The sequence below is a fragment of the Rhodococcus sp. X156 genome, assembly GCF_004006015.1.
Lineage (GTDB): Bacteria > Actinomycetota > Actinomycetes > Mycobacteriales > Mycobacteriaceae > X156.
In genome coordinates, this window is the sequence record NZ_CP034766.1 from 2,759,196 (window position 1) to 2,815,496 (window position 56,301).

The 56,301-nt window shown below is 73.5% G+C and carries 55 protein-coding genes, 1 pseudogene and 1 riboswitch (2 of these 57 running past the window's edge); of the genes and pseudogenes, 21 read left to right on the top strand and 35 right to left on the bottom strand.

The features are described 5' to 3' along the window. Positions 1–327: the 5' portion of a hypothetical protein gene (locus ELX43_RS13045; RefSeq protein WP_241248946.1), read on the bottom strand. Its footprint begins 180 nt before the window's first position; only the first 327 of its 507 coding nucleotides appear in the window; its start codon is at positions 325–327; its stop codon lies beyond the left edge, outside the window. Between the two features lie 35 nt (positions 328–362). On the opposite strand from ELX43_RS13045, the pseudogene ELX43_RS13050 reads away from it, so the two are divergent. Continuing rightward, positions 363–1,315 (top strand): annotated as a pseudogene (locus ELX43_RS13050) (diacylglycerol kinase family protein). A 198-nt stretch (positions 1,316–1,513) separates the two neighbouring features. Beyond that, entirely contained in the window at positions 1,514–1,768 is a 255-nt protein-coding gene (locus ELX43_RS13055) for a WhiB family transcriptional regulator (RefSeq protein WP_127783804.1), read from the top strand. 251 nt (positions 1,769–2,019) lie between these two features. Here ELX43_RS13055 and ELX43_RS13060 read toward each other — a convergent pair whose 3' ends face one another. The 7 genes from ELX43_RS13060 to ELX43_RS13095 form a co-directional block, all read right to left on the bottom strand. Beyond that, on the bottom strand, positions 2,020–2,211 hold the full coding sequence (locus tag ELX43_RS13060; protein WP_127783805.1) for a hypothetical protein: 192 nt from the start codon (positions 2,209–2,211) through the stop codon (positions 2,020–2,022). Next, entirely contained in the window at positions 2,178–3,374 is a 1,197-nt protein-coding gene (locus tag ELX43_RS13065; RefSeq protein ID WP_127783806.1) for a histidine kinase N-terminal domain-containing protein, read from the bottom strand. Before ELX43_RS13065 ends, ELX43_RS13060 begins: the two co-directional genes overlap by 34 nt. Positions 3,375–3,414: 40 nt before the next feature. After that, the gene (locus ELX43_RS13070) at positions 3,415–3,630 is read right to left on the bottom strand and encodes a biotin/lipoyl-binding carrier protein (protein ID WP_127783807.1); all 216 of its coding nucleotides are present in this window, start codon (positions 3,628–3,630) and stop codon (positions 3,415–3,417) included. A 295-nt stretch (positions 3,631–3,925) separates the two neighbouring features. Then, a complete protein-coding gene (gene rsrA, locus ELX43_RS13080) occupies positions 3,926–4,261 on the bottom strand; it encodes a mycothiol system anti-sigma-R factor (RefSeq protein ID WP_127783808.1) in 336 nt (111 codons plus the stop codon). Then, positions 4,258–4,905: a sigma-70 family RNA polymerase sigma factor gene (locus ELX43_RS13085; protein WP_241249922.1), complete on the bottom strand. Its 648-nt coding sequence runs from the start codon at positions 4,903–4,905 to the stop codon at positions 4,258–4,260. Before ELX43_RS13085 ends, rsrA begins: the two co-directional genes overlap by 4 nt. Before the next feature lie 303 nt (positions 4,906–5,208). Beyond that, complete coding sequence (locus ELX43_RS13090; protein ID WP_127783810.1) at positions 5,209–6,132, bottom strand: DUF5996 family protein; 924 nt, start codon at positions 6,130–6,132, stop codon at positions 5,209–5,211. Positions 6,133–6,201: 69 nt separating this feature from the next. Next, a complete protein-coding gene (locus ELX43_RS13095; RefSeq protein ID WP_241248947.1) occupies positions 6,202–6,846 on the bottom strand; it encodes an alpha/beta family hydrolase in 645 nt (214 codons plus the stop codon). A 74-nt stretch (positions 6,847–6,920) separates the two neighbouring features. Between ELX43_RS13095 and aroA the strand changes: the two genes are divergently transcribed. Both aroA and rsgA read left to right on the top strand, forming a co-directional pair. Then, positions 6,921–8,207: a 3-phosphoshikimate 1-carboxyvinyltransferase gene (aroA, locus tag ELX43_RS13100; protein WP_127783811.1), complete on the top strand. Its 1,287-nt coding sequence runs from the start codon at positions 6,921–6,923 to the stop codon at positions 8,205–8,207. Between the two features lie 8 nt (positions 8,208–8,215). Beyond that, positions 8,216–9,196 carry a ribosome small subunit-dependent GTPase A gene (gene rsgA / locus ELX43_RS13105; protein WP_127783812.1) on the top strand — a complete coding sequence of 327 codons (981 nt, stop codon included), beginning with the start codon at positions 8,216–8,218 and terminating at the stop codon, positions 9,194–9,196. A 5-nt stretch (positions 9,197–9,201) separates the two neighbouring features. Here rsgA and ELX43_RS13110 read toward each other — a convergent pair whose 3' ends face one another. After that, positions 9,202–9,705: a hypothetical protein gene (locus ELX43_RS13110; protein WP_127783813.1), complete on the bottom strand. Its 504-nt coding sequence runs from the start codon at positions 9,703–9,705 to the stop codon at positions 9,202–9,204. Continuing rightward, positions 9,702–11,162 (bottom strand): wax ester/triacylglycerol synthase family O-acyltransferase, encoded by a 1,461-nt coding sequence (locus ELX43_RS13115; protein WP_127783814.1) that lies wholly within the window; start codon positions 11,160–11,162, stop codon positions 9,702–9,704. The genes ELX43_RS13110 and ELX43_RS13115 overlap by 4 nt, the downstream gene beginning before the upstream one ends. Before the next feature lie 187 nt (positions 11,163–11,349). Between ELX43_RS13115 and ELX43_RS13120 the strand changes: the two genes are divergently transcribed. Further along, a complete protein-coding gene (locus ELX43_RS13120; protein WP_127783815.1) occupies positions 11,350–11,895 on the top strand; it encodes an Rv3235 family protein in 546 nt (181 codons plus the stop codon). A gap of 106 nt (positions 11,896–12,001) precedes the next feature. Here the strand turns inward: ELX43_RS13120 and secA are convergent, their stop codons facing one another. From secA to ahcY, 8 genes are all read right to left on the bottom strand, one after another. Further along, complete coding sequence (gene secA, locus ELX43_RS13125; protein ID WP_127783816.1) at positions 12,002–14,854, bottom strand: preprotein translocase subunit SecA; 2,853 nt, start codon at positions 14,852–14,854, stop codon at positions 12,002–12,004. A gap of 142 nt (positions 14,855–14,996) precedes the next feature. After that, entirely contained in the window at positions 14,997–15,725 is a 729-nt protein-coding gene (gene raiA / locus ELX43_RS13130) for a ribosome-associated translation inhibitor RaiA (protein WP_127783817.1), read from the bottom strand. 234 nt (positions 15,726–15,959) lie between these two features. Beyond that, a complete protein-coding gene (locus ELX43_RS13135) occupies positions 15,960–16,622 on the bottom strand; it encodes a ComF family protein (protein WP_127784892.1) in 663 nt (220 codons plus the stop codon). Positions 16,623–16,708: 86 nt separating this feature from the next. Next, entirely contained in the window at positions 16,709–18,478 is a 1,770-nt protein-coding gene (lpqB, locus tag ELX43_RS13140; protein WP_127783818.1) for an MtrAB system accessory lipoprotein LpqB, read from the bottom strand. Beyond that, entirely contained in the window at positions 18,478–20,091 is a 1,614-nt protein-coding gene (mtrB, locus tag ELX43_RS13145) for an MtrAB system histidine kinase MtrB (protein WP_127784893.1), read from the bottom strand. Before mtrB ends, lpqB begins: the two co-directional genes overlap by 1 nt. A 113-nt stretch (positions 20,092–20,204) precedes the next feature. Continuing rightward, positions 20,205–20,891, bottom strand: coding sequence for an MtrAB system response regulator MtrA (gene mtrA / locus ELX43_RS13150; RefSeq protein ID WP_127783819.1), 687 nt, complete (start codon positions 20,889–20,891; stop codon positions 20,205–20,207). A 67-nt stretch (positions 20,892–20,958) separates the two neighbouring features. After that, positions 20,959–21,645: a dTMP kinase gene (locus ELX43_RS13155; RefSeq protein WP_127783820.1), complete on the bottom strand. Its 687-nt coding sequence runs from the start codon at positions 21,643–21,645 to the stop codon at positions 20,959–20,961. 129 nt (positions 21,646–21,774) lie between these two features. After that, on the bottom strand, positions 21,775–23,250 hold the full coding sequence (gene ahcY, locus ELX43_RS13160) for an adenosylhomocysteinase (protein WP_127783821.1): 1,476 nt from the start codon (positions 23,248–23,250) through the stop codon (positions 21,775–21,777). A 91-nt stretch (positions 23,251–23,341) separates the two neighbouring features. Between ahcY and ELX43_RS13165 the strand changes: the two genes are divergently transcribed. After that, positions 23,342–24,202 (top strand): aldo/keto reductase, encoded by an 861-nt coding sequence (locus ELX43_RS13165; RefSeq protein WP_127783822.1) that lies wholly within the window; start codon positions 23,342–23,344, stop codon positions 24,200–24,202. Positions 24,203–24,224: 22 nt separating this feature from the next. On the opposite strand, the gene ELX43_RS13170 is transcribed toward ELX43_RS13165, so the two are convergent. From ELX43_RS13170 to ELX43_RS13200, 7 genes are all read right to left on the bottom strand, one after another. After that, the gene (locus ELX43_RS13170; RefSeq protein ID WP_127783823.1) at positions 24,225–25,745 is read right to left on the bottom strand and encodes an amino acid permease; all 1,521 of its coding nucleotides are present in this window, start codon (positions 25,743–25,745) and stop codon (positions 24,225–24,227) included. 135 nt (positions 25,746–25,880) lie between these two features. After that, positions 25,881–26,834, bottom strand: coding sequence for a cation diffusion facilitator family transporter (locus tag ELX43_RS13175; protein WP_127783824.1), 954 nt, complete (start codon positions 26,832–26,834; stop codon positions 25,881–25,883). A 25-nt stretch (positions 26,835–26,859) separates the two neighbouring features. Further along, on the bottom strand, positions 26,860–28,122 hold the full coding sequence (gene manA, locus ELX43_RS13180) for a mannose-6-phosphate isomerase, class I (protein WP_127783825.1): 1,263 nt from the start codon (positions 28,120–28,122) through the stop codon (positions 26,860–26,862). A gap of 46 nt (positions 28,123–28,168) precedes the next feature. After that, the gene (locus ELX43_RS13185; protein ID WP_127783826.1) at positions 28,169–29,245 is read right to left on the bottom strand and encodes a tobH protein; all 1,077 of its coding nucleotides are present in this window, start codon (positions 29,243–29,245) and stop codon (positions 28,169–28,171) included. Next, positions 29,242–29,469, bottom strand: a complete 228-nt coding sequence (locus ELX43_RS13190) for a Trm112 family protein (protein WP_127783827.1) — start codon at positions 29,467–29,469, stop codon at positions 29,242–29,244. The genes ELX43_RS13185 and ELX43_RS13190 overlap by 4 nt, the downstream gene beginning before the upstream one ends. A 131-nt stretch (positions 29,470–29,600) precedes the next feature. Then, positions 29,601–30,962 carry a phosphomannomutase/phosphoglucomutase gene (locus ELX43_RS13195; RefSeq protein WP_127784894.1) on the bottom strand — a complete coding sequence of 454 codons (1,362 nt, stop codon included), beginning with the start codon at positions 30,960–30,962 and terminating at the stop codon, positions 29,601–29,603. A gap of 144 nt (positions 30,963–31,106) precedes the next feature. After that, on the bottom strand, positions 31,107–31,514 hold the full coding sequence (locus ELX43_RS13200; RefSeq protein ID WP_127783828.1) for a DUF3499 domain-containing protein: 408 nt from the start codon (positions 31,512–31,514) through the stop codon (positions 31,107–31,109). Between the two features lie 72 nt (positions 31,515–31,586). Between ELX43_RS13200 and ELX43_RS13205 the strand changes: the two genes are divergently transcribed. Beyond that, positions 31,587–32,129, top strand: coding sequence for a metallopeptidase family protein (locus ELX43_RS13205; RefSeq protein WP_127783829.1), 543 nt, complete (start codon positions 31,587–31,589; stop codon positions 32,127–32,129). Here the strand turns inward: ELX43_RS13205 and ELX43_RS13210 are convergent. Continuing rightward, positions 32,044–34,296, bottom strand: coding sequence for a hypothetical protein (locus ELX43_RS13210; RefSeq protein WP_127783830.1), 2,253 nt, complete (start codon positions 34,294–34,296; stop codon positions 32,044–32,046). The two genes, ELX43_RS13205 and ELX43_RS13210, sit on opposite strands and share 86 nt — an antisense overlap. A 5-nt stretch (positions 34,297–34,301) precedes the next feature. Next, the gene (locus ELX43_RS13215) at positions 34,302–34,562 is read right to left on the bottom strand and encodes a WhiB family transcriptional regulator (RefSeq protein WP_206518262.1); all 261 of its coding nucleotides are present in this window, start codon (positions 34,560–34,562) and stop codon (positions 34,302–34,304) included. 725 nt (positions 34,563–35,287) lie between these two features. On the opposite strand from ELX43_RS13215, the gene cofD reads away from it, so the two are divergent. From cofD to ELX43_RS13230, 3 genes are read left to right on the top strand one after another with little or no spacing between them, the layout of a single operon-like run. Next, entirely contained in the window at positions 35,288–36,292 is a 1,005-nt protein-coding gene (gene cofD, locus ELX43_RS13220) for a 2-phospho-L-lactate transferase (protein WP_127783831.1), read from the top strand. Further along, positions 36,289–37,641 carry a coenzyme F420-0:L-glutamate ligase gene (locus ELX43_RS13225; RefSeq protein ID WP_127783832.1) on the top strand — a complete coding sequence of 451 codons (1,353 nt, stop codon included), beginning with the start codon at positions 36,289–36,291 and terminating at the stop codon, positions 37,639–37,641. The genes cofD and ELX43_RS13225 overlap by 4 nt, the downstream gene beginning before the upstream one ends. Positions 37,642–37,690: 49 nt before the next feature. Further along, on the top strand, positions 37,691–38,245 hold the full coding sequence (locus tag ELX43_RS13230) for an NUDIX hydrolase (RefSeq protein ID WP_241248949.1): 555 nt from the start codon (positions 37,691–37,693) through the stop codon (positions 38,243–38,245). A 16-nt stretch (positions 38,246–38,261) separates the two neighbouring features. Here ELX43_RS13230 and ELX43_RS13235 read toward each other — a convergent pair whose 3' ends face one another. Beyond that, positions 38,262–39,182 carry a DNA-3-methyladenine glycosylase 2 family protein gene (locus tag ELX43_RS13235; protein ID WP_127783833.1) on the bottom strand — a complete coding sequence of 307 codons (921 nt, stop codon included), beginning with the start codon at positions 39,180–39,182 and terminating at the stop codon, positions 38,262–38,264. Positions 39,183–39,195: 13 nt separating this feature from the next. Continuing rightward, on the bottom strand, positions 39,196–40,272 hold the full coding sequence (locus ELX43_RS13240; RefSeq protein ID WP_127783834.1) for an NDP-sugar synthase: 1,077 nt from the start codon (positions 40,270–40,272) through the stop codon (positions 39,196–39,198). 161 nt (positions 40,273–40,433) lie between these two features. Between ELX43_RS13240 and ELX43_RS13245 the strand changes: the two genes are divergently transcribed. Then, positions 40,434–40,634 (top strand): hypothetical protein, encoded by a 201-nt coding sequence (locus ELX43_RS13245; RefSeq protein WP_127783835.1) that lies wholly within the window; start codon positions 40,434–40,436, stop codon positions 40,632–40,634. On the opposite strand, the gene ELX43_RS13250 is transcribed toward ELX43_RS13245, so the two are convergent. The 3 genes from ELX43_RS13250 to rfbB are packed head-to-tail and all read right to left on the bottom strand — an operon-like array spanning position 40,631 to position 43,429. Then, positions 40,631–41,491, bottom strand: coding sequence for a glycosyltransferase family 2 protein (locus ELX43_RS13250; protein ID WP_241248950.1), 861 nt, complete (start codon positions 41,489–41,491; stop codon positions 40,631–40,633). The genes ELX43_RS13245 and ELX43_RS13250 overlap by 4 nt on opposite strands. Before the next feature lie 55 nt (positions 41,492–41,546). Then, a complete protein-coding gene (gene rfbD / locus ELX43_RS13255) occupies positions 41,547–42,437 on the bottom strand; it encodes a dTDP-4-dehydrorhamnose reductase (RefSeq protein ID WP_127783836.1) in 891 nt (296 codons plus the stop codon). Next, positions 42,434–43,429: a dTDP-glucose 4,6-dehydratase gene (gene rfbB / locus ELX43_RS13260; protein WP_127783837.1), complete on the bottom strand. Its 996-nt coding sequence runs from the start codon at positions 43,427–43,429 to the stop codon at positions 42,434–42,436. Before rfbB ends, rfbD begins: the two co-directional genes overlap by 4 nt. A 207-nt stretch (positions 43,430–43,636) precedes the next feature. Between rfbB and ELX43_RS13265 the strand changes: the two genes are divergently transcribed. The 4 genes from ELX43_RS13265 to ELX43_RS13280 all read left to right on the top strand — a co-directional run bounded on the left by ELX43_RS13265 (position 43,637) and on the right by ELX43_RS13280 (position 48,806). After that, positions 43,637–45,427, top strand: a complete 1,791-nt coding sequence (locus ELX43_RS13265; RefSeq protein WP_241248951.1) for an LCP family protein — start codon at positions 43,637–43,639, stop codon at positions 45,425–45,427. Between the two features lie 16 nt (positions 45,428–45,443). Further along, the gene (locus ELX43_RS13270; RefSeq protein ID WP_241249924.1) at positions 45,444–46,190 is read left to right on the top strand and encodes a TIGR03089 family protein; all 747 of its coding nucleotides are present in this window, start codon (positions 45,444–45,446) and stop codon (positions 46,188–46,190) included. Positions 46,191–46,272: 82 nt separating this feature from the next. Then, positions 46,273–47,478 (top strand): acyl-CoA dehydrogenase family protein, encoded by a 1,206-nt coding sequence (locus ELX43_RS13275; RefSeq protein WP_127783839.1) that lies wholly within the window; start codon positions 46,273–46,275, stop codon positions 47,476–47,478. 176 nt (positions 47,479–47,654) lie between these two features. Further along, entirely contained in the window at positions 47,655–48,806 is a 1,152-nt protein-coding gene (locus ELX43_RS13280) for a hypothetical protein (protein WP_127783840.1), read from the top strand. Here ELX43_RS13280 and ELX43_RS13285 read toward each other — a convergent pair. The 3 genes from ELX43_RS13285 to ELX43_RS13295 are packed head-to-tail and all read right to left on the bottom strand — an operon-like array spanning position 48,803 to position 51,991. Beyond that, positions 48,803–49,594: a DUF6319 family protein gene (locus ELX43_RS13285; RefSeq protein ID WP_164860662.1), complete on the bottom strand. Its 792-nt coding sequence runs from the start codon at positions 49,592–49,594 to the stop codon at positions 48,803–48,805. The two genes, ELX43_RS13280 and ELX43_RS13285, sit on opposite strands and share 4 nt — an antisense overlap. 23 nt (positions 49,595–49,617) lie before the next feature. Beyond that, entirely contained in the window at positions 49,618–50,871 is a 1,254-nt protein-coding gene (locus ELX43_RS13290) for an MFS transporter (RefSeq protein ID WP_206518019.1), read from the bottom strand. Further along, positions 50,855–51,991 (bottom strand): glycerate kinase, encoded by a 1,137-nt coding sequence (locus ELX43_RS13295; RefSeq protein ID WP_127783841.1) that lies wholly within the window; start codon positions 51,989–51,991, stop codon positions 50,855–50,857. The genes ELX43_RS13290 and ELX43_RS13295 overlap by 17 nt, the downstream gene beginning before the upstream one ends. Before the next feature lie 139 nt (positions 51,992–52,130). Here ELX43_RS13295 and ELX43_RS13300 point away from each other — a divergent pair, with 139 nt between their 5' ends. From ELX43_RS13300 to ELX43_RS13320, 6 genes are all read left to right on the top strand, one after another. Beyond that, entirely contained in the window at positions 52,131–52,463 is a 333-nt protein-coding gene (locus ELX43_RS13300; RefSeq protein WP_127783842.1) for an SMR family transporter, read from the top strand. 14 nt (positions 52,464–52,477) lie between these two features. After that, the gene (gene lhgO / locus ELX43_RS13305; protein WP_127783843.1) at positions 52,478–53,674 is read left to right on the top strand and encodes an L-2-hydroxyglutarate oxidase; all 1,197 of its coding nucleotides are present in this window, start codon (positions 52,478–52,480) and stop codon (positions 53,672–53,674) included. Between the two features lie 57 nt (positions 53,675–53,731). Then, positions 53,732–54,559: a polyphosphate kinase 2 gene (ppk2, locus tag ELX43_RS13310; RefSeq protein WP_127783844.1), complete on the top strand. Its 828-nt coding sequence runs from the start codon at positions 53,732–53,734 to the stop codon at positions 54,557–54,559. Positions 54,560–54,608: 49 nt separating this feature from the next. Continuing rightward, positions 54,609–55,091: an SRPBCC family protein gene (locus ELX43_RS13315; protein ID WP_127783845.1), complete on the top strand. Its 483-nt coding sequence runs from the start codon at positions 54,609–54,611 to the stop codon at positions 55,089–55,091. An 81-nt stretch (positions 55,092–55,172) separates the two neighbouring features. Next, positions 55,173–55,268: riboswitch (SAM riboswitch) on the top strand. Next, entirely contained in the window at positions 55,262–55,381 is a 120-nt protein-coding gene (locus ELX43_RS18300) for a putative leader peptide (protein ID WP_346773854.1), read from the top strand. Its footprint overlaps the riboswitch before it by 7 nt. Before the next feature lie 144 nt (positions 55,382–55,525). After that, a protein-coding gene (locus ELX43_RS13320) for an ABC transporter substrate-binding protein (protein ID WP_241248952.1) crosses the window boundary here: on the top strand, positions 55,526–56,301 show its 5' portion. It continues 208 nt past the right edge of the window; the window shows 776 of its 984 coding nt (coding positions 1–776); the start codon lies at positions 55,526–55,528; its stop codon lies off the right edge, out of view.

Below are 56,301 nucleotides of genomic sequence, written 5' to 3' on the forward strand. Positions count from 1 at the left end.
GGGCCCGCGCCCGCCGCGCCTGGACTGCACCAGCGTCACCCCGATGACCAGCACCCCGGCGCCGAGGACGGCGAACATCACCGCGGTGCCGTAACCGAGGGTGGTGGACTGGAAGTGTCCCAGCACGGTGCGCACGGCCAGCACCACCGCGAGGACCAGCGCGACGGCCGCCTGCACACCGAGCGCCACGCCGCCGGCCCGGATGGTCCACGGGGCGGTCAGCGAGCCGGTGCTCGGCTCAGGCGCGGGCGCCCCACGGCGGGGCGCCCTTCGGGCTCCACGAGCGCTGCGGGACTCCCACGAGGTGTTCGAGCTGCCATCGGCCACCCCTCCAGGTTAGGGCACCCGTATTCTTCACCGCTGTGCGCGCACTCCTGGTTGTGAACCCCAACGCAACAACCGCGAGCGCAGCCGCCCGCACCGTGCTGACCAGTGCGTTGTCCAGCCGGCTGGACCTGACGGTGGCGCACACCGACCGGCGCGGGCACGCCACCGAGCTCGCCGAGGCCGCCCGCCGGGACGGCATGGACCTGGTGGTGGTGCTCGGCGGCGACGGCACCCTCAACGAGGTGGTCAACGGCCTCCTCGGCCCGCCCGCCCAGCACGACGACGCCCGCGGCACCCACCGGCCCGCCCTGGCGGTGGTGCCCGGTGGTTCGGCCAACGTCTTCGCCAAGGCGCTGGGCATCTCCACCGACCCCATCGAGGCCACCGAGCAGCTCCTCGAGGCCATCACCGCAGGACACCGGCGCTCGCTTGGCCTGGGCCACACCGAGGACCGCTGGTTCCTGCTCAACGCCGGGCTGGGCTGGGACGCGGAGGTGGTGCACACCGTGGAGGGCCACCGCGGCAACGGCAAGCCCCGCGACCCCCCTGCGCTACGTGTGGTCGGCTGTGCGCCACTACTTCAGCGCCAAGCACCATGCGCCCGCGCTGTCCGCGCAGATCGGTGACGCGGCCCCGGTGAACGGCTTGCACGTGGTGATCGTCACAAATTCCGACCCGTGGACGTACTGGGGAAACCATCCAGTTCGGACCAATCCCGGAACGACCTTCGCGAGCGGTCTGGGGGTGTTCGCGCTGCAGAGCCTGCGGTGGCCGACCCTCGCCCGAGTGGTGCCCCAGATGCTCACCCGCCGAGGCAGTCCCCGGGCGCGTCGGCTGCTCCGCGGAGGACGACGTGCCCACCGTGCGGGTGTGGTGCGAGGAGCCCACCGCGCTCCAGCTGGACGGCGACTACCTGGGCCTTCACGACAAGGTCTTCTTCAGCACAGTCGCGGACGCAGTGCAAGTGCTGGTACAACCGAACAGGTAGAACCGCTATGGCGAAACGTGCGTGTTCACTGTTGGTCACATGATCGTGACATGCAGCACGACCGGATCCGAAACTCTTGACATCGGACTGGTTCGTGAAAGCATTCACAAGCAACAGCCCAGATTCCCTTGGGCGTTCGAACACCCACGCCGCCCAAACGAAACGGCGCACACACGCGCGCCCAGCAAGGAGCTAGAGATGGATTGGCGCCACAAGGCGATCTGTCGTGACGAGGACCCAGAGCTGTTCTTTCCGGTTGGAAACAGTGGCCCTGCCCTTGCCCAGATCGCTGACGCGAAGGTGGTCTGCCGCCGCTGTCCAGTGATGTCCGACTGCCTGGCCTGGGCCCTGGAGTCCGGCCAGGACGCCGGCGTCTGGGGTGGCATGAGCGAGGACGAGCGCCGCGCGCTCAAGCGCCGCAACGCCCGCACCCGCGCGCGCACCGGAGCCTGACCGCTCCCCACCCAGCACGGCACGCTGGTCCCCCGCGGACCTGGCCACTGCGCTTCGACGAAACCGGCTCGCACCCACAGGGTGCGGGCCGGTTTCGTCGTGCAGGAGCCCCACCTACCGCCCGCGGTGGGTCACCGGGACGCGCAGCTGCGCCACCGTGCCGCCGTCGTCGCCGGGGACGCAGCTGCAGCGACCCGCCCAGCTCGGCGTCCACCAGGGTGCGCACGATCTCCAGGCCCAGCCCCCCACCGCTACCCAGGGTGAACCCGGGGGGCAGCCCCACGCCGTCGTCGCACCACCTGCACCTGCAGCCAGCCGGCTGAGCGCTCCGCCCGCACCACCACCCGGCCGGCCGCACCCGGTGCAAACGCGTGCTCCATGGCGTTCTGCACCAGCTCGGCGAGCACCATCACCAGCGGAGTGGCCAGCTCGGCGGCCAGCACCCCCCAGGCTGCCCTCCCGGCGCAGGCTGACGGCGTTGTTGAGCGAGGCGACGTCGGCCATCATCGGCACCAGCCGGTCGATGACGTCGTCCAGGTCGACCCGCTCGTCCACCGACATCGACAGCGTGTCGTGCACCAGTGCGATGGAGGCGACCCGGCGCACGGACTCGGTGAGCGCGGTGCGCACCTCGGCGTTGTCCGAGCGCCGCGCCTGCAGCCGGAGCAGCGCAGCCACCGTCTGCAGGTTGTTCTTCACCCGGTGGTGGATCTCCCGGATGGTGGCGTCCTTGCTGAGCAGGGCACGGGTCCCGGCTGCGCACCTCGGTGACGTCGCGCCACCAGCACCAGCGCCCCCCTGGGCACCCCGTGGGGGCGCAGCGGCAGCGGCGCGCAGCAGCACGGTGGCACCGGCGGGCGTCCGCCTCGATCCGCAGCGACGCATCACCGGCCAGCGCGGAGCGGATGCGCTGCACCACCTCCTCGGCGTCGAAGGGGTCGGTGATCAGTGTCCGGGTGACCTGGGCCAGGTCGGTGCCGACCAGCTCGGTGGGCAGACCCATCCGGTGGTAGGCCGACAGCGCGGTTGGGGCTGGCGTAGAGCACCAGGCCGGTCGGCTCCAGCCGGATGACACCGTCGGCCCGCGCGTGGGCTGGTGTGGATGTCGGCCGCGGTGCCGGGCGCGGGGAACGTCCCGTCCGCGATCATCTGGCACAGCTCCGCGGCGCCCTGCAGGTAGGCGGTCTCCAGCGGGCTGGGACCGGCGGGACGGTCGGCCCGGTTGGTGTCCCGGCTGAGCACCGCGACCACCTGGCCGCCGAAGGTCACCGGGCACCGCGGACCCGCCGCAGCGAGATGCCCTCGTGCTCGTGCGGCTGGTCCTCGGCGAGCACCCGGCGCTCGGCCATCGCCGCACGCAGCTGCTCGCGCTCGGGTGGCCGCAGCACGGTGCACGGCCGGCGTCTACCGGGTAGGAGGTGTGCGCGGTGGTCGGGCGCACCTGGGCCACGCAGAGCAGCCCCTCGGGCACCGGCACCCACAGGCGGTAGTCGGCGAAGGACAGGTCAGCCAGCAGCTGCCACTCCCCGACCAGCTCCTGCAGGTGGTCTGCGGCCGCACCCGTCAGGCCGGTGTGCTCACCGAGGAGCTCGCTCAGGGTGGACATGGTCCGTCGTCAGCAGGTCAGTGGGGTGGTGGGCGCTTGCTCAGCCGAGGACGGCGAGCAGGTGCCCGGGCTGGACGTCGTCGCCCTCGGACACCTCCACGGAGGTCACCGTGCCGGCCTCTTCCGCCAGCACGGGGATCTCCATCTTCATCGACTCCAGGATCACCACGGTGTCCCCGGCGGCGAGCACGTCACCGACGGACACCGAGACCCGCCAGACCTTCGCAGGCAGCTCTGCGAGCACCTTCTCCGCCATCGGAAACCTCCTTGTAGACCTGCCCGATCAAACCACACGGCCCTGGGGCGACGGGCTGCGCCACAGCCGTGGGAGAATGAACCCACGAGCACTGGGCCCACCCAGCAGCCCCACCACTGAGGAGAAGTCATGGGAAAGCGTGGACGCAAGAAGCGTGACCGCAAGAAGAGTGCCGCCAACCACGGTAAGCGTCCCAACTCCTGAAGTTGCACGCACCGCGCACGCACGGCACAGGGCCCGTACCTCCACGGAGGTACGGGCCCTGTGCTGCGACAGCAGAGCTTGCGGCTGAGCCCTACTCGGCGCGCTCGGCGGAGCGCGGACGGGCGTCGTGCTCGTCGCTCACCACGGTCTCCTGGTAGGAGATCACCGTGGACTTCAGCGACACCACCAGGCGCTCGCGCAGCCCGGCCGGGGCGTGCTCGCCGCCGCACTTGCGGCTGAGCAACTTCTTCACCTGCTCCTCGATGCCGAACTCGTGCAGGCACGGGCTGCAGTCGTCGAGGTGTCGCTGCACCCGCTGACGGCCCTGCTCGTCGCACTCGCCGTCGAGGTAGAGGTAGACGTCGGCGAGCACGGTGGCGCAGTCGGCCTCGCCGCTGCCCGAGCACTGCGGGACCTCGGGGCTCATCGCGCCACCTCCTCGGGCTGGGGCACGTTGCTGAAGCCGCGGTCGCGGGCCACGTCGGCCAGCAGCCCGCGCAGCAGCTTGCGCCCGCGGTGCAGCCGGGACATCACCGTGCCGATGGGCGTGCCCATGATCTCGGCGATCTCCTTGTAGGCGAAGCCCTCCACGTCGGCGTAGTAGACCGCCATGCGGAAGTCCTCGGGCAACGACTGCAGCGCATCCTTGATGTCGGAGTCGGGCAGCCGGTCGAGCGCCTCCACCTCGGCGGAGCGCAACCCCCGCGAGGTGTGCTCGGCAGCGTCAGCAAGCTGCCAGTCGGTGATCTCGTCGGTGGGGTACTGCTGCGGCTGGCGCTGCTTCTTGCGGTAGCCGTTGATGTAGGCGTTGGTCAGGATGCGGTACATCCACGCCTTCAGGTTGGTCCCGGCACGGAACGAGTCGAACGCCGAGTACGCCTTGAGGTAGGCGTCCTGGACCAGGTCCTCGGCGTCGGCCGGGTTGCGGGTCATCCGCAGCGCGGCACCGTAGAGCTGGTCCAGCAGCGGCATGGCGTCGCGCTCGAACCGGGCGGTGCGCTCGTCCGGCGTCTCGGCCGCCTGGACCGCGGCGTCAGCGGCGTTCTGAGTGGTCGGTGGGGATGTGGGCAGTGCCACGACTCTCCTTCCCCCAGTGGGCTCGGGCCGTGAGAGCACGGCAGTAGGACCCTGGGTACCGGACCACGATACCGCGCCCCCGGCGGCGACGCGCTCACGCGCGCCCTGGTGGCCGAACACCCAGGGCTGCAGCGGAAGCACCCCCGCTGCCCCGATCGCCGGGTGGCTCTCGTGCACCGCACACTGCGTGCCCATACCGCTCCTCTGCTGTTCGACGCCGGCGGCCGGCCTCCGCTCCTGGCGCGAGCCGGGCCACCCTGTCGCCTCCACAACACCGGGCACCAGGGCCCTGTTCCCTCACCCCAGCCGGCGGTAGTCGCGCTCGAGCGCGGAACGGTCCCACCCGGCACCGTCGGCGGCGGCCTCGTAGGTGGTGCGCAGGAACTGCTGGAGCAGCTGGTCGGGATGCTCAGCAGTGCGCACCGCCTCGTAGGGCAGCAGGAACTGCTGCAGCTGCGCGTCGTAGGCCGCCTCGGCCGGGACCAGCGCGCTCGCGGCGAAGCCTGGCGGCTCCGGGTAGGCGTAGGAGTAGAACGCGCCCTCCTCGCCGCCGCCGGGCCAGAACCCGGCGCTGCTCACCTCGTGGGAGTAGGCCTCGACCATCACCCAGTCGGCGCAGTGTGGGGCGCCCCCGGGGTGTGTCGGCGCCGGGCGGCCGGAGAAGCGCGTGCAGGCCAGGTCGAGGGAGCCCCAGAACAGGTGCACCGGGCTGCACTTGCCGATGAACGACGAGCGGAACTGCTGCAGCGCCCGGTTGGCCCGCACCAGCTGCGCCCAGAACAGGTGCGCGGCCGCGGGGTCGTACTGGCTGTGCTGGTCGTCCTCGGCGAAGGGGATCGCCGGGTCCACCTCGTTGGGCGAGGCCTGGATCTGCGTGCCCAGGCCCAGCTCGTCCAGCGCCTGCATGGCCTGGGCGTAGAAGTCCGCCACCGGCTTGGGCTCGAGCGCCACCGAGCGGACCTGCCCGTCGCTGCTGCGCAGCAGCAGCTGGTGGTCGAAGAAGTCCAGCTCCATGTCGAACACCTTGTGTCCGTGGGGAACGGCCGAGGTGCTCAGCCCCCGGGCGGTGACGTAGAGCGGCACCTGCCACCAGTGGTTGACCATCGGCGCGTCCACCAGGCGCACCTTGCCCAGGATCTGGGTCCACATGTGCAGGGTGTCTCGGGTGGGCGTCCAGTCCGCCACCCGCAGGCTGGGCCACGGCACGCTGGGCTCGGGCAAGAGGACCTCCAGGGGCCGGGCGCGTCGCCTCCAGCATCGGCCGCTGCGGCGGCGACGGCAAGCGGGCCGCTACGGCCGCAGCAGCGTGGTCAGCCAGGTGCTCGCCGCCGCGGTGACCGCGGCCATGTCGCTGCTCAGGCTGTGGTTGCCCGCCACGGTGACCACCTCGCGGTTGCCGGCCGGCTCGGGCAGCCCGAACGGGTCGCGCAGCCCCTGCACCACCAGCACCGGGACCGTCACCGCGTCCAGCTCGGGCAGCCGCGTCTTGTCCGGCTTGCCCGGTGGGTGCAGCGGGAACGCCAGGCAGAGCACCCCCAGCGCACCGGCGTCCCCGGCCGTGCGACACGCCACCCGCGCACCCGAGGAGCGCCCACCCACCACCAGCGGCAGGTCGCGCAGCGGTCCCTCCCGCAGCTGCGTGAGCACGCTGAGCCAGGCGGTGTCGAGCTGCTTGGCCGGCGCCGGTGCGCGCCGCCCGGCCACCCGGTAGGGCTGCTCCACCAGCACCACGAGCACGTCCAGCTCCACCGCGGTGGCGGTGACCGCCCGCAGGTCGGCCGCGCTCACCCCGCCCCCGGCGCCGTGCCCGAGCACCAGCGCGGCCCGGGGCGGGCCCGCCGGGTGGTGCAGGTGCGCCCGGGCCGGCCCGTGCGGCGTCTCCAGCTCGGTGACCACGCTGGGCGTCGGGTCGTCGTCGTGCCGTGCTGTGTCCACCGGGTTGCCTCCGCCGTCCTGTGTCCGCCCGTGCGGGTCCGCCTCCGCCGACCCGCGTGCGCGATAATGATCCGGTGACTGCCGAGACGTCGTGGAGCGCCCCCCTGGCCGAGGGACCGGTGCACGCGACCGTCCGCGTGCCCGGGTCCAAGTCGATCACCAACCGCGCCCTGGTGCTGGCCGCGCTGGCCGACGGCCCCTCCCGGTTGGTGAACGCCCTGCACAGCCGGGACACCGACCTGATGGCACAGGCGCTGCGGGAGCTGGGCGCCACGGTGCAGACCGACCCGGACACCCACACCGACGTGGTCACCCCCGGCGAGCTGCGCGGGCCCGCCAGCATCGACTGCGGGCTGGCGGGCACCGTGATGCGCTTCCTGCCGCCGGTGGCCGCCCTGGCCCGTGGCGACGTGCACTTCGACGGCGACCCGCAGGCGCGGGTCCGGCCGATGGGCACCGTGCTGGACGCGCTCCGCCGCCTGGGCGCCGACGTGGCGGGCCACGAGCTGCCCTTCACCGTGCACGGCACCGGTGCGCTCGTCGGTGGCTCCGTCACCATCGACGCCTCGGCGTCCTCGCAGTTCGTCTCCGGGCTGCTGCTCACCGGCGCGCGCTGCACCGAGGGCATCACGGTGCGCCACGCCGGCGCACCGGTGCCCTCCCAGCCGCACATCGAGATGACCGTGGCCATGCTGCGCGAGGCCGGGGTGACGGTGGACGACTCCGAGCCCGACGTGTGGCGGGTGGCTCCCGGTCCCATCGCCGCCCGCACCTGGGAGGTGGAGCCGGACCTGTCCAACGCCGCGCCGTTCCTGGCCGCCGCCGCGGTCACCGGTGGGCGGGTGCACGTGCCCGGCTGGCCCACCAGCACCACCCAGGCCGGCGACCGCTTCCGGGACGTGCTGGAGCAGATGGGGGCCGCCGTCACCCACGCCGACGGCGGGCTCACGGTGCAGGGCCCGCAGCAGCTGCAGGGCATCGACATCGACCTGCACGACGTAGGCGAGCTCGCCCCCACCGTGGCGGCGCTGGCGGTGCTGGCACAGGGCCCGTCCTGCCTGCGGGGCATCGCGCACCTGCGCGGGCACGAGACCGACCGGCTGGAGGCGCTGAGCACCGAGCTGACCGCCCTGGGCGCCACGGTGGAGCAGACCACCGACGGGCTGCACATCACCGGCGGGGACCTGCGCGCCCCCGACCGGCCGTGGCACGCCTACGCCGACCACCGGATGGCCACCGCCGGCGCGGTGGTGGGCCTGGTGGTGGACGGCCTGCGGGTGGACGACGTGGCCAGCACCGACAAGACGCTGCCGGGCTTCGCCGGCCTGTGGCAGGACATGCTCGCGGGAGGTTTGTCCTGAGCAAGCGGGTGTACGACGAGTCCGACGTGCGGATCCGGCCGCGTCCGGGCTCGCGGCCGCGCACCAAGACCCGGCCCGAGCACCTCGATGCCGAGCAGGCGATGGTGGTGGCGGTGGACCGGGGCCGGTGGGGCTGCGTGTTCGACGGCGACCCCGAGCGTCCCGTGGTGGCCATGCGCGCCCGCGAGATGGGCCGCACCCCCGTGGTGGTGGGCGACGAGGTGAGCCTGGTGGGCGACCTGTCCGGGCGACCCGACAGCCTGGCCCGCATCGTGCGGGTGGCCGAGCGGCGCACGGTGCTGCGTCGCACCGCCGACGACACCGACCCCTACGAGCGGATCGTGGTGGCCAACGCCGACCAGCTGGCCGTGGTGGTGGCCCTGGCTGACCCGCCGCCGCGCACCGGGCTCATCGACCGCACCCTGGTGGCGGCCTACGTCGGCGGACTGACCCCCATCCTCTGCCTCACCAAGTCCGACCTGGCCGACCCGGACGAGCTCGTCAGCGCCTACGCCGACCTGGAGGTGCCGGTGGTGGTGTTGAACCAGACCGCGCCCCTGGACGAGCTGGAGGCGATGCTGCAGGGCCGCACGACCGTGCTGCTCGGCCACTCCGGGGTGGGCAAGTCCACCCTGGTGAACCGGCTGGTGCCTGAGGCGTTCCGCGCGGTCGGGGTGGTCTCGGGCATCGGCCGTGGCCGGCACACCTCCACCCAGTCCATCGCGCTGCCGCTGCCCAGCGGGTCCGGCTGGGTGGTGGACACCCCCGGCATCCGGTCCTTCGGCCTGGCCCACGTCTCCACCGACGACGTGGTGGCCGCCTTCGCCGACCTGGCCGAGGTGGCCGCCACCTGTCCGCGCGGCTGCACCCATCTTGGTCCGCCTGCCGACCCGGAGTGCGCGCTGGACACCCTCACCGGCACCGCGGCCCGGCGGGTGGAGGCGGTGCGCCGGCTGCTGGTGGCGCTGGCGACCAACACCGACTGGTAGCCGGCTCAGAGCAGCTCGAGCAGGAAGGGCAGCTCCTGGGTGGCGTACCAGGCCAGCTCGTGGTCGGCGACCTCGCCGAGGACGAACTCCGCCTCCAGGTCGCCCAGGTCGGCGGCGTCCACCGCGGCCACCGCGGCTCGCACGGCGTCCTCGGCCTCGGCCAGGTCCACGTGCGCCGAGGCCACCTGGCTCAGCTGTACCGGCGCCGTCAGCCGCACCACCGCGTCGTCGAGGTCCGGGCGGAGCTGGGCGTCCTCGACGTCGGCGCTGAGCACCGCGCGGCGGGGACGGGCCGCGTCGTCGGTCTCCAGCTCCACCGCCAGCAGCCGCAGCGACGCCCGGGCCGCCTCAGCCATCGCGGCGTAGGAGAGCTCCTCCTCGTCGCCGACGGCGTAGGACTCGCGCAGCGCGGGGGTGAGGGCGAACGCGGTCCCGCTGACCGCCCGCAGCTCCCCGTCCCGCTGCAGCTGCTCCAGCATGGCGATGGTCGCCGGCACGTACACCCTCATGAGGTCTCCTTCGTCGCTGGGCTGCCCGGGCCGGATCGGCGACCGGGCGCCCGGGGTGGTGCTGCTCGCACCGCGGCCACCAGCTCGGCCAGGGACTGCTCGAGGAAGCCGGCCAGCTGGTCCACGTCGGCGAGGGCGTCGCGGTCGGCGTTGAGGCCGTAGAGCACCGAGCCGTCGTAGGAGGTCACCCCGACGGTCAGCGCCTGGTTGGGCATCAGCGGCACCACAGAGTAGATCTCGCGCAGCCGCGCCCCGTCGGCGTACAGCGGGTACTGCGGACCGGGCACGTTGGTGACCAGCACGTTGAACGAGCGCCGCGCCAGCGTGCCCGCCAGCCGCGCACCCATGGCGTGCAGGGTGGGCGGGGCGAAGCCGGACAGCTGGGTGAGCGCGCGGGCGCCGACCAGCGGGGTGGAGGAGGCGTGCTCGCGGGTGGCCTCGCGCAGCTGGCCCACCCGCACCAGCGGGTCGGCCGCCCCCACCGGCAGGTCCACCAGGAACGAGGAGAGGTCCTCGTGCTCTGCACCGGTGTCCTCGGGGTCGGACGCCACCGCGAGCGGCACCAGGGCGCGCACCGTGGTGTCCGGGGTGACCGGCTCGTTCCGGGAGGTCAACCAGCTGCGCAGCGCCCCGCTGACCACGGCGAGCACCACGTCGTTGACGCTGGCCCCGGTGGCGGCACGGACCTGCCGGTAGTCGGCCAGCTGGGTGCGGGCGGTGGCGAAGCGGCGCTGGCGGGAGACGGCCACGTTCAGCGGGCTGGGCGGGGCCGGGCGCGCCAACCGGCGCACCATCGCCGCCGCCGTGGTGGCTGCCTCGGTCACCGTGCTCACCGCGTTCGCGGCGTCGCGCGCCACCCACCGCACCACGTCGACCACCTCGGTGGGGCTGCGCAGCACCTCCACGGCGGCCTCCGCCAGCAGCCGGGTGCCGGCCGGCTCGGCCGCGGGCATCCAGAGGCCGGTGCGCTGCACACCGGGCTTGCGGGTGTCGTCCAGGATCACCTGGCCCAGCTCGAGGGCCTGCGCCCCGTCCACCACCGCCTGGTGGGTCTTGCTGATGATGGCGACCCGGCCCTTGGCCAGCCCCTCCACCAGGTACAGCTCCCACAGCGGGCGGGCCCGGTCCAGCCGGCGGGACAGCAGCCGCGACACCAGCTCGTGCAGCTGCGCGTCGTCGCCCGGGCTGGGCAGCGCGGAGCGACGCACGTGGTAGGAGATGTCGAAGTCGTTGTCGTCCACCCACACCGGGCGGGCCAGGCCGGCGGGCAGGTCACGAACCTTCTGCCGGTAGCGAGGCACGTACGGCAGCCGCTGCTCGATGTGGGACACCAGCGCGTCGTAGCCGAAGCCCGCCCGGGGTGGGGTGAAGATGCTGAGGCTGCCGATGTGCGCGGGGGTCGTCCCCCGCTCCAGCGACAGGAACGACGCATCGAGCGGGCTGAGTCGGTCACGCATGGGTGCAGCGTAGCCGCCGCAGGAGATTTGCTTCCGCACAGCATTGTCCACAAAGGTGCGGCAACCTGGCCCGGCCAGCCGGTGGCGGCGCCCATACTTCCTGCAGCGACGAGCCGCCCCTCCTCGGTGTCGCGAGCACCCACCGGTCACCCACGCCGACCGCCGCCCTGCCAGGAGAGAGCCACCCATGTCCGTCGACGCCACCGCAGAAGCCGCACTCCGCCCGGCCCCGCACCGTCCGCCAGCAGCTGCAGCGGCGCTGCCGCCCGCCGAGACTCCCCCGGCCACGCTGCTGCGGCGCGCACCGGTCTGCGAGCCCGCACCCGAGCACCTGCGCGTCGGCACCGCTGCCCCGCCGCCCCGGGCCCGGCGACGCGTCCCGGCCCAGCCGCAGCGCGCCCAGCCCGACCCGGTGAGCCCCGCCGCGGCCGCGAGCGCGCACCAGGTGTTCCGGCTGACCTTCGAGGTGCTGGAGGGCCGGCGGGGTGCGCAGCAGCTGCACCGGGTGATGGGACCGGTGGTGGCCGCGCAGGTCACCACGCTGTCGCGTGCCGGGACCGGCAGCTGGGCGCGGGGCGTGACCCGGCTCAACCGGATGCACGTCCAGCAGGTCACCCCCACCGCGGCGGAGGCTTGCGCCACCGTCACCCGCAACGGGCGGGTGCACGCCGTGGCCGCTCGCCTGGAGCTGGGCCGCACCGGCTGGCACTGCACCGCCCTGCACCTCGGCTAGCAGCCGTCCCTCCGCCGCCGGGTGGACCTCGGCGAGCACGCGGCGCACCGTGGCCGCCGACCGAGCACCGGCGCGGGGGGCTGACCCACCTCGCGCCGGTGCTCTCTCAGCGCTTGCGCTTGGGGCTCTTGGGGCCCTTGGCCTTCTGCCGGGCCTGGGCACGCCGGTCCCGCCGAGTGCCGGGAGCCTCCGCGCCGGCGGTGGCTGCTCCGGTCTCGTCCTCGGAGCTGCGCACCGCGGTGCCGCCGGTCTCGTCCGGACCCGAGTAGGTGACCGCCGCGGCCGGCTCGGTGTCCAACCCCTTGGCCCGGAAGGCGGCGGGCGCGGCAGGCACCACCTGCTGCTCCGCCTCGGCCTCGGTGGGCTGCGGCTGCTGCTGGGCGGGGGTGGTGGCCAGGTTGCCCAGCTCCGGCTGCGGCTGCGCACCCACCGTCAGGGTCGGCGCGGGCGCCACCTCCACGGTGACGTTGAACAGGAAGCCGATCGACTCCTCCTTGAGGCCCTCGAGCATGCCGCGGAACATGTCGTAGCCCTCGCGCTGGTACTCCACCAGCGGGTCACGCTGGGCCATCGCGCGCAGTCCGATGCCCTCCTTGAGGTAGTCCATCTCGTAGAGGTGCTCGCGCCACTTGCGGTCGAGCACGCTCAGCAGCACCCGACGCTCGAGGTCCCGCATCCCGCCGGTGCCGGCGATCGCGTCGATCTCCTCGGTGCGCTTGACGTAGGCGGCACGGACGTCGGCGAGGATGGCCTCCAGCAGGCCGTCGCGGGTGAGGTCGCTCTGGTCGCCGACCTCGGTCTCGCCCACCAGGTCCTGCCAGCGGATGCTCACCGGGTACAGGGTGCGCAGCGCCGTCCAGAGGGCTTCCAGGTCCCAGTCCTCGGCGTAGCCGGCCGCGGTGGCGCCGTCCACGTAGGCGGTGACCACGTCGGTCATCATGCCCTCGATCTGACCCTCGACGTCCTCGCCGGACATGATCCGGCGGCGCTCCCGGTAGATGATGGTGCGCTGCTGGTTCATCACCTCGTCGTACTTGAGGACGTTCTTGCGGATCTCGAAGTTCTGCTGCTCCACCTGCGTCTGCGCGGACAGGATCGCCTTGGAGACCATCTTGGCCTCGATGGGCACGTCCTCGGGGAGGTTGAGCCGGTTCATGATCGCCTCGATCATCGGCCCGTTGAAGCGGCGCATGAGCTCATCACCCAGCGACAGGTAGAAGCGGGACTCGCCCGGGTCACCCTGCCGGCCGGAGCGGCCACGGAGCTGGTTGTCGATGCGGCGGGACTCGTGCCGCTCGGTGCCGAGCACGTAGAGCCCGCCCGCCTCGCGGACCCGCTCGGCCTCCTGCTTCACCTCGTCCTTGAGCGGGCCGATGATCAGCTCCCACTCCGCCTGGTACTCCTCCGGGTCGCGCACCGGGTCCAGGCCCCGCTCGCGCAGCGCCACGTCGGCGAGGATCTCGGGGTTGCCGCCGAGCACCACGTCGGTGCCGCGACCGGCCATGTTGGTGGCCACCGTCACCGCACCCACCCGACCGGCCTGGGCGATGATCACCGCCTCCTTGTCGTGGAACTTGGCGTTGAGGACGCTGTGTGGCACACCCTTCTTGACCAGCTGCTGGGACAGGTACTCCGAGCGCTCCACGCTGGTGGTGCCGACCAGCACCGGCTGGCCCTTCTCGTGGCGCTCCACGATGTCCTCGACCACGGCCGCGAACTTGGCTTCCTCGGTCTTGTAGATGAGGTCGGGCGAGTCCACCCGGATCATCGGCCGGTTGGTGTGGATCGGGATGACGCCGAGCTTGTAGATCTGGTGCAGCTCGGCGGCCTCGGTCTGGGCCGTGCCGGTCATCCCGGAGAGCTTGTCGTAGAGCCGGAAGTAGTTCTGCAGGGTGATGGTGGCCAGGGTCTGGTTCTCCGCCTTGATCTCCACCCCCTCCTTGGCCTCCAGCGCCTGGTGCATGCCCTCGTTGTAGCGGCGACCGGCCAGCACGCGACCGGTGAACTCGTCGACGATGAACACCTCGCCGTCGCGGACGATGTAGTCCTTGTCGCGCTGGTAGAGCTCCTTGGCCTTGATGGCGTTGTTCAGGTAGCTCACCAGCGGCGAGTTGGCCGCCTCGTAGAGGTTGTCGATGCCCAGCTGGTCCTCGACGAACTCCACCCCGGCCTCGTGCACACCGATGGTCCGCTTCTTGATGTCCACCTCGTAGTGGACGTCGAGCTTCATCAGCGGAGCCAGGCGCGCGAACTCGCCGTACCAGCGCGAGGAGGCGTCGGCCGGTCCCGAGATGATCAGCGGGGTGCGGGCCTCGTCGATGAGGATGGAGTCGACCTCGTCCACGATGGCGAAGTTGTGGCCGCGCTGCACGCACTCGGCCAGCGAGTTGGCCATGTTGTCGCGCAGGTAGTCGAAGCCGAACTCGTTGTTGGTGCCGTAGGTGATGTCGGCGGCGTAGGCGTCGCGACGCTCGGGCGGCGTCATCCCGGACAGGATGGTGCCCACCTCGAGGCCGAGGAAGCGGTGCACGCGGCCCATCCACTCCGAGTCACGCTTGGCCAGGTAGTCGTTGACGGTGACCACGTGCACGCCCTCACCACCGATGGCGTTGAGGTAGGCGGGCAGCACACAGGTCAGCGTCTTGCCCTCACCGGTCTTCATCTCCGCGATGTTGCCCAGGTGCAGCGCAGCCCCGCCCATCACCTGCACGTCGAAGTGGCGCTGGCCCAGCACGCGGCTGGAGGCCTCCCTGGCGACGGCGTACGCCTCGGGCAGCAGCTCGTCGAGGCTCTCCCCGTCGGCGTGGCGCTTGCGGAACTCGTCGGTCTTGGCCGCCAGCTCGGCGTCAGTCAGCGACTCGACCTCGGGCGACAGGCTGCTGACGTGCTCAGCGATGGACATGAGGCGCTTGACCATGCGGCCTTCGCCTGCGCGCAACAGCTTGGAAAACGACAACACAGCTTGTCTCGTCCCTCGGTCATAGACGGCAGGGTCCGGCCAAGGAAAACCCTTGGCCGGACCCCATGGTAGGCGGCTCCGTGCAGGCCGTGGCCCATCATGCCCCTCGAGCCCGCCACGGCGAGGCTCGCAGGGCCGGAACCTAGACGAGCCTGAGCAGGCCGTAGTCGAAGGCGTGCCTGCGGTAGACCACGCTGGGCCGGCCGGTGTCGGCGCACTGGAAGAGGAAGAAGTCGTGCCCGACCAGCTCCATCTCGTACAGCGCCTCGTCCACCGTCATCGGCACCGCCGGGTGCTCCTTGGTGCGCACGATGCGCCCCGGACCCTCGGTGTCGACCTCCGGCTCGGCCACGTGGGGCTCGGCCTCGGGAACCAGGCCGGCCGTGGCGTCGGCCACCGACAGGCGAGCCTTGCGGCCGTGGTGCACCGTCCGCCGGTCGTGCGCGCGCCGCAGCCGGGACTCCAGCTTGTTGATGGCGTTCTCCAGGGCGTCGCGGAAGGTCTCCGCGCTCGCCTCGGCCCGCACCACCGGGTGCTTGCCGACGGCGGTCAGCTCGACGCGCTGGCAGCTCTTGGCCTGACGGGGGTTGGGGGCGTGCTGCAGCTCGACGCGGAAGAGGTCGATGGTGTTGTCGAAGCGCTCGAGCTTGGCGAGCTTCTCGCCCACGAAGGTGCGGAAGTAGTCCGGCACGCTGACGTTGCGGCCCTCGATGTCCAGGCGCGCGACCGGCTGGCCGGCGGCGTCTGGCACCTCGTCGACGGGCTCGTCGATGACGAACGGCCTGGCGTCCTCCGAGCTGGGCTTGCGCTGCTCGGCGATGCCTTCCTTGCGGTCGTCCTGGGTCTGCACGGTGCTCTGCTTACTAGTCATAGATACCTCCGCGTATGGCCCGGTCGAGCACAGCTGCCCGGCCTGGCCCAAGGTGACTGCGCCGGCACGGAAGAGCCTTCCGGCGCCACTCTCGGGGACGGTCCTCCCAACTGCGGCTCACGTGGCTGCTGTCCTCACGCTAACCCCGTTCCGCCCGGATAGACAGACCCCTTCCGTCACAGCGTGTCACGAGATCGGCGGTGCTCGCACCGCGCTGAGACCGGTTGCTGCCGGTCAGCGCACCGCGGCCAGCACCAGCACGGCGTGCACGCGAATGCCGCAGTCACGCAACGCACTTGCACTTGCCGCCGCCGTGGCGCCGGTGGTGAGCACGTCGTCGAGCAGGACCACCGCCGAACCCGGTGGTGGCAGCGCCCCGGGGCGCACCCGCACCCTGCCGTGCAGGTTGTCCACCCGCTGCCCCGCGGTCAGTCCGACGGAGTCACGCACCCCCCGGCGCAGGCCGAGGACCGGCGCCACGGTGGTGCTGCCCCCGAGGTGTGCGGCGCAGACCCGGGCCGCGGCGAGCACCGGGTCGCCGCCGCGCTGGCGAGCGGCCCGAGCACGGCTGGGCGCGGGCACCAGGTGCAGGGCGGCCAGCTCGGGCGGGTCGAGCTCGCCCCAGTCGCGCAGGTCGCGCAGGCACCGCGCCCAGGCCCGCCCCACGTGCACCAACAGGTCGCGCCGGCCGCGCTCCTTGGCCGCGACCACCACCGCCCGGCGGGCACCGGTGTAGGCCCCGGTGGCCCACGCCGGCGGGACACCGTCCACCCGGGTGCGCACCGGCACCGGCTCGCTGTCCAGCTCTGCGGCACAGCCGGCGCACCAGGGAGTGCCGGGCTCGCGGCAGCCACCGCACTCGGTGGGCAGGACCAGGTCGACGAGGGCGCGCACCAGTCCAGCGTGGCCGGGGGCCGGTGCCGGCGGGCGAGGTGCCCGCAGGGCTGGGGACACCGCGGCGCGACTGTGCACCGCGCGCGGGCTCAGCCGGGCAGGATCGGCGTGCTCGAGCCCCCACCGAGGCCCGCCACCTCGCGCCAGTAGCGCTCACCGGGTGCGTCCAGGACGTTGAGCTGCAGCACCGCCCGGCTGTCGGCGGCCAGCACCGACGACGCGGGCGCGGCCGCCACGTACCGAACCGGCGGGGACAGGTTGCGGCTGGGCAGCGGCTGGATCAGCGCGCCGTCCACCCCCACGGTGACCACCGGCACCTCGTCGCCCCGGCCGGACACCACCAGGGTGTCGGCACTGGTCCAGTCCAGCGACACCGCGCCGTCCCCGAGGTCCGGGGCCACCGCCACCGGGCTGGTCAGCGCGAAGCCGCCGTTCTGCGCCCGGGTGACCACGGCCACGTACACCCGCCCCCCCACGATGAGCGCCGCACGGACGCCGTCCCTGGACAGCCGCAGCGCGCTGATCGGCCCACCGAGCGCGGTCACCGCGCCGGAGTCCACCGGCGAGCTGGACACCTGGCCGCTGGAGGGCTCCCGCACCACCCGCACCACGGTCCCGGTGTCCACCACCACCCAGGCCGCACGATCGTCCCCGGACCAGGTGGGGCGGGTCATCTCCGTGCCCGAGGCCGCGACGGCCACCGCCCCGCCGAGGCTGCCCACCAGCAGCTGCACCTGCCCCCCGGGCCTCGGGTCGCCCGTCATGGTGACCGCGGCGACCTGCTGCCCGTCGTGGGAGATGGCGGCTGACTCCAGCGAGCTGGCCCGACCCAGTGGCCCACCCACCGCGTTGACGCTGCCGTCGACCACCTTGACCAGGCTGCCGCCGGACACCGCGTGCAGCCCCACGTCAGCCCCGGAGGAGGACGAGGGGTCGAAGGAGGCGACGTCGGCGGTGTCCCAGCCCAGCGCGTAGCGCTCGTCCAGCGGGGCCCCGTCGGCGAGAAGCACGTACGGACCGCGCACGCCGGCGCTGTCCAGGGTCCACACCACCTGGGCGGCCAGCAGCTGGCGCTGCCCGGCGTCGAGGGACTCCAGCCCACCCAGGTCGATACCGACCCCGTTGGCCTCGCCGGCGCCGGGCACGCTCTCCCCGGTCGCGGTGGTGACGTTGCTGCGCAGCCGCACTCCCTGGCCCAGCTTGTTCACCACGCCGCTGGCCAGCTGCGCGTTCGGTCCGCCGATGAGCAGCTCCACCAGCCGTGCGGCCAGGGAGTCGGAGTCGCGCGCCACCCAGCGGGGGTCGGCCACCACCTTCTTCTGGTCGGGGTTGAGGAAGTACACCGGCACCCGCTGGTAGCGGGCCAGGAAGTCGGCACGCTCGAGCACCACACCGCTGGGCAGGGCGTCGATGCGCCACTGGCCGTCGACCTTCAGCAGCGTCAGCCGGGCCTCGTAGGTGCCCTGGTCCTGGTTGTAGGTGCCGTCCCCGCTGAGCGTGCCGACCCGGTCGGCGCGCAGCAGGATGGTCACCCGGTTCTCGGCGCGCACGTCGTAGAGGGTGTCCACGTTGGTCAGGATCGTGGTGGACGTGCGGTCGTCCCAGCGCTGGGAGCCCTCACCGGTGAGGTACTGCCGCGCCACCCGGTGCTGGCCGCGCTGGGCGCTGCTGGCGGAGATGAAGTCGCGCACCAGCAGGTCGGGCTCCCGCCCGGCGATCGGCGCCTGCTCCACCTCCGGCTGCGGATCGGTGCGCACCGTGCTGATCACGTGCGGGGTGGAGCTGGTGGGCACGGTGGCGCACCCGGTGAGCACGGTGGCCACCGCCACCAGGCAGGACAGCACACGGAATCGGCGCATCAGGAGACTCCCACGTCGGGCGCGGCGGTGGCACGGTCAGGGACGCTCGCGGTGGACGGTGGCTGCACCACGTCGCCGACGGCGACGTTGGCGACGTCGAAGGGCTCGGTGGGCACCAGCGGGATGGGACCGTCCACCAGCGCGGCACCGCGCCGCAGCGGCAGGGTGAGCAGGAAGCAGGCGCCGCGGCCGGGCTCGCCCCAGGCCTGCAGCGAGCCGCCGTGCAGGCGGGCGTCCTCCACCGCGATCGCCAGGCCGAGACCAGTGCCGCCGGAGCGGCGCACCCGGGAGGGGTCGGCGCGCCAGAACCGGTTGAACACCTTCTCCGCCTCCCCCGGCTGCAGACCGATCCCGCTGTCGCGCACCAGCACCGACACCGACTGGTCGGAGGCGCGCATCTGCACCAGCACCGGCCGGCCCTCACCGTGGTCGAGCGCGTTGGCCAGCAGGTTGCGCAGCACGCGCTCCACCCGGCGGGCGTCGACCTCGGCGGTCACCTTGTCCTCGGGCAGGTCCAGCAGCAGCTCGCTGCCGGTCTGGGCCACCAGGTGGCGCACGGTGTCCACCGCACCGCGCACGCACAGGCGCAGGTCCAGCGGCTCCGCGGCCAGGTCGGCCATCCCCGCGTCGTGCCTGCTGATCTCCAGCAGGTCGTTGAGCAGGGTCTCGAAGCGGTCCAGCTCGGCCACCAGCAGCTCGGCCGAGCGACGCAGGGCCGGGTCCATCTCGTCGCTGCCGGCGTGCAGCACGTCAGCCGCCATCCGCACCGTGGTCAGCGGGGTGCGCAGCTCGTGGCTGACGTCGGAGGTGAACTGCCGCTGCAGGGCGCCGAACTCCTCCAGCTGCGCGATCTGGTCGGCGAGGTTGGCAGCCATGTCGTTGAACGCCAGCCCCAGCCGGGCGACGTCGTCCTCCCCGCGCACCGGCATGCGCGCCTCGAGCTGCCCGTCGGCGAAGCGCTCCGCCGCATCCACGGCGGTGCGGATGGGCAGGACCACCTGGCGGGTGACCAGCGCGGCCACCCCACCGAGCAGCAGGAGCAGGACGCCGCCACCGAGGGACATGGTGCCCTTGATCAGGCTGATCGAGCGCTCCTCGGCGTTCAGCGGGAACACCAGGTACAGCTCGAGCCCGGCGACGTCGGAGGGCGCCGGGGTGCCGACGACGAGGGTGGGGGCGCCGGCGATGGAGGTGTACTGGTAGGTCAGCTGCCCCTTCTGCACGAAGGGGCGCAGCGACGTGGGCACCTCGGCGATGGGGCCGCTGGCGATGGCGCCACGCGGGCCGTCCCCGCGGACGATGAGCACCGGCTCGAAGGCGCCGGCGCCGCCGCTGGCCGAGCCACCCATGTCGATGCCGGGGCTGGTCAGCGCCGAGCTGGCGCTGTTGAGCCGGCTGCGCAGGGAGTTGCTCTCGTCGGCGCCGGCCAGCTCGCGCTGCACGGTGGCGCGGGCTCGCTCCACCTCCTCGACGGCGGCGTTGATCTTGGCGTCGAGCAGCCGGTCGGTGATCTGGCTGAGCAGCGCCACCCCGACGGTGAGCACCAGCACCGCCGACAGCGCCAGGGTGGACAGCACCACCCGCAGCTGCAGGGACCGCCGCCACCAGTACATGAAGCCCCGACCGGCGGCCGCGGAGGTGTGCCAGAGGTCGCGCAGCAGGTGCCGCAGCGCTGCGCCGGGCGGGGTGCGTCCGGCGCGGTGGGCGAGCCTGGTGAGCGCTCGTCTCACGGCGGGCCGGCGCGGTACCCCACGCCGCGGACGGTGAGAACCACCTCCGGACGCTCGGGGTCCACCTCGATCTTGGCGCGCAGGCGCTGCACGTGCACGTTGACCAGGCGAGTGTCCGCGGCGTGGCGGTAGCCCCACACCTGCTCCAGGAGCACGTCCCGGCTGAACACCTGGCGCGGCTTGCGGGCCAGCGCCACCAGCAGGTCGAACTCCAGCGGGGTGAGCGAGATGGGCGTGCCGTTGCGGGTGACCTGGTGCGCGGGGACGTCGATCTCCACGTCGGCGATGTGCAGGATCTCCGCGGGCACCTCGGCGGTGCGCCGCAGCCGGGCCCGCAGCCGCGCGATCAGCTCCTTGGCCTTGAACGGCTTCATCACGTAGTCGTCGGCGCCAGACTCCAGGCCCAGCACCACGTCCACGGTGTCGGTCTTGGCGGTGAGCATGACGATCGGCACGCCCGACTCCGCCCGGATCACCCGGCACACGTCGATGCCGTTCATGCCGGGCAGCATCAGGTCGAGCAGGACCAGGTCCGGCTTGAACTCGCGGACCGCGGCCATCGCCTTGGACCCGTCCCCCACGACGGCGGCGTCCATGCCCTCGCCCTGCAGCACGATGGTCAGCATCTCTGCCAGTGCCGCGTCGTCGTCGACGACCAAGATCCGTGGTTTCATGCCGCCCATCCTGACACCTGCGTCGTGGTGCACTGCCCCGCGACGCGAGCGTGAGCTCGCCTGCGCGCCACCGTGCTCATGCGTCCGCCCCCGCCAGCACCCGGTCGGCGAGCGCGGTCACCGCGGCGACGGCTGCGCCGGCCGGGGCAGCGGTGTCGGCGGCGTCGGGCTGCTCGTGGACGTGCCAGGCCCCTGCCCAGCCGTCGGCGGCCAGGCCCTCGTAGACCGCCCCGGTGCGCTCCTGCAGCCCGGCGTCGCGCTCGAAGGCGTCGCGGGCGCGGCCGGCGTCGGCGGACTCGCGGTCCGCCGCGCGCGCGGTGGCCACGGCGACGGGCACCCGCAGCAGCACCTGCAGGGTGGGTGCGGGCAGGCGCAGGCGGTCGAACTCCAGCTGCCGGATCCACTCGGCGAACTCGCCGCGGGCGTCCTGGTGCAGTCGGGCCGCACCGAAGGCGGCGTTGGAGGCGGCGTAGCGGTCGAGCAGCACCACGTCGTTGCTGGCCAGCATCTCGGTGAGCTCGGGGACGGCCTCGGCGCGGTCGAGGGCGAACAGCACGGCCATGCCGTGCACGCTGTCGCCGAGGTCGCCGACCTTGCCGTGCAGCGCCTCGGAGACCAGGTCGGCGTGCACCGAGCGGCCGTAGCGGGGAAAGGCGGTGGCGCCCACCCGGAGCCCGCGGGAGGCGAGCTCGGCGGTCAGCGCGGTGCTCAGCGTCCGCTTTCCCGCGCCGTCAAGACCTTCCACCGTCACGAGTACGCCCACGGGCAACTACCCTAACCGACCCCGAACGACGGTCAGGGCCCTCAGCGCCCCCAGGAGATCCCTGGAGGGCGCTGAGGGCCCTGACCGCGGTGCTGGGCAGTGCCTAGCGGGGCCCGAGCGGGCGGGTGCTCAGTAGCGGTAGTGCTCGGGCTTGTACGGGCCCTCGACGTCCACGCCGATGTACTCCGCCTGCTCCTTGGTGAGCTTGGTCAGCGTGCCGCCCAAGGCCTCCACGTGGATGCGGGCCACCTTCTCGTCCAGGTGCTTGGGGAGGCGGTACACCTCGTTGTCGTACTCGTCGGGCTTGGTCCACAGCTCGATCTGCGCGATCACCTGGTTGGCGAAGGAGTTGCTCATCACAAAGCTGGGGTGGCCGGTGGCGTTGCCCAGGTTGAGCAGGCGGCCCTCGCTCAGCACGATGATGGTGTGGCCGTTCGGGAAGATGAACTCGTCCACCTGGGGCTTGATGTTGATGCGACGGATGTCCTTGTCGCCCTGCAGCCCCGCCATGTCGATCTCGTTGTCGAAGTGGCCGATGTTGCCCAGGATGGCCTGGTGCTTCATCTGCCGCATGTGGTCCAGGGTGATGATGTTCAGGTTTCCGGTGGCGGTGATGACGATGTCGGCCTTGCCGATGGCCTGGTCCACGGTCTCCACGGAGTAGCCGTCCATCATCGCCTGCAGCGCGCAGATCGGGTCGGCCTCGGCGACGACCACGCGGGCACCCTGGCCCTTGAGCGCCTCGGCACAGCCCTTGCCCACGTCGCCGTAGCCGACGACCAGGCAGGCCTTGCCGCCGATGAGCACGTCGGTGCCGCGGTTGATCCCGTCGATCAGCGAGTGGCGGGTGCCGTACTTGTTGTCGAACTTGCTCTTGGTCACCGAGTCGTTGACGTTGATGGCCGGGAAGGGCAGCTCGCCGGAGGCGGAGAACTGGTAGAGCCGGATGACGCCGGTGGTGGTCTCCTCGGTGACACCGCGGATGTTCTTGGCGGTCTCGGTCCACTTGGTGGTGGACTGCTCCAGCGAGCGCCGCAGCGTCTCCAGGACCACCTGGTACTCCTCGGAGTCGGTGTCCTCGGTGGAGGGCACGACGCCGGTCTTCTCGTACTGCGCGCCCTTGAGGACGTACATGGTGGCGTCGCCACCGTCGTCGAGGATCATGTTCGCGGTCTCCCCACCCGGCCAGGTGAGCATCTGCTCGGCGCACCACCAGTACTCCTCCAGCGACTCACCCTTCCAGGCGAACACCGGGACGCCCTTGGGCTCCTCGGGGGTGCCGTTGCGGCCCACGACGATGGCGGCCGCGGCGTGGTCCTGGGTGGAGAAGATGTTGCAGGAGGCCCAGCGGACCTCGGCGCCCAGGTCGACCAGGGTCTCGATGAGCACGGCCGTCTGCACCGTCATGTGCAGCGAGCCGGAGATGCGCGCACCCTTGAGCGGCTTGACCTCCGAGTACTCCCGGCGCAGCGTCGTCAGACCCGGCATCTCGTGCTCGGCAAGGCGGATCTCCTTGCGCCCGAACTCCGCCAGGGCGAGGTCGGCGACCTTGTAGTCGATGCCGTTGCGGGAGTCGGCGGTCAGCTCGGTTGCAGCCAGGGTCATAGAATTTTGCTCCTTGTCGAGGGGGTCAACTGAACAGGTTATCGGTTCTCGGCCGCTGGCGCGCAGGTGCGGCACCGGGCAGGCTGTAGCGATGGAGCACCGCACGATCGGCAGTCGCACCGTCAGCGCAATCGGGTTGGGCGGCATGCCCATGTCCGTGCAGGGCCGACCGGACCGCGAGCGCGCGCTGGCCACCGTCCATGCTGCCCTCAACGCCGGCGTCACGCTGATCGACACCGCCGACGCCTACAGCCTGGACGCCTCGGACTTCGGGCACAACGAGGAGCTGGTCGCCGAGGCGCTGCGGCACTGGGGCGGTGACCGCGAGGACGTGCTGGTGGCCACCAAGGGCGGGCACGTCCGCACCGCCGACGGCGGCTGGGCCCTGGACGGGCGCCCGGAGCACCTGCGCGCGGCCTGCGAGGCCTCGCTGCGTCGGCTCGGGGTGGACACCATCGACCTCTACCAGCTCCACCGGCCCGACCCGGCCGTCCCCGTGGAGGAGTCGGTGGGCGCGCTGGCCGAGCTGCTGGACGAGGGCAAGATCAGCATGGCCGGCGTCTCCAACTTCGACGTCGACCAGATCCGGCTGGCCCAGCGGGTGCTGGGCGGGCGCCTGGCCAGCGTGCAGAACGAGTACTCCCCGCGCTTTCGCTCCTCGCGGCCGGAGCTGGAGCTGTGCGCCGAGCTGGGCGTGGCCTTCCTGCCCTGGTCGCCGCTGGGCGGCATCGGCAAGGCGGCCGAGCTGGGCCAGGCTCACCAGGCGTTCGCCGAGGTGGCCGCCGAGCACCACGTGAGCCCGCAGCAGGTGGCACTGGCCTGGGAGCTGGCCGCCGCCGACGTGGTCATCCCCATTCCCGGTGCCTCCCGCCCGGCGAGCGCCGTGGCCTCCGCCGCAGCCACCGAGCTGGCGCTCACCCCGGAGCAGCGCGCGCGCCTCGACGCCGCCTAGCGGGAGCCGCTCGCCGAGCGGCCTAGCCGCTGTCCGACGGTGAGGACACCGCCGGCCGCATGCCCTCGGGCCGCTCGTAGCCCTCGGCCAGGGTGCTGCGCTTGCGGCCGTAGACGAAGTAGAGCACCACCCCGATGGCCATCCAGGCGAGGAAGCGCAGCCAGGTGTCCACCGGGAGGTTGAGCATCAGGTAGACGCTGGCCAGCACCGACACGATGGGCACGAAGGGCACCAGCGGCGTGCGGAACGAACGCTTGAGGTCGGGCCGGGTGCGGCGCAGCACCACCACGCCGATGGCCACCAGCACGAAGGCGAACAGGGTGCCGATGTTGACCAGCTTGGCCAGCTCGGTGAGCGGCACCAGCGCCGCGATGGTGGCCACCACGATGCCGGTGACCACGGTGGTGACCACCGGGGTGCCGGTGCGCGGGGAGACCTTGGCGAACGGGGCGGGCAGCAGCCGGTCGCGGCTCATCGCGAAGAACACCCGGCTCTGGCCGAGCATGAGGATCATCATCACGGTGGTCAGACCGGCCAGGGCGCCCACGGAGATGAGGGTGGCGATGGCGTCCTGCCCCACCGACCGGAACGCCGCCGCCAACGGCGCCGACGCCTCGATCTCGTTGTACTTGACCATGCCGGTGATGACCACGGAGACCAGCACGTAGAGCGCGGTGCAGATGGCCAGCGAGCCGAAGATGCCGATGGGCATGTCGCGCTGCGGCTTCTTGGTCTCCTCGGCGGCGGTGGCCACGATGTCGAAGCCGATGAAGGCGAAGAACACGGTGGCGGCGGCGGCGAAGATGCCGCCCACGCCGAACGCGCCGGGCGCGAACCCGAGCTCCTGCAGCAGCGACAGCGACGGCGCCTCGTCCGGCTTGGCGCTGGGTGAGCCCGACGGCGGGATGAACGGGTCGTAGTTGCTGGCCTTGACGTAGAAGAACCCGGCCACGATCACCAGCAGCACCACGCCCAGCTTGATCAGCACGGCGACGGCGTTGACCCGGCTGGAGACCTTGATGCCCAGGCAGATGACGCCGGTGAGGATGAGCACGATGGCTGCGGCGGTGACGTTGACCGTCGCCTCCTCGCCGGCGATGGACGAGGGCAGGTGCCACCCGATGGTCTCCAGCAGCTCCTGCAGGTAGCCCGACCAGCCGACCGCCACGGTCGCCGCGCCCAGCGCCATCTCCAGGATGAGGTCCCAGCCGATGATCCAGGCCAGCAGCTCGCCCAGGCTGGCGTAGGAGAACGTGTAGGCGCTGCCGGCCACCGGCACGGTGCTGGCGAACTCCGCGTAGCAGAGCGCGGCCAGGCCGCAGACGATGGCGGCGAAGACGAAGGACAGCGCCACGGCAGGTCCCGCCTCGAGCCCGGCGGCCTCACCGGTGAGCACGAAGATGCCGGTGCCGATCACCACGCCGACACCGAAGACGATGAGGTCGACGGGCCCCAGCGCCTTCTTCAGCTGGTGCTCGGGCTCCTCGGTGTCCGCGATCGACTGCTCGACGGACTTCGTCCGGAACACGCTGCCTGATCTCATCAGGATTGCCTTCTTCTCACGAGGGGGAACTGCACCGGTCGGGCCGTGAACGCTAGTACGGTAGCCACCCCGTTGCCCAATGGCCTGGTGAGCGGTAGTCCTGCTGCGGCTCAGCCGGTCTGGGCGCAGCGACCGCTAGCCCTGGTCCTGCTCCGCGCCGTGGCGCAGCGCCCCTGCGGCAGGGGCGCGGTAGAGGTCGGGCTCGAGGTAGATCACCCGCGCGGCGGGCACGGCGGCGCGCACCCGCTCCTCGGCGGCGTCGATGGCGGCGGCGATGCCGGCACTGGTCTCGTCGCCGCCCACGGCGACCTTGGCGGCCACCAGCAGCTCCTCCGGACCCAGGTACTGCGTCTTGAGGTGCACCACGCGGTCGATCGCGCCCCCGACCAGGGCTGCCTGGATGGCCTGCTCCTCCCCCGGGGTGGCGCCCTCGCCGATCAGCAGGCTCTGCATCTCGATGATGAGGATGACGGCGATGACACCGAGCAGCAGGCCGATGCTCACGGTTCCGATGCCGTCCCACACCGGGTCACCGGTGAGCACGCTCATGCCGACACCGACGAGGGCGAGCAGCAGGCCGACCAGCGCGCCGGCGTCCTCCAGCAGCACCACCGGCAGCTCGGGGCTGCGCGAGGTGCGGATGAACTGCCACCAGCTGGCCCTGCCCTTGAGCGGGCGCGACTCGTGCACGGCGGTGCGGAAGCTGTAGGTCTCCAGGCCGACGGCCACCAGCAGCACTCCGATGGCCACCCCGGGCGAGGTGAGCTCCTCCGGGTGGGAGATCTTGTGGATGCCCTCGTAGAGGGCGAACATCGAGCCCAGGGTGAACAGCACCAGCGCCACCACGAAGGAGTAGAAGTAGCGGTTGCGGCCGAAGCCGAACGGGTGCAGCTGGGTGGCGGCCTTCTTGGCCCGCTTCTGCCCGAGCAGCAGCAGCCCCTGGTTGGAGGTGTCGGCCACCGAGTGCACCGACTCGGCGAGCATCGACGACGACCCGGTCACGAGGAAGCCGACGAACTTGGCGACCGCGATTCCCGCGTTGGCGACCAGCGCCGCGAGGATGGCCTTGGTACCGCCTGATGCGGACATCCGTGAACTCCTTGGGTGAGCGGGGTCAGGCCCCGGTGGGGGCCTCGTCGGTGGTCAGGCCGTCCCGCACGCGAAACAGCTGAGCGCCATCATCTCCTGCCACCACCGACACCGCCGCACCGGTGGCCGGCAGCCACACCGATCCGCCCTTGTCCACGGTGAGCTCCGCGCCGTCGGCGGTGCTCAGCCGGGCCTGGCCGACCGTGCACAGCAGCACCTGGGGGCTGCCGCGGCCCAGCGTCAGCCGGTCGCCCGCGGGCAGCTCGACGCGGGAGAGCGCAAACTCCTCCGTCGGGGTGGGGTAGCCCAGCTCGGCGGCGCCCTGGCTCGCCGGCCCCCCCGACCACGGGGTGCCGGAGAGCACCGGCATGTCGCCGTGGGCGAAGTCGAGCACCCGCAGCAGCTCGGGCACGTCCACGTGCTTGGGGGTCAGGCCACCGCGCAGCACGTTGTCGGAGTTGGCCATCACCTCCACCCCCACCCCGCTGAGGTAGGCGTGCAGGTTGCCGGCAGGCAGGTAGATGGCCTCACCCGGCTTCAGCACCACTCGGTTCAGCAGCAGCGAGGCCAGCACCCCCGCGTCGCCCGGGTAGCGCTCCCCCAGCTCGAGGGTGGTCTGCGCCTCCAGCACGAAGTCGCCGTCCTCGGCCACCAGCTTGGTGAGGCTGGACAGCACCGCGGGCAGCAGCGACTCCAGCACCTGCACCGGCAGGGTGATCCAGGTCGTCAGCACGGCCCGCAGGCCGTGGGAGTCCGGCTGCCCCGCGAGCAGGCCCAGGTAGGTGTCCAGCTCGGGGCAGCGCATCGCGGTGAGCAGCTCGATGGTGCGGTCGACGCGGCGGAAGCCCGCCAGCGCGTGGAAGGTGGTCAGGGCGCAGAGCAGCTCGGGCTTGTGGCTGGGGTCGCGGTAGTTGCGCTCCTGCGAGCCCTGCGGCACGCGGCGCTGCTCCTCCCGCTCGTAGCCCTCCCGCGCCTGCTCGGCGCTGGGGTGGGCCTGCAGCGACAGCGGCTCGTCGGCCGCGAGCACCTTGAACAGGAACGGCAGCGTGCCGCCGAAGCGCGCGCAGCACGCTGCCCCCAGCTGGACCTCGGGCTCGGCCTCGATCGCGGCGAGCAGCGAGAGCTCCTGGCCGTCGGCGCGGCGCACGGTGGCGGGGTCGGCAGGGTGCGCGCCCAGCCACAGCTCGGCCTCCGGGTGCGGCGCCGGCGCCGGACGGCCAGTCAGCTCGGCGAGGGCGGTGCGCGATCCCCACGCGTAGTGCCGCACCACCCCTAGCAGCTCGTGCACGTCGTTCTCCGCTCCCTCGCCTTGCCGGTTGGTGGTGTCCCTGGGCTCAGCTCGCCAGCCCCAGGTACACCGCGGCCGTCTCGCACCGCGCGGCCAGCAGCAGCAGCTCTGCCGCTGGGTGGTGGCGCAGCGGGCCGTCGTCGAGCGTGCCGAGCACCAGCTCGACGTCCGGCAGCGACTCGCTGAGCGCACGCAGGCGCGTCTCCTCCTCCGCGGTGCCCAGCAGCAGCACCCGCAGGGGCGGCTCGGGAAGGGGCCCGTCGATGTCCGGGTCGTGGAAGATCGGGTCGACCACCGGAGTCGCCACCGCGGCCGGGCCGTGGCGCCGCGAGAGCAGCACCTGGGCCAGCTCGGCGGCACCGACCACCACGGCCGCGTTGCGCAGCAGCGAGGTGGCCACGTGACCGGCCAGCACCACCGCCGCCGGGTGCTCCGCCGCCACCACCAGGCGGTGCCCGGCGCAGCGCAGCGCCAGCAGCTTGGCCGGGTTGGCGAACACCTCGGTGCCCGGCTGGTTGCGGCCGGCCTCGGCGTCGAGCTCGTCGGCGAGGGCCTCCAGGTCGGGGCCCGCCAGCACGCGCAGCGCGCTCAGCACGGCCAGGCCCACCGCGGCGAAGCGGAAGAGCCCCATGCCCTGCGGCAGCGGGAGCCGGGGCGGCAGCAGCAGGGCGCGCCCTGCCGCTGCGGGGGCGAGCAGCCCCTCCTCGGGTGCGGCGAGCACCAGCTCGGCGCCTCGGCCCACCACGCGCCCCACCGACTCCGCCAGCTGCTGGTCGCCGGGGTCGTCGGAGAGCACCACCACCACGTCCAGCGCGCCCACCCAGCGCGGTGCCTGGGCGGCGACCACCACGGGAACGGTGCTGCTGTCACCGCACAGGGCCTGCAGCCACTCCGCGGCGTGGCGCGCGGGCCCGCGCGGGGCGAGCAGCACCACGCTGCGCACGCTGGCGCCCTGCAGCCGGGCCAGGGCGCCCTCGGCCACCGCGGCGGCGACGGCCCGCACGGAGGCCCCGGCCGAGGCCGCACCTCGCAGGCGCCCGTCGGCGTCGGCAGCGAGCAGGCGCTCGGTGTCGTCCAGGTCGGCGGGAGCCAGCGCGCGAGCAGCGGCGCCGGAGGCGGTCATGACGTCGCGGGGTCAGCCGACCGGGGCTGGCCCGGTTCGGGGTGCAGCGCCTCGTCCAGCAGCAGCACCGGGATGCCGTCGACCACCGGGAACGTGCGACCACAGCTGGTGCAGGTCAGCGCGTCCGCGTCGGGGTCGGTGGCCGAGCCGGCCCGCAGCGGGGCGTGCTCCGGGCAGGGGCAGGCGAGGATCTCCATCAGCTGGGGGTCAAGCGAAACAGCCATGGTCATGCCGTCCTCTCCTCGTGCGGGCAACAGGGAACGGGGGTGCGTGCTGCACACCGTCCGTCGGTCGGGTCCAGTGGTTCGCTCCGGCCACCTCGGCGCGGCGACCCGGGGTCCACCGAACACCGTAGTCACCCCCGCACGATCGCGAGCACCTCGTCCCGCAGCGCAGCGACCGCGGTGGCGTCGGCGGCCTCCACGTTCAGGCGCAGCAGCGGCTCGGTGTTGGACGCGCGCAGGTTGAACCAGGCGCCGTCGGCCAGGTCCACGGTCATCCCGTCGAGGGTGTCCACCGACACGGCGCGGTCGGCGAAGGCCTCGCGCACGGCCGCGGTGGCCGCGGCCGCGTCGGACACGGTGGAGTTCACCTCGCCGGAGGCGGCGTAGCGCTCGTACTGGGCCATCAGCTCCGACAGCGGGCGGTCCTGCTCACCGAGCGCGGCCAGCACGTGCAGCGCGGCCAGCATGCCGGAGTCGGCGCACCAGAAGTCCTGGAAGTAGTAGTGCGCGGAGTGCTCGCCGCCGAACACGGCGCCGCGCTCAGCCATCTCCTGCTTGATGAACGAGTGCCCCACCCGGGTGCGCACCGCGGTGCCGCCCAGCTCGGTGACCAGCTCCGGCACCGCCCGGGAGGTGATCAGGTTGTAGATGATGGTGGCACCGGGCTGGACCGCCAGGGTGCGGGCGGCCACCAGGGCGGTCACCGCGGACGGGGACACGGGCTCGCCTCGCTCGTCCACCACGAAGCACCGGTCAGCGTCGCCGTCGAAGGCCAGCCCGAGGTCGGCCGAGGTGGCCAGCACGTGGGCCTGCAAATCCACCAGGTTGGCCGGGTCCAGCGGGTTCGCCTCGTGGTTGGGGAAGGTGCCGTCGAGCTCGAAGTACAACGGCTGCACCTGCAGCGGGAGCGCGCCCAGCACGGCGGGCACGGTGTGCCCGGCCATGCCGTTGCCCGCGTCCACGGCCACCGTCATGGGGCGCAGCGCGGAGCAGTCGACCAGCCCGTGCAGGTGCGCGGCATAGTCGGCGAGCACGTCCTGGTGGCTGACGGTGCCCGGCGCGACGTCCAGGTCGGGCACCTGCTGGGCGGCCTCGGCGCGGATCTGCGCCAGGCCGGTGTCCTGCCCGATGGGCTTGGCCCCCGCGCGACACATCTTGATGCCGTTGTAGGTGGCCGGGTTGTGGCTGGCGGTGAACATGGCCCCCGGGCAGTCCAGCGCCCCGGAGGCGAAGTAGAGCTGGTCGGTGGAGGCGAGCCCGACGTGCACCACGTCCAGGCCCTGCGCCACCACGCCGGCGGCGAAGGCCTCCGCCAGCTCGGGAGAGGAGGCCCGCATGTCCTGGCCGACGACGACGCGGCCGGCGTCGCGCACCAGCCGTCCGAAGGCGGCGCCCAGCTCACGCACCAGGGCCGCGTCGAGCTGCTCCCCGACCAGGCCGCGCACGTCGTAGGCCTTGACCACCGACGCCAGCAGCTCGGTCCGGTCGGCCAGCACCTGGTCGTTCACGCACGCTCCACTCTGTTTGCTCTTGCTTGCTGCGCTGCTCGACTTGCTGCTCGACCTGCTGCGCGGGGCGCCGGTCGGCACGGCTGCCGCGCGCCGACACAGCCTAACCGGCGGGTCTGGCCGGCCGAGTCAGTCGTTGGGGTCGGGCAGGACGCGCAGGTGCCCACGGCGCCCGGTGGTGGCCTCGGCGCTGGGGTGCTGCTCCGAGCGGCCGCCGGTGTCGGAACCGCGCGCCTCCCCCGAGCGGGGCTGCGGGGCGGAGCCGGAGCGGCCGGCCTCGCGCACGGCCTCAGCCAGCGCGGTGAGGTCGTCGTCGTCCGGGCCCTGCGCGGCGAAGCCGCCGACGTGGCGGACGACCTCCCAGTCGCGCGGCACGGTGAGCCGCGTGGCGTGGGTCTCGCACAGGTCGTAGGAGTGCGGCTCGTCGTTGGTGGCCAGCGGCCCGACGACAGCGGTGGAGTCGGAGTAGACATACGTCAGCGTCGCGACTGCGGAACTTGTGCACCCGGGCCGGGAACACCGACGTGTTGACCTCACGGCGGCGACCTTAGCCCCACCGCCCGCGCGGGCCGGGCTCGACTCGCCGGAGGACTGCGTACTCTGCTGCACATGGCGTCCCGACCACTGCCGCGGGTGCGGCGCTCAGCGCGGCGAGCGGAGCTGCGCGGGCGTGGTGTGCGCGGCCCGATCCTGCCCACCACGGTCCCAGCCTGGCGCACCCGGGCCGAGCGCTTCGACGGGTTGGTGCTGGCGGCACTGGCGCCGATCAACCAGCGCTGGCACGAGCAGCTGCGCTCGCTGGACGTGGCGGTGGACGACGTTCCGCCGGTGCGCGCCGTGGACATCGCGCGAGTGCGTCGGGACGACCCGGCCGCCACCTCCTGGCCGCCGGAGGTGATCGCCGACGCGGCGGTGCCGCTGGCCCGGCTGGTGCAGGCCGGAGTGGACCGGCGCGGGGACGTGACGCGGGCCCGCATCGTGCTGTTCCGCCGGCCGCTGGAGCTGCGTGCCAAGCAGCCCGAGGAGCTCACCGACCTGATCCACGAGGTGCTCGTGGAGCAGGTGGCTACCTACCTCGGCCTCGACGCAGCGACCATCGACCCGGACGGCGAGGACGAGGACGAGGACCCGTCGGATCCCCCGCAGGACTGACCGGCACGGCCCGGCGGCGCGGCGGGATCGCCAGCAGCAGGGTGAACAGCAGCACGCCGGCCTGCACCAGCAGCAGGACGCTGCGCAGGGTGTCCGAGCGCTGCACGGTGATCTCGCTGGCGGTGTCCGGCAGCGCCACGCCCACCAGGTGCCCGTAGGCCGGAGCCACCGCCACCAGCGTGCCGTTGATGCGGACGTCCCAGCCCGGCTCGGTGTTGGCGGCCAGCACCAGCAGTCGCCCCTGGGGACCGGCAGAGACGTTCACGCCCAGCTCGGGCGGTGCGGCGGGCACCTCGGTGGTGCCGCGTGCGGCCACGTCGGTGCTGCCCTGCACCCCCGGCGGCTGACCGCCCGTGCGTGCCGCGGTAGCCAGCGCGGGCTCGAGCACCCTGGCGCCGTAGGCGGGCAGCCGCACCCGGAACACGCTGCGGCCGTCGCTGGTGGTGCCGGCCTCGGAGAGCAGCCGAGCTGGGGCGCCGCTGCCCAGCCGCGAGCCGGCGGGCAGCACCACGGCGCCCACCCCCGACGCCGCGGCCTCGGCCACTGCGGCGGCCACGCTGTTCTCCCCGCCCCCGGTGATGGCGGCGCTCCACCCCACCACCCGCGCGGCGGCGTCGGGGGTGGGCACCAGGTCGTTGTCACCGAGCTGCGGGAGCGCGGGCGAGGACAGCCGTGCGGGCTGGTCTCCGTCGGCCGTCACCAGCACCAGCGCCCGCTGCGCGGTCAGGTCTGCGGCGATCGCGGGAGGCAGCTGCGGGGCCTGGCGGGCGCGCACGTCGCCCTGCGAGCCGCCGAGCACCACGCCGACGCCGAGCAGGGCCACCACGGCCAGGCCGAGCACCCCGAGCATGGGGCTGGTGCGGGCGGCGGGCTCCAGCCGTTCCTGCTGGGCCTGCAGGCCCGCCATCACCACGAGGAACAGCCCCAGCGCGGTGAGCACCACGGCCGGGCCGGCGTTGCCGGCCACGGCGGCCGCGTCGGGCAGGCGGGCGTAGCGCTGCGCGGCGATCACCAGCGCAGCGGCCACCCCCAGGCCGGCCACCGCGAGACCGGCCACCATCCGCCAGGTGGGTGCCACGATGATCATCAGCACCGCCACCAGCAGCACCAGCGCTCCAGCGACCGACGTGATGCCTGGACCCAGCGTGACCAGCTGGGTGGGCGAGAAGTCGGCCAGCCCGGGGGTGGAGCCCACCCCCTGCAGCAGCACCGCCGGGTGGTTGAGCAGCACGCCCGGCCAGGGCAGCAGCAGGCCCACCGGCAGGAGGATGACGAAGAAGAGCGAGAAGGCCCGGCGCAGCGCCGTGCCGGGGACCGTGCGCAGCACCACGAACCCGACCAGCACCACCACGAGCACCAGCACGTACATCACCGGGGAGGCGCTGGCCAGCACGGCCAGGCCCAGTGCGGTGCCTGCGGTGGTGGCCAGCCAGCTCGAGCGCGCGGTGGGACGCCCCTGGCGGTCGAGGGCGGCGGGGGCACCGCGCAGCACGCTGACGACCCCGGCGAGCACGACGGGCAGCAGGACGAAGGTGAACACGGTGTCGAGCTGGCCGTCGGCGATGGCCGCAGTGCCGACCGGCAGCAGCGCCCACATGCCGGCGAGCACCGCCCGAGTCGCTGGGCTCAGCCCCGACGAGCGGGTGGCGCAGTAGGCGGACAGGCCGGCCAGCGGGATGGCGGCGAGCAGCACCACGGCCATGGCCAGGGCGGCGCCACCGAAGGGAACCCCGAGCAGGCCGAAGAGCCCGGTGAGCGCAGCTGCGGGCGAGGAGGTGCCGCCGGCGACCGGGTGCCACTCGTCGAGGTAGCTGCGCAGCAGCGTCGTGCTGCCGTCCGGGGTGGGCAGCAGCGCACCGCCGGAGACCGCGGCGCCGATGCGGCTGCGGTTGACGGCGAAGGTCATGCCGACGAGGAAGACCAGCAGCAGCGTCACCGGGGCGGTGACGGCGTGGATCAGGGTGCGGCGGGCGCGCGAGTCGAGAGTGGCGCGCTCCTGCTCCGCCTCGCGCTCGGTGGCGCGGTCACGATCGGCCTGTTGCTGCTGGGCGGCACGGGCCGGGTCACGGAAGTGGGGGGCGGGGCGCGCGGGGCTCCCCTCCGGCGCACGCCGTTCACCCGTGGGGTGCACCAGGTTTGGACCGTCGCTGCCCTCGCCGGAAGTCACCGGCGTCAGACTGCGCTGCGCTTCAACCGGCGACGCTCACGCTCGGACAGTCCACCCCAGATGCCGAACCGCTCGTCGTGGGCCAGGGCGTACTCCAGGCACTCGTCGCGAACCTCGCACCCGGTGCAGATCCGCTTCGCCTCGCGGGTGGAGCCACCCTTCTCGGGGAAGAACGCCTCGGGGTCGGTCTGCGAGCACAGGGCCCGCTCCTGCCACTGCTCGTCGAGATCCCCAGCCCCCGGGTCGGCAGCGAAGAGCATGTCCATCGCATCGGGCACAACAGAAAGTGCGCGACCCTCACGCTTCGTATACCCATTCAGCTCTGGCACGCCAGCCTCCTTCAGCACGTCTTCCCCCAGTAGTTCATCGGTCAAGCTCGCGTCTGATGCAGGTGACGCCCTGTTCCGGCTGCGTTCCGGCCGGTAATAACACTCTTGTAATTAGACCCGACACCGTCCCGAGGGTCAAGCGCCGAAGGCTGGGCGCATTACCACCGCCCTCCGACATTGCTGGTCGGCGACACGATGTGAACTTCGTCATTCTGGCAGTTCGGACAAGGTCCCGCTCGCGCGCCCCGGTCGAGCAACCGGCCGGTCAGAGCCCGGCCAGCGCTCCCCACCCGCTCCCCGGCTGCGCGCGGTCCGCCCCAGCACCCCTGGCCGAGCACACTATCGGCTGCCCTCGACCCCCGCACCCGTTCGACCAGCGCCGTTGGGCGAGCGCCGAGGGCCCGGCGTCGCGGGGAAGAGTCCTCGTGCCGCCCACCCGCGCTGGCCGACCGCGGACACCCGGCTGGCTCATCGGCGCCAGAGGGCTGCCCGAGGGCCGCCTGAGGCCGCGAGGACGACGATCACCGGCCTCGGCGAGCGTCACTCTCCGTGACGGCCACGCCGGAGCTCGGGTGGGCAGCTCTCGCGCTGACGGCCGCTGTCTGCCGCTGGCCGCAACCGCGCGACGGCGCCCGCGCCGGCCCGGAATAGGCTGGCTCCCCGTGAAGGTGACGGTACTGGTGGGCGGGGTCGGCGGAGCACGCTTCCTGCAGGGTGTGGAGACGCTGCTCGGGCTGGAGGCCGGCCCGGGAGGCAGCGGGGATGCAGCCGGCGGCGACGCCCGGCACGAGGTGACGGCGCTGGTGAACGTCGGCGACGACGTCTGGATGCACGGCCTGCGGATCTGCCCCGACCTGGACACCTGCATGTACACCCTGGGCGGCGGAGTGGACGTGGAGCGCGGCTGGGGCCAGCACGACGAGTCCTGGACGGTCAAGGAGGAGCTGGCCGCCTACGGCGCCGACCCCGACTGGTTCGGCCTGGGCGACCGCGACATCGCCACCCACCTGGTGCGCACCCGGATGCTGCGCGCCGGCTACCCGCTGTCGGCGGTGACCGAGGCGCTGTGCACCCGGTGGAAGTCCAGCATCCGGCTGCTGCCGGTCACCGACGACCGCTGCGAGACCCACGTGGTGGTGGACGACCCCACCGACGGAGAAACCCGCGCCGTCCACTTCCAGGAGTGGTGGGTGCGCTACCGCGCCCAGGTCCCCACCCACTCCTTCGTCCAGGTGGGCGCCGAGCAGGCCACCCCCGCCCCGGGAGTGCTCGAGGCGATCGAGACCGCCGACGCGGTGCTGATCGCCCCGTCCAACCCGGTGGTCAGCGTGGGAGCCGCGCTCGCCGTGCCGGGACTGCGCGCTGCGCTGCGCACCACCAGGGCCAAGGTGGTGGGCATCTCCCCGATCGTGGCCGACCGACCGCTGCGCGGCATGGCCGACACCTGCCTGTCCGTGGTGGGGGTGGACACCACCGCCGAGGCCGTGGGCCGGCACTACGGCGCGCGCTCGGCGGCCGGGCTGCTGGACGGCTGGCTGATCGCCGAGGGCGAGTCTGCGGACGTGCCCGGCGTGGCGGTGCGGGCCGCACCGCTGCTGATGACCGACCGGGCCGCCACCGCCGAGATGGCCCGAGCCGCGCTCGAGCTGGCCGGCGTCTCGCTGTGACCTCCTCGGTCGTCGACCACGCGGGACCCGGCGAGCTGCGGCTGCTGCCGGTGCCCGGGCTGCCCGAGTTCCGGCCCGGCGACGACCTGGCTGCCGCGCTCGCCGCGGCCGCACCGTGGCTGGTGGACGGCGACGTGGTGGTGGTGACCAGCAAGGTGCTCTCCAAGGTGGAGGGGCGCCTGGTGCCGGCACCCACCGACCCCGAGGAGCGCGACGAGCTGCGCCGGGAGCTGGTGGAGGCCGAGGCCGTGCGGGTGCTGGCGCGCCGCGGCCGGACGCTGATCACCCAGAACCGCATCGGCGTGGTGCAGGCGGCGTCCGGGGTGGACAGCTCCAACGTCGCCGTCACCGAGCTGGCGCTGCTGCCGGTGGACCCCGACGCCAGTGCCGCGCGGCTGCGCGCCACGCTCCAGGAGCTGCTCGGGGTGACGGTGGCCGTGGTGGTCACCGACACCATGGGCCGCGCCTGGCGGGTGGGCCAGACCGACGCCGCGATCGGCTCGGCCGGGCTGCGGGTGCTGCACCCCTACGCCGGGGGCAGCGACGCGCACGGCAACGACCTGGTGGTCACCGAGGTGGCGGTGGCCGACGAGATCGCCGCTGCCGCCGACCTGGTGAAGGGCAAGCTCGGCGGGGTGCCGGTGGCGGTGCTGCGCGGCTACTCCCCCGTCGACGACGGCTCCACCGCCGCGGACCTGGTGCGCGGCGGGGTGGACGACATGTTCTCCCTGGGCACCGCCGAGGCGCTGGCCCAGGGCCGGGCCGAGGCGCTGCTGCGGCGGCGCTCGGTGCGCAGCTTCACCGACGCGCCGGTGGACCCGGCCGTGCTGCGCCGAGCCGTCGGCGCGGCGCTGACCGCCCCCGCGCCGCACCACACGGCACCGGTGCGCTTCGTCTGGCTGCGCGACCCGGCTGCCCGCACCCGGCTGCTCGACGCGATGGCCGCGGCCTGGCGCGCCGACCTGGCCGCGGACGGCCTGGACCAAGCGGCGATCGAGCGGCGGGTGGGCCGCGGCTCGCTGCTGCGCGAGGCGCCGGAGGTGGTGCTGCCCTTCGCCGTGCCCGACGGCGCGCACACCTACCCTGACGCTGCTCGCACCGCCGCCGAGGAGACCATGTTCACCGTGGCCGGGGGCGCCGCCGTGCAGGGCCTGCTGGTGGCGCTGGCCGCGGCGGAGCTGGGCTCGTGCTGGATCGGCTCCACCATCTTCACCCCCGAGCTGGTTCGCGCCGAGCTGGACCTGCCCGCCGACTGGCGCCCGCTCGGGGCGATCGCGGTGGGCCACCCGGTGCAGCCGCTGGACGTGCGCCCGGGCAAGGACCCCGACGCCGCCCTGGTGCTGCGGTGACCCTGGTGCGTGCGATGGCCCCGGTGCCTGCGGTGACCCTGGTGCTGCGGTGAGCGACCTGCACGCCGCCGCCGTCGCCCAGCTCGGCGCCTGGCTCACCCCCGACCCGGCCCAGAGCGCCCTGCGGCACACCATGCTCGCGTTCCTGGCCGCGCGCGAGGACGCCTGCCAGCGCTCCTGCGCCCCGGGCCACCTCACCGGCTCGGCCCTGGTGCTCAGCCACGACAGCACGCAGGTGCTGCTCACCCTGCACCCCAAGGTGGGCCGCTGGATCCAGCTGGGCGGGCACTGCGAGCCGGGCGACGCCACCCTGGCCGCGGCTGCCCTGCGCGAGGCGCAGGAGGAGTCCGGGCTGCCGGCGCTGACCATCGACCCGGACGTGCTGCACCTGGACACCCACCCGATCACCTGCTCGCTGGGGGTGCCCACCCGCCACCTGGACGTCCGCTTCCTGGTGCACGCCGCGCCCGGTGCGCAGATCGTGCGCAGCTCGGAGTCGGTGGACCTGCGCTGGTGGCCGGTGGACGCGCTGCCGGAAGGCTCCGAGGACGACACGGTGGGCGAGCTGGTGCGCCTGGCTCTGGCCCGGGTCGCCGCCCGCTAGCCACCGCACTCCCTGCTCAGCAGCTGCGAAAGTTGCGCGGGCTCAGCCGGGGGCCGAAGCGCGGCCGCGGCGCTCCGCTGGCCAACAGGTAGCACACCGCGCGGTGGCGCTGCGGGGCGTAGGGCGCCAGCAGCTGCGCCATCCTGTCGTCGTCCACCGGCTGCCCGGCCAGGGCCCAGCCGACGATGGTGGCCAGGTGGAAGTCGCCGAAGCTCACCGCGTCCGGGTCGCCCCAGGCGCGCTGGGCGACCTCGGCGGCGGTCCACTCCCCCACCCCGGGCAGCAGGCGCAGCCAGTCGCGGCCGGCGCGGCCGCCCAGCTCCACCGCGTGCGGCAGCCGGTGGGCCACCGAGGCGGCGGCGAGCAGCGTCCGGCGGCGCTGCAGGTCCACCCCGGCGCGGTGCCACTCCCAGTCGGGCACGGCCAGCACGGCCTCCGGCGTGGGCGGCACCCGCAGCCCCTCCGGTGCTGGGCCCGGGGCGGCCGTGCCGAAGCGCCACACCAGCTCCCGCCAGGAGCGGAACGCCTCCGCGCAGGTCACCTTCTGCTCCAGCACCGCGGCCAGCAGCACGTCCCAGACCACACCGGTGGCACCCAGGCGCAGGTGCGGCAGCCGGTGGCGGGCGGCAGCCACCCGGTCGTGGTGGCTGGTGAAGTCGCGGGGGTCGTCGTCGGCACCCAGCAGCGCGGGCAGCTGGTGCAGGGCCCAGTCGGCCCCGGGCCCCCACGCCTGGGCGCGCACCGAGCCGTCGGCCCGTACGGCCACCGCCACCGACGCCGCCCCGTCCGGGGTGGTGCTGGCCCGCCAGTGCACCGGCCCCACCTGGCGCTGGCTGGGGTCACCCCGGCCGCGGCGCAGCGGGCGCAGGGCGGCCGCGAGGTCGACCACGAAGTCCGGGCGCCACTGCCACACCGGCGCGGTGGTGGTGACGGTCATCCGGGCGCACCCATCACACGTCGGTGGAGAACCGGATGCCGCCCTCGGGGATCTCCACCTTGGGCCACACGCGAGCCCCACGGAGCAGCTCGCAGCGCACGCCGATCACGGCGTCGTCACCGATCACGCCGTCGCGCACCAGGGCACGGGCGCCGATGCGGGCACCGAAGCCCACGATGGAGCGCTCCACCACGGCACCGGCGTCCACCACGGCACCGTCGAAGAGCACGGCGCCGTCCAGCCGCGCACCGGCGCCGACCACGGCGTCGCGGCCCACCACGGTGCCACCGACGAGCATCGCGGTGGGGTCGACCCGGGCGCCGGGCAGCACCAGCGACTCCCCTGGCGTGCCCGGCAGGGCGGCCGAGGGGGCGATGCCGCGAACCAGGTCGGCCGAGCCCCGGACGAAGTCCTCGGGGGTGCCCATGTCGCGCCAGTACGCGGAGTCGACGTGGCCGAACACCCGTGCCCCGTCGTTGAGCAGCGCGGGGAAGATCTCCCGCTCCACCGACACCGCGCGCCCGGCCGGGATGGCCTCGATGATCTCGCGGTTGAACACGTAGCAGCCGGCGTTGATCTGGTTGGTTGGCGGGTCGGGCGTCTTCTCCAGGAAGGCGGTGACCCGGCCGTCGTCGTCGGTGGGCACGCAGCCGAACGCGCGGGCGTCGGAGACCTGCACCAGGTGCAGCGTGACGTCGGCGCGGTTGGCCCGGTGGGTGTCGAGCACCTTGCGCAGGTCGGTGCCGCCCAGCACGTCGCCGTTGAAGACCATGACGGTGTCGTGGCGCAGCGCGGAGGCGACGTTGCGGATGCCTCCGCCGGTGCCCAGCGGCTGCACCTCGTGGACGTACTCGATCTCCAGGCCCACCGAGGAGCCGTCGCCGAAGTAGTCGGAGAACACCTGCGCCTCGAAGGAGGTGCCCAGCACCACGTGCTGCATCCCGGCGGCCCTGATGCGGGAGAGCAGGTGCGCCAGGAAGGGCAGCCCGGCGGTGGGCAGCATCGGCTTGGGCGCAGACATGGTGAGCGGTCGGAGCCGGGTGCCCTTGCCGCCCACCAAGATGACGGCGTCGGTCTCCTGCGGTGCCATATGAGTCCCTCCGTGGCCGCGTCGTTGCGGCGAGTCGTGCCCTGGGGTGCCGGAAGTGAACACTACTGTGCTGGGCAGCAGGGGCCGAGGAGGCGACAGTGGTGCATGAGCTGTACCCGGTGCACGAGCAGGGCACCGACCCACGCAGGAATGCCGAGGCCGTGCTGGCCCGGGCCCGCAGCCGTGACCGGCGGGTGATCACCCCGGACCTGGCCAGCTCGCCCGCCGACTCCGCGGTCACCGTGATCCTGCCGCGCTACCGCATCACTGCGGCCGACGCGCGCACCGTGGACCCCGACGCCACCCAGGAGCTGCACCTGCCGACCAGCTCGCGGTGGGCACCGCCCGAGGTGCCTCGCTAGCGGGTCGCCCAGCGGTTGCGGGCCCGCAGCGCCAGCCGCAGCGCGCCCCGCAGCGGCGCCTGGTGGCGACCCGGGTGGCGGTCGGCCAGGAAGCGGTAGGCGCTGTCGTGGTGGGCGGTGAGCATCCGGGTGGGGGCCTTGCTGGCCGCGTGGCCCTGCGCGTGGGTGACCACCGCGGTGGGGACGTAGACGTTGTGCCAGCCGGCACGCGTGATGCGGTCGCCGAGGTCGACGTCCTCGAAGTACATGAAGTACCGCGAGTCGAATCCGCCGAGCTGGTCGAAGACGCTGCGGCGCAGCAGCAGGCAGGAGCCGGACAGCCAGCCCGCCGGGCGCTCGCCGGGCTGCTCCTCCGGGCGGCGGTAGCTGCGGCTCCACGGGTTGCCGGGCCAGATGTTGGCCAGCACGGCGTGCCCGGACCCGGCCAGGATGGTGGGGACCTCGCGGGCGGAGGGGTAGATGCTGCCGTCGGGCTCGCGGATCAGCGGTCCCAGCGCCCCGGCCCGGGGCCAGCGCGCCGCCGCGGCGAGCAGCTCGTCCACCGAGCCGGGCAGGAAGGCCACGTCCGGGTTGGCCACCAGCACCCACTCCACGGTGGCGTCGAGCTCGGCCACCCCGCGGTTGGCGGCGGCGCCGTAGCCGATGTTGCCGCCGGTGTGCAGCAGCCGGACGTGCTCGTGGCGCTGCGCGGCGGCCTCGGGGGCGCCGTCTGTGGAGCCGTTGTCGGCCAGGATCACCAGCGGCCGCTCCGTGGTGGCGGTGTCGAGGCTGTCCAGGAACTCCGCCAGGTGCTCACCGGGTGAGTAGGTGACCGTCACGACGGCCAGGCGGGACGACGCGCGGAAGGGTTCAGACACCCGGGGAGGCTACCGCGCGCCCGGCGCGGCTCCGGCTGCTACCGAACCCGGGTGTTCACCGACCCACGCCGCCCTGGGCGAGCGCCGCGTGCAGGGCCTGCTCCCAGGGCCGCAGGGGGGTGAGCCCGGCCGCGGTCCAGGCCGCCGCGGACAGCACGGAGTAGGCCGGGCGCGGGGCGGGCCGGGGGAACTCCTCGGTGCGGCACGGGTGCACTCGCTCGGGGTCGGCGCCCACCTCGGCGAACACCGCACGGGCCAGCCCGCACCAGGTGGTGTCGCCGCTGTTGGTGGCGTGCAGCACGCCGCCGGGCAGGTCGCGGCGCGTCGCCAGCTCCAGCAGCCCGGCGGCGAGGTCGGCCGACCAGGTCGGGGAGCCGCGCTGGTCGTCCACCACCCGCAGCGTGTCGTGGGTGGCCTCCAGCCGCAGCATGGTGGCCACGAAGTTGGACCCGTGCGCGCCGTAGACCCAGGCGGTGCGCACCACGTGGGCGCTGGGCAGCGCCGCGAGCACGGCCTGCTCCCCGGCCAGCTTGGTGCGGCCGTACACCGAGCGCGGCCCGGTGGGGTCGCCCGGCTCGTAGGGCCGGCTCGCGTCACCGGGGAAGACGTAGTCGGTGGAGACGTGCACCAGGTGCACGCCGTGGGCGGCACAGGCCCGCGCCAGGTGTCCGGGCGCGTCGGTGTTCACCGCGGCCGCCGCCGCCGGCTCGTCCTCGGCGGCGTCCACCGCGGTGTGCGCCGCGCAGTTGACCACCACGGCAAGCTGCTCCCCGTCCGCCAGCTCGGCCACCGCGGCGTGCACGGCCGCGGCGTCGGTCACGTCCAGGTCGGCCGAGGCGGCCGCACGAACCTGGTGGCCTGCGGCCAGCGCCTGCTCCACCACGTCGGTGCCCAGCTGTCCCTTGGCGCCGGTGACCAGCAGGCTCAGCCGGTCGGGGCTGCTCATCGGCCGAGCCGGGTGTAGCCGTCCTCGGTGGCCTGCTTGGCCGGCTCCCACCAGGCCCGGTTGTCGGCGTACCACTGCACCGTCGCAGCCAGGCCGCTGTCCAGGTCGGCGTACTGCGGCTTCCAGTCCAGCTCGCCGCGCAGCTTGCTCGCGTCGATGGCGTACCGCAGGTCGTGGCCGGGGCGGTCGGAGACGAAGTCGAACCAGTCGTCGGGCTTGCCCAGCGCCCGCAGGATGGCGCGCACCACGGTGAGGTTGTCGGCCTCCCCGTCGGCGCCGATCAGGTAGGTGTGGCCAAGGGTGCCGCGGTCGAGCACCGCGTGCAGCGCCCGGTTGTGGTCGTCCACGTGGATCCAGTCCCGCACGTTGGCCCCGGTGCCGTACACCTTGGGCTTCACCCCGTTGAGCACGTTGGTGACCTGGCGCGGGATGAACTTCTCCACGTGCTGGTAGGGCCCGTAGTTGTTGGAGCAGTTGGAGATGGTGGCGGCGATGTGGAAGGAGCGCACCCAGGCCCGCACCAGCAGGTCTGCGCCGGCCTTGGTGGAGGAGTACGGGCTGGACGGACGGTAGGGGGTGTCCTCGGTGAACCGGGCTTGGTCGTCGAGCTCGAGGTCGCCGAACACCTCGTCGGTGGAGACGTGGTGCAGGCGGACCCCGTGCCGGCGCACCGCCTCCAGCAGCCGGTAGGTGCCCACCAGGTTGGTCTGCAGGAACGGCTCGGGCTCGTCCAGGGAGTTGTCGTTGTGCGACTCGGCGGCGAAGTTGACCACCACGTCGGCGTCAGCGACCAGCCGGTCGACCAGCTCGGCGTCGGCGATGGAGCCGTGCACGAAGTCCACCGCGTCGGCCACCGGGTCGAGGCTGGCCCGGTTGCCTGCGTAGGTGAGCGCGTCGAGCACCCGCACCTGGTGGTCCGGGCGCTCGCGCACGGTCTGGTGCACGAAGTTCGCTCCGATGAAACCGGCTCCGCCAGTGACGAGCAGACGCACTCGGACCCTCCTGGGGGTGGTGGTGGGACGCAGCGGACAACCGCCCGTGCAACGTGACAAGTCTGGCACGCCGGTGGCGGGAACGGGCTGCCCGCCGGTGTCGCCGCTAACCTTGACCTCGGCTCGGCCGAGATCGGAGGGGGCGCGCCGGCTCAGCCGGGACAGACAGCAACAACGTGGACGACGCACGAGAGATGGAGCGCCAGGGTGCCCGACCGGCCTGAGGACCACGACCGATCGCGTCGGCGGCGTTCCTCCGGCACTCCTCGGCGGTACGGCCCGCACGCGTCCCGCCCGTCCTCCGCCGCCGAGCCCGGCTCCTCCGGCCGCGCGGAGCGGATCCGCCCACCGGCGTCGGGATCCTCCCCGGCGGGCACTGGCTCCAGGGCCGCCGGGGCGCGTCCCCCGTCGCCCAGCCGGCGCACTCCCCCCACGCCGGCCCAGCGCGGCGCCCGCCCGAGCTCCGAGACCGGGCGGCCTCGCCAGCGGGGTGGGCGCACCCCGGCAGCCCGGCGACCATCCCGCGAGCACCGCCCGCACACCGCGCTGCGGGTGGCGGTCGCGGCGGTCTCCGCGATGGTGCTGCTGGTGACCGGTGCGGCCTGGAACACCCTGGACACCCTCACCAGCAACCTGGCCACCACCGGTGCCCTGCAGGGCAGCGACAACGCCAAGGACGGCGCGGTGGACATCCTGTTGGTCGGCATGGACAGCCGCACCGACGCCCAGGGCAAGCCGCTGACGCCGCAGGAGCAGCAGATGCTGAACTCCGGCGACGTCACGTCCACCAACACCGACACCATCGTGCTCATCCGGGTGCCCAACGACGGGAGCTCGGCCACCGCCGTCTCCATCCCGCGCGACTCCTGGGTGCAGGGACCGGACGGGATGACCAAGATCAACGGGGTCTACGGCGCGGCCAAGGACGCCGAGAACGCCACGCTCGCCACCACCCACGCCGGCGACCCGGCCGGCAACGAGACCAAGTCCACCGAGGCCGGCCGTGCGGCCCTGGTGTCCACGGTGGAGAACCTCACCGGGCTCAGCGTGGACCACTACGCCGAGGTGGGCCTGCTGGGCTTCGTGCTGCTGACCGACGCCGTCGGCGGGGTGCCGGTCTGCCTCGCCGCTCCCACCAAGGACTCCTACTCGGGCGCGAACTTCGCCGCCGGCGAGCAGACGCTGAACGGCGCCAAGGCCCTGGGCTTCGTGCGCCAGCGCCACGGGCTGCCCCGCGGCGACCTGGACCGCATCGTGCGTCAGCAGGCGTTCATGGCGTCACTGGCCCGCAAGGTGCTGCAGGCCCAGACGCTGGCCAACCCGGGGAAGGTCTCCGACCTCTCCGCGGCGCTGCAGCGCTCGGTGGTGATCGACTCCGGCTGGGACGTGGTGGGCTTCGCCATGCAGCTGCAGGGCCTGGCCGGGGGTGCGGTGCAGTTCCAGACCGTGCCGGTCACGGACCCCAACGACATGAACGACCAGGGGCAGAGCATCGTCCGGGTGGATCCGGCTGCGGTGCAGCAGTTCACCCGGGCACTGCTGGAGCCGGCCGCGACGGCGTCGGCACCGGCGCCCGCCACCACAGCCACGCCCACTCCCACCGCGAGCGCCCCCGCCGCGTCATCCATCCGGGTGAACGTGCTCAACGCCGCCGGCGTCTCCGGCCTCGCCTCGCAGGTGTCGGCCGTGCTGAGCAGCACCGGCTACCGCGAGGGCACCGTGAGCAACAGCTCCTCGGGCACCCGCAGCGACAGCGTGGTGCTGGCCCCCCGGAAGGACGACCCCGGCGCGGCCAGGGTCGCCGCCGAGCTGGGCGGGCTGCCGGTGCAGGTGGACACCTCGGTGACGCGCGGCTCGGTGAGCGTGGTGCTGGGCCGCTCCTACCAGGGACCCGGTGCGCCCGCCGCCAGCTCCACCACAGGCTCGTCCAGCACCCCCACCAGCAGCGAGCCGGCCGTCCCCCCGATCACCGCCGACGGGGTGCCCTGCATCAGCTGAGCGCCGCCTTGGCACGCTGAGGGGCATGACTGCACCGGAACCCACCCTCACGGATGCGCTGCTGCGTCCGGTCCTGCAGGTCGACGCCGCGGGCCCGCGCATCACCTACTACGACGACGCGACCGGGGAGCGGGTGGAGGTCTCGGCCACCACCCTGGCCAACTGGGCCGCCAAGACCGCCAACCTGCTGCGCGACGAGCTAGGGGTGCAGCCCGGTGACCGGGTGGCGGTGCTGCTGCCCGCCCACTGGCAGACCGCCGCGGTGCTGCTCGGCGCCTGGTGGTGCGGCGCCGTGGTGACCGACCCGGCTGCGCCAATGGCAGGAGAGGTGGACGCGGCACTGTGCACGGCGGACCGTCTCGCCGAGGCCGAGCAGGCGCCGGAGGTGGCGGTGCTCTCGCTGGACGCCTTCGGCCGCGGGGTGGACGACCTCCCCGTGGGCGTCACCGACTACGCCACCGCGGTGCGCGTGCACGGCGACGCCTTCGCCCCGGTGCCGCTGTCACCCTCCGCGCCCGCCCTGGCCCGGCGCAGCATCGCCGAGGTGCTCGAGGCCGCCGCCGCCTCCGCCACCGCCCAGGGCTTCACGGCGCAGGACCGGGTGCTGTCCACCGCGGACTGGTCCACCACGCCCGAGCTGGTGGACGGGCTGCTGGCGGTGCTGTCCGCGGGCGCCTCCCTGGTCCAGGTGTCCCACCAGGACCCCGACGAGCAGCGCCAGACCCGTCGCATCGAGACCGAGCGGGTCACCGCCGTCCGGTGAGCGGCCCCCGTGCCGGCGTGCGGTAGAAGTGGTTGCAGCCCAGCACCTGTTGATCCGTCCTTCCCGATGCGAGGAGACATTCGTGTCCGACGTCCGCCAGCCCGCGCTGCCCACCCTGCCCCCGCCGTGGCACACCCCCGAGCGCGAGGCGCTGCAGCAGCAGGTGCGCGCCTTCGCCCGCGACGAGGTGCTGCCGGTCGCCAACCGGCTGGACCCGGAGAAGGGCCTGATCCCCGAGGAGCTGCTCGCCCGGATGGGCGAGCTGGGCTACTTCGGCATCACCATCGGCACCGAGCACGGCGGCCTCGGCCTGGGCGCGTTCGAGTACTGCATGGTGGCCGAGGAGCTGGCCCGGGCCTGGATGAGCGTGGCCAGCATCATCGCCCGGGCGCAGGGGCTGGGCACCGGGCTGGCCGACAGCTCCGAGCGCGAGCGCCTGCTGCGGCTGTCGGCCAAGGGCGAGTGGATCGGGGCCATCGCCCTGTCCGAGCCCGACGCCGGCTCGGACCTGGCCAGCGTGCACACCCGCGCGGTGCGCGAGGGCGACGAGTACGTGCTCACCGGCCAGAAGCGCTGGTGCGGCAACGCCAAGGCCGCCGACTTCATCCAGATCCTCTGCCGCACGCGTGACCCCGAGGAGGGTGAGTCCCGCTCGGCCGGCCTGGAGACGCTGCTGCTGAGCAAGCCGCGCGGGGAGTTCGTGCCCGGCCTCACCGGCCGCCCGATCGACAAGATCGGCTACCACGGCTTCCTCACCTGGGACCTGGAGCTGGACGGCGTGCGCATCCCGGCGGGCAACGTGGTCACCTCCGGCGAGCAGGAGGGTGGCTTCAGCGGAGTGGGGGCGTGGCTGGACATCGCCCGGGTGCACACCGCCGCCCGCGCGGTGGGCCTGGCCCAGGCCGCGGTGGAGGACTGCACGGTGTACCTGCAGGAGCGCGAGCAGTTCGGCCACCCGATCAGCGACTTCCAGGCCCTGCGCTTCGCGCTGGCCGACATGGCCTCGGAGGTGGAGCAGTCGCGGGCGATGTACCGCCAGGTGTCACACCTGCTCGACCAGGGCATCACCTGCACCCGCGAGGCCGCGATGGCCAAGCTGCGGGCCACCGAGATGGCCGCGACGGTCACCACCCAGGCGATGCAGCTGCACGGCGGCAACGGCTACACCACCGAGCGGCAGGTGGAGCGGTACTGGCGCGACGCCCGGCTGACCACCATCTTCGAGGGCACCAGCGAGATCCAGCGCAAGATCATCTCCGACTCGATGCTGCCCCGCCCGCAGCAGTGAGCCGACCCGTCAGCGCGCGCTGCCCCAGGCGTGCTGACGGGGGCCTCGTCCGTGCCCCGGCGCCCGGGTGCCCCGTGCTGTACGTTCTGCCAGCGTAAGGGCACTCCTGGGGGTCTCAGCGGGCTTCCAGGCAGCGGTCAGGTCGTGCACAGCAGGCGGCGGGAGCATCGACCCTCATGACGACGGCACCCCCCTCCCCCCGTCCGGACTCCACCGCCGATCCCGCCCGGGGCACGGCCAGGGCGGCCCTCGGGCGGGCCCGGATCCGGCCGGCGCTGGCCGCAGTGGTGTCGCTGCCGCTGGCCTGTGCGGGCGTGCTCGTGTGGGTGCTGTGGCGCACCGGGCCCGCCAAGGTGGACTACCTGGACCTGTTCGAGCTGACCGCGCGGCAGTGGCCCACGGCGCCGCTGCCCGAGGACAGCCAGTTCCTGCTCCGTGCCCCGCTCGGCCAGCTCACCTACCGGTTGCTGCCGGTGCACAGCACCGCCGCGTACCTGCTGCTGCACGCGGCCGCCCTGGCGGTGGCCGCGCTGTGGCTGACGCTGTGGCTGCGGCGGCGCCTGGGCGGGCGCAGCGGGTTGGTGGCAGCCACCGTGGTGGCCCTCGCCCCGGTCACCACGGTGCTGCTGCTGTGGATCGGGATGTACGACGCGTTCTCCGTGCTCGCCTGGATCGTGGTCCTGGTGTCGCTGCGCCACCGACCGGCGTGGCAGCTGGCCGCGGGCGTGCTGGCCGGGGTGCAGAACTTCGAGCAGGTCGCGGTGGGGCTGGTGCTGCTGGCGCTGGTGCCCCAGCTGCCGCGGGCGGTGGGGCTGCGCCCGCGCACGGCGCACCTGCTGGCCGGGGCCCTGGTGGGCAAGGTGGCGCTGGAGCTCTTCCTGCACGCCGTCGGCGCGGGCGGCGGGTCGCGGCTGACGTTCCTGGCCCGCTGGGAGGTGTTCACCGGGCTGCTGGGCTCGACCACGGCGGAGGCTCCGCTGCTGGTGTGGTCGGCACTGGCCGGGTTGTGGGGCTTCGCCCTCACCGGGCTGCTGCACTGCTGGCCCGGCTGGTCGCGCCGGGAGCAAGTGGGCCTGGTGCTGGCGGTGCTGCTGTGGCTGGGCACGGCGGCAGTCACCGCCGACCACACCCGGGTGCTGGCCATGACGTCGTTCCCGCTGGTGGTCATCGGCGCCATGGTGATCGCCGACCGCTGGCGCGACGTCCGTGAGCTGGCCCGGCTGCCGCAGAGCTGGATGCTGGTGCTGGCCCCGCCGGTGGTACTGGTGGACTACACGCTGCTGCAGGTAGGCCTCAAGCCCGGCACCTGGGGCGTCTGGATCTTCTAGCGGTCGGCCTCGGCGCTGGCCAGCGCCTGCAGCGCGGCGCGGGCAGCCTCCAGCTCGGCGCTGAGCTGCGCCACCCGCTGCTCGGCGCTGCGACGGGCGTGGTCGAGCACCGCTGCCACGGCGCTGGTGGTGGCCTCGTCGCCCAGCTCGTGCACCGCGCGGGCGACGGCGTCCGGGCTCACCGGGGTGGCCTTGCCGCGCGCGGTGGCGCTGCCGCGGGCAGCCTGCACCGACCACTGTCCGTCCGCGGTTCCGGTGATGGTCACCGTCACCCGCTCCGGGGTGCCGCGGCCGCTGCGCCGAGGGCGGGCGGGCGCCCCGGTCGCACCGGGCGCGGGCACGACAGCTGGGGGCACAGCAGGAGCGGGGACGGCAGGAGCGGGGGCGGCGGAGGCCGGCTCAGCGCCCGGTGCGGACGGGGCCGCCGCGACCGGTGCCGGACTGCGGACGGGCGCTGGCCTGGATGCGGCGACAGCGCGGGGCCGCCGCTTCGGCGGGGCCGCGGGCGGCAGTGCGGCGGCGGCGAGCGCGGCCGAGCGGGAGGCGTAGAGCTCGCCCAGCTCGTAGGGCAGGTCGTCGCTGACCCCCTTGGGCCGCGCCAGCACGGTGGACTCCCCCTGCACGGAGACCACCCGCGCGCTGCTGGCGGCGGGCACACCCAGGCTGGGCACGCCGTCGCGCAGGTAGACGGTGGGACGCTTGCCCTCGGCCAGGGCGGCGCGCAGGGCGGCGGCGTCCTCCTGGGTCAACGTGGTGGCGGTCTTGCGGCGGGGAGGCACGGTAGTCATGATTCACCACCGCACCGACGGAATCACCTGACCCGGCCCGCGGCGGCCCGGCGGCTGGAGCGCACCGCCAGCGGCAGGGTGCACGTGAGCACCGCCGCGCAGAGCCCCATGGTCAGCGGAAAGCCCAGCGTGGTCGCGCTGAGGGCACCCACGGCGACGGCGCCCACCCCGGTGCCCAGGTCGAAGCCGACGTTCCACACCGCGCTCGCGGTGGCGGCTCGCCCCGGCCCCGCCAGGGCGAACGCGTCCACCAGGGTGAGGTTCTGCACCGCACCCTGGCCGGCACCGAACACCGTGGCCCCCACCAGCACGGCCACCGCGGCCGCCGCCCCCGAGGCCCGGCCAAGGCCCACCGCCAGCAGCGCCCCGCCCACCCCGCTGACCACCACGGCGGTGGGCAGCAGCCACGCCCCGCGCACCCGGTCGCGCAGCGCCCCCACCCGCCAGCGGGTGAGCGCCCCGGCGAGACCGAGCAGCAGCACCGCGGTGGCGGCCAGCTGTCCGTCCGGGCGCTCGATGGGCAGCACCGTGAGCACCCCGCCGACGGAGATGGTCACCGCCAGCAGCACCACGGAGGGGCTGAGCACCGCGGCCACCGCCGACCACCGCGCGGCGGCCGCAGTGGCAGCGGGGGCAGCAGTGGCAGCGGGGGCAGCAGTGGCAGCGGGGGCAGCGACCTCGGCCTTCCGGGCGGGGCCGGCCACCGCGTGCAGGCTCCACGCCAGCGGCACCGCCAGCACCGGGGCGCCGGCCAGCACCGCCGCCCACGGGAACAACCCCGCCTGGGTCAGCGCCACCCCGGCGGGAATGGCCAGCAGGTTGGGCACCGAGATGGCGATGCCGTAGAGCCCCACCGCCTCCCCGTGGCGGCCGGGCGGGGCCAGCGCAAAGGTCAGCAGGGTGCCCACCACGGTGAGGATGGCGAAGCCGACACCCCGCACCACGGACAGGGCCAGCAGCCAGCGCAGGTCGTGGCTGAGCGCGTAGAACGGGGCCGGGGCGCCCAGGGCCAGCAGCCCCACCGCCAGCACCCGACCCGCGCCGAAGCGCGCGGTCCACCACGGCACCGCCAGCTGCCCAATCACCGTGCTGACCAGCAGCACCGCGGTGACCAGCCCGGCGCTGCCCACGCCGGCGCCACCCTGCACCGCCCAGGCGGGCAGCGCCGAGAGGGTGAAGCAGAAACCAGTGAAGCCGAGCAGGCTGATCAGCACCAGGGTGGCCACCGGGCGGGAGCGCCACAGCGGCTGGCGCACGGTCTCACCCAGCACGGCCACCGCCGGGCAGCCAGTCCTGGGCCACCTGCATGGCCAGCCGACGCAGCAGCGGGCCCGCCTGGGCCATGCAGCGCTGCGGGTCCGGCTCGAGGTCGATGAGCGCGTACGCACGACCGATGCCCGCCGCTGCCAGCGCAGCGGGCTCCACCAGGCAGCGCCCGCTCACCGACACCACGGGCACCCCGGCGGCCGCCGCGGTCCGCGCCACGCCCACCGGGGTCTTGCCCCGCAGCGTCTGCTCGTCCAGCGAGCCCTCCCCCGTCACCACCAGCGCGGCGCCGGCCAGGTGCTCGGCGAAGCCCACCAGCTCCAGCACCTGCTCCACCCCGGGGCGGCGGTGGGCGCCCAGCACCGCCAGCGCGGCGAGTCCCACCCCACCGGCGGCGCCCGCTCCCGGCCGGTGCGCCCACTGCTCGCCGGTCGCGGCCTCGACCACCGCCGACCACTGCTGCAGGGCACGCTCCAACAGCGCCACCTGGTCGGCGTCGGCCCCCTTCTGCGGCCCGAACACCGGGGCGGCACCGTGGGCGCCGAGCAGCGGGTTGTCCACGTCGGAGGCGAGCACCACCTCGGTCTCGGCCAGCGCGGGGTGCAGCCCGGCCAGGTCCAGCTGCGCCACGTCGACCAGCCCCGCCCCGCCGGGGGCGACGTCGGCCCCGGCGGCGTCGAGCACCCGGGCTCCCAGCGCCTGCAGCAGGCCCGCACCGCCGTCGGTGCACGCGCTGCCGCCCACGCCCAGCACCACCCGGCGGAGGCCGGCGTCCAGCACCTCCCGCAGCACCTCGCCGGTGCCGTGGCTGCTGGCGCGCAGCGGGGCCGGCACGCCGCCGGGCAACCGGTCCAGCCCGGACACGTCGGCCAGCTCCACCACCGCCACCCCGTCCCGCACGGCGTAGCCGGTGCGGCAGGGGACGCCGGTGGGTCCGGCGGCGTCCACCGGCACGGGCCGGAAGCCGGCAGCGACCGCGGCGGCCAGGGTGCCCTCGCCCCCGTCGGCCACCGGCAGCTGCACCACCGTCGCCTCGGGCCGCGCCCGGGTCAGCCCGGCAGCCACGTGGGCGGTCACCTGCGGCGCGGACAGCGAGCCGCGGAACTTGTCCGCCGCCACCAGCACCTTCATCACGCTCTCCTGTGCTCTGTGATCCCGGCTCTGGGATCCCTGCTCTGGGATCGTCTCGGGGCCCACTGTCTCACCCGCCCTCGGCTGTCTAGATTGGGCGCATGCTCCGCCCCTCCGTGCCCTGTCGGGCGCCCCGCCGATGAGGTGGCTGTTCCTGGTCCTGGCGATCGCCCTGGAGGTCACCGCCACCCTCTCGCTGCGAGCGTCGGAGGGCTTCAGCAGGCTCGGTTTCAGCCTGCTGGTGGTGGCCGGCTACACCGGCTCGTTCCTCGCGCTCAACCTGGTGCTCACCCGTGGCGTGCCGGTGGGCGTGGCCTACGGCATCTGGGCGGCCACCGGCGTGGCCGCGGTCGCCGTGCTGGGCAAGCTCCTCTTCGACGATCCCCTGACCCCGCTGATGGGGATGGGCATCGTGCTCATCATCGGTGGGGTGCTGCTGGTCGAGGTCGGCGGCACCCGGGCGGCGGAGTAGCGGGAGCCGCACGGGTGCACGACTACTGCGTGGTGGGCGGCGGCATCGTCGGCCTGGCCACCGCGCTGAGCCTGCTCCAGCAGCGACCCGGCGCGTCCCTGGTGCTGCTGGAGAAGGAGCCCGCACTAGGCCGGCACCAGACCGGGCACAACAGCGGCGTCATCCACTCCGGGCTGTACTACCAGCCGGGCAGCCTCAAGGCGCGGCTGTGCCGGGCCGGCGCCCAGGCCACCAAGGACTTCTGCGCCCGCCACGACATCCCGGTCCGCGAGCTGGGCAAGCTGGTGGTGGCCACCACCGGTCGCGAGGTGGCCTGGATGGACGCCCTCGCCGAGCGCGCCGGGCACAACGGCATCACCGTGGCGCGCCTGGACGCCGCGGAGCTGGGCGAGCGTGAGCCGGCGGTGGCCGGGCTGGCGGCGCTGCACGTGCCGGTCACCGCCAGCGTGGACTTCACCCTGGTCTGCGCCGCGCTGCGCCGGGAGGTGGAGCGCCTCGGCGGCCAGGTGGTGCCGGGGGCGGCGGTGCGCGCCATCGCGGAGTCGGCGACCGAGGTGGTGGTGACCGCCGGCGAGCAGGTGGTGAGCTGCCGCCGGCTGGTGGTGTGCGGCGGGCTGCAGGCCGACCGGCTGGTGGCACTGGCCGGGGCCACGCCCGAGGCCCGCATCGTGCCGTTTCGCGGCGAGTACTTCCAGCTGCCGCCGCACCGGCGGGACGTGGTGTCGCACCTGATCTACCCGGTCCCCGACCCCGACCTGCCGTTCCTGGGCGTGCACCTCACCCCCATGGTGGACGGCCGGGTGACCGTGGGCCCCAACGCGGTGCTCGGGCTGGCCAGGGAGGGATACCGCCGGGGCAGCGTGGACCTGGCCGACGTGCGCGACGTCCTCGGCTACGCCGGGTTCTGGAACCTGGCGCGGCGCAACGTGCGCACCGGGGCCCGGGAGCTGCTGGGCTCGGCCTCCCGGCGGGCCTTCCTGGCCGCGGCCCGCACGTACTGCCCGCAGCTGGAGCTGGCCGACCTGCAGCCGCACGCGGCGGGCATCCGCGCCCAGGCCGTGCGCCGCGACGGCGCCCTGGTGCACGACTTCCTGCTGCAGCACACCGCCCGCACCCTGCACGTGCTCAACGCCCCCTCGCCGGCCGCCACTGCCGCACTGCCGATCGGGCGGCACGTGGCCCAGCAGTGCCTGGCCGCGGAGCCGGCCTGAGCACCGCGGGGCCCGGCGAACCGTCATCGTGGCGGCGGTCGTGGTAGTCAGGTCGGCATGACCAGCGACACCGACACCTGGCGCCAGGGCTACCCCTACGCCGACAAGCTGCGGCGCAGCGAGTACGAGCAGCAGAAGCGGCTGCTGCAGATCGAGCTGCTCAAGCTGCAGGTCTGGGCCAAGCACGTGGGGCTGCCGCTGGTGATCCTGTTCGAGGGCCGCGACGCCGCGGGCAAGGGCGGCACCATCAAGCGGTTCACCGAGCACCTCAACCCCCGCGGCGCGCACGTGGTGGCGCTGGAGAAGCCCACCGAGCGCGAGCGCACCCAGTGGTACTTCCAGCGCTACGTCGCCCACCTGCCCGCCGCCGGGGAGATCGTCATGTTCGACCGGTCCTGGTACAACCGGGCCGGCGTCGAGCGAGTGCTGGGCTTCTGCACCGACGACGAGTACTGGGAGTTCCTGCGCCAGGCCCCCGAGCTGGAGCGGATGCTGGTGCGCTCGGGCATCCACCTGGTCAAGTTCTGGTTCTCGGTGTCGCGCCTGGAGCAGCGCAGCCGCTTCGCCAAGCGGGCCAACGACCCGGTGCGCCAGTGGAAGCTCTCCCCCACCGACCTTGAGTCCATCGACAAGTGGGACGCCTACACCGACGCCAAGGAGACGATGTTCTTCTACACCGACAGCGAGTGGGCGCCGTGGACGGTGGTGAAGAGCAACGACAAGAAGCGGGCCCGGCTGGCCGCCATGCGGCACGTGCTCAGCCTGTTCGACTACGACGAGAAGGACGCCGAGCTGGTGGGCCGGCCCGACCCGCTGATCCTGGGTCCCGCCGCCGACGTCTACGAGCAGGGCGAGGTGGTCAACCGGGCCTTCCCCGCCCTGTGACCCGGGTTCCCCACGGCGGCCAGCGCCCGGCCGTGCCAGGGTGGGCACCATGACGACGGAGCGCTTCGAGGTCCAGCGGCAGGTGGCCGCGTCCCCCGCGGACGTGTTTGCGCTGCTGTGTGACCCACAGGGACACGTGCGCATCGACAGCTCCGGGATGCTGCAGTCCGCCGAGGGCGACGCGGTGCGTGCGGTGGGCGACGAGTTCCTGGTGCACATGGACCGGGAGTCGCTCAACGACTTCCCCATGGGCAAGTACGACGTCACGGTGATCATCACCGCCCTGGTGCCCGACGAGCTGATCGAGTGGACGATCTCCGGCACCATCCAGCCGCCCATCCGGCACCTCTACGGCTACCGGCTCCAGGCCCGCGAGGGCGGCACCCTGGTCACCTCCTACTACGACTGGAGCGAGATCGACGACCGCTTCCGCGACAAGGGCGTCTTCCCGGTGATCCCGGAGGCCGGGCTGCGCGCGACGCTGGGCATCCTGGCCCGCACCGTGGAGCAGCCCGCCGTCGCTGCCGGCTAGGCGCGCTGCGCCACCCTGGAGTTCGGCTCACGCTGAGCCGATTCGTTGTCTGCCGCCACCCACCCTCGCTAGCCTTGCGCCACACCATCCAGAGCGACCGAGAGACCTGGCTCGTCGACGTCGCAGCAACCCCCCGCAGCACGCGGGAGTGGGTGCTACTGCCAGGACCGATGGAGGCAACCGTGCAGGCCCTGCCCACCCCGAGCATGATCCGACCCGCCTTCTCGCGCCGGCGGCACGTCGACCTGTGCCGCACCGCCGGCGCCAGCTGTCGGCCCGGCACCGCCTGACCCGGCTGATCGCCCTGCGCCGCTGAGCGCGCCCCCCTGCTCCGCACCCCTTCCTGCGCCCCGCCCCGTGGCGGCCGGCGCTGCCCTCCTGCGCCCGAAAGGCCTCCGATGTCGTTCCCCCTGTCCCGAAGACGAGCACTCTCCGTGCTGGCCACCACCGTCCTGTCCGTCGTCCTCGTCGGCTGCAGCACCGACGAGCCACCCGCCCCGGTGCTCGCCGCCGACGGCTCGATCGACCTGTCCGGGGTGACCCTGCACGTGGGCGACCAGGTGCAGTCGGTGCAGTCGGTGCTCAAGGTCTCCGGCCAGCTCGACGAGCTGCCGTACAAGGTGGAGTGGGCCAGCTTCACCGCCGGACCGCCGCTGCTGGAGGCACTCAACGCCAAGGCGATCGACCTCGGCAGCGTGGGCGACAGCCCGCCGGTGCTGGCGCAGGCGGCCGGCATCGAGGCACGGATCGTCTCGGTGGAGGAGCGCGACAAGGCCAACGACTTCCTGCTCACCCGGGACGGCACCGGCATCCGCACGGCCGCCGACCTCAAGGGCAAGAGCGTGGCGGTGGCCAAGGGTTCCAGCTCGCACGGCCTGCTCATCGGGCTGCTGCAGCAGGCGGGGCTGTCCCAGGACGACGTCACCGTGCGCTACCTCGCCCCGCCGGACGCCCAGAGCGCGTTCGCGGCCGGGCAGGTGGACGCCTGGGCGGTCTGGAACCCCTACTACGCGGTGGCGATCGCCAGCGCCGGGGCGAAGGTGGTGGCCGACGGCACCACGCTGTCCACCGGCTACACCTACACCGTCGCCTCCACCGCGGCACTGGCCGACCCCACCACGGAGGCGGCCATCAAGGACTTCCTGGTGCGGCTGGTCAAGGCGCGCGCCTGGGCCGCGGCGCACCCCGACCAGTGGGTGCCGGTCTACTC

Bases quoted from the DNA above. Each gene is read 5' to 3' on its own strand.
- ELX43_RS13055 (WP_127783804.1), top strand. From the start codon at position 1,514: ATGGATTGGCGCCACAAGGCGATCTGTCGTGACGAGGACCCAGAGCTG.
- ELX43_RS13065 (WP_127783806.1), bottom strand. From the start codon at position 3,374: ATGTCCACCCTGAGCGAGCTCCTCGGTGAGCACACCGGCCTGACGGGT.
- ELX43_RS13070 (WP_127783807.1), bottom strand. From the start codon at position 3,630: ATGGCGGAGAAGGTGCTCGCAGAGCTGCCTGCGAAGGTCTGGCGGGTC.
- rsrA (WP_127783808.1), bottom strand. From the start codon at position 4,261: ATGAGCCCCGAGGTCCCGCAGTGCTCGGGCAGCGGCGAGGCCGACTGC.
- ELX43_RS13110 (WP_127783813.1), bottom strand. From the start codon at position 9,705: ATGAGGGTGTACGTGCCGGCGACCATCGCCATGCTGGAGCAGCTGCAG.
- ELX43_RS13115 (WP_127783814.1), bottom strand. From the start codon at position 11,162: ATGCGTGACCGACTCAGCCCGCTCGATGCGTCGTTCCTGTCGCTGGAG.
- ELX43_RS13120 (WP_127783815.1), top strand. From the start codon at position 11,350: ATGTCCGTCGACGCCACCGCAGAAGCCGCACTCCGCCCGGCCCCGCAC.
- raiA (WP_127783817.1), bottom strand. From the start codon at position 15,725: ATGACTAGTAAGCAGAGCACCGTGCAGACCCAGGACGACCGCAAGGAA.
- lpqB (WP_127783818.1), bottom strand. From the start codon at position 18,478: ATGCGCCGATTCCGTGTGCTGTCCTGCCTGGTGGCGGTGGCCACCGTG.
- mtrB (WP_127784893.1), bottom strand. From the start codon at position 20,091: ATGTACTGGTGGCGGCGGTCCCTGCAGCTGCGGGTGGTGCTGTCCACC.
- mtrA (WP_127783819.1), bottom strand. From the start codon at position 20,891: ATGGGCGGCATGAAACCACGGATCTTGGTCGTCGACGACGACGCGGCA.
- ahcY (WP_127783821.1), bottom strand. From the start codon at position 23,250: ATGACCCTGGCTGCAACCGAGCTGACCGCCGACTCCCGCAACGGCATC.
- ELX43_RS13165 (WP_127783822.1), top strand. From the start codon at position 23,342: ATGGAGCACCGCACGATCGGCAGTCGCACCGTCAGCGCAATCGGGTTG.
- ELX43_RS13170 (WP_127783823.1), bottom strand. From the start codon at position 25,745: ATGAGATCAGGCAGCGTGTTCCGGACGAAGTCCGTCGAGCAGTCGATC.
- ELX43_RS13175 (WP_127783824.1), bottom strand. From the start codon at position 26,834: ATGTCCGCATCAGGCGGTACCAAGGCCATCCTCGCGGCGCTGGTCGCC.
- ELX43_RS13185 (WP_127783826.1), bottom strand. From the start codon at position 29,245: ATGACCGCCTCCGGCGCCGCTGCTCGCGCGCTGGCTCCCGCCGACCTG.
- ELX43_RS13190 (WP_127783827.1), bottom strand. From the start codon at position 29,469: ATGGCTGTTTCGCTTGACCCCCAGCTGATGGAGATCCTCGCCTGCCCC.
- ELX43_RS13205 (WP_127783829.1), top strand. From the start codon at position 31,587: ATGGCGTCCCGACCACTGCCGCGGGTGCGGCGCTCAGCGCGGCGAGCG.
- ELX43_RS13215 (WP_206518262.1), bottom strand. From the start codon at position 34,562: ATGGACATGCTCTTCGCTGCCGACCCGGGGGCTGGGGATCTCGACGAG.
- ELX43_RS13235 (WP_127783833.1), bottom strand. From the start codon at position 39,182: ATGACCGTCACCACCACCGCGCCGGTGTGGCAGTGGCGCCCGGACTTC.
- ELX43_RS13240 (WP_127783834.1), bottom strand. From the start codon at position 40,272: ATGGCACCGCAGGAGACCGACGCCGTCATCTTGGTGGGCGGCAAGGGC.
- rfbD (WP_127783836.1), bottom strand. From the start codon at position 42,437: ATGAGCAGCCCCGACCGGCTGAGCCTGCTGGTCACCGGCGCCAAGGGA.
- ELX43_RS13280 (WP_127783840.1), top strand. From the start codon at position 47,655: ATGACGACGGCACCCCCCTCCCCCCGTCCGGACTCCACCGCCGATCCC.
- ELX43_RS13285 (WP_164860662.1), bottom strand. From the start codon at position 49,594: ATGACTACCGTGCCTCCCCGCCGCAAGACCGCCACCACGTTGACCCAG.
- ELX43_RS13295 (WP_127783841.1), bottom strand. From the start codon at position 51,991: ATGAAGGTGCTGGTGGCGGCGGACAAGTTCCGCGGCTCGCTGTCCGCG.
- ELX43_RS13300 (WP_127783842.1), top strand. From the start codon at position 52,131: ATGAGGTGGCTGTTCCTGGTCCTGGCGATCGCCCTGGAGGTCACCGCC.
- ppk2 (WP_127783844.1), top strand. From the start codon at position 53,732: ATGACCAGCGACACCGACACCTGGCGCCAGGGCTACCCCTACGCCGAC.
- ELX43_RS13315 (WP_127783845.1), top strand. From the start codon at position 54,609: ATGACGACGGAGCGCTTCGAGGTCCAGCGGCAGGTGGCCGCGTCCCCC.
- ELX43_RS18300 (WP_346773854.1), top strand. From the start codon at position 55,262: ATGGAGGCAACCGTGCAGGCCCTGCCCACCCCGAGCATGATCCGACCC.